Source organism: Phormidium sp. FACHB-1136, assembly GCF_014697375.1.
Lineage (GTDB): Bacteria > Cyanobacteriota > Cyanobacteriia > Phormidesmidales > Phormidesmidaceae > Nodosilinea.
Map to the genome: position 1 here is coordinate 1 of NZ_JACJRS010000027.1, position 56,658 is coordinate 56,658.

The window sequence follows — 56,658 nt, forward strand, 5'->3', positions numbered from 1 at the left end:
AACGTATTGCGACTGATCTGCAAGACACGAGCGACGTGGCTCTTGCGCTCACCTCGGTCAACTGCGGCAACGGCCTTTACTCTTAAATCCACACTGTAGGGGGCAGGCATCGGGGTTCAGGGGCGGAAACAACATCCCTATTCTGTCCTAATCAGTCTCCGGGCTGCAATAGACCTCAGGCATGGCGAATGACGCCGGGGTGGGCCATAGGGAGTATTTAGGATCCAGGGGCACCCACCACGGCAATCACCTGATCCTGATTGGTGGCGGCGTAGCTATTGGGGGGATAGCGATCCACATGGCGAAACAGAGCAATGGGCTTTTGCACCCGGCAAGTGTAAAACTCGACGATGACTTCAGCATCGGGCCGCAGCACCACCTTGGGGGAAAAGTCCTCCGGCATTTTGGTGCGCCATTGCCAAGGGAGCTTAGGGGGAACGGCAGCTATGAAGCGATGGTGAGTCCAGCGGGCATAGCGGCCAAAGCGGCCAAACTCACGGATCTCGCGGATAAAAATTGAGGCGGAGAGGAAGGAGGCTAGGGATCCATCCCCCTCGATGCCGCCCATCAGGTTAGGGAGGGCACCCATGGGGTTAGGGGACTGATCCTTCGATGCCGATTCAATGGCCTCCTCTAGGCGTTCCGTGGTGCTCAACAAACCGGGCAGGGCGACGGTGGTGCCCATACCGCCCTCTTTGTCTTGGCGCAGATAGGTGACCAATCGTATCCCAGGGGCTAACCACAGACCGGGCAGTTTCCCCAAAACCTCCGAAGGATCCAGGGTGCTCACAAACCAGCGGCCTTCGGTGTTGGGGGCAGGTAGGTTCTCCTCCAGGTCATCCCCCACCCGAAACAGATCGCCCAGGGCATCTAAGGATCCTGGAATACTTTCGTCATCCTCCGGCGCAGATTCCTTGGTCTGGCCCTCTGCCACAGGCAATACCAGCGTCTCACGAATCAACTGACTCACTTTTTGGACGGTTGGGAGGGGGTATCGTTGAAACGCCATGGATGCCGTATCCGGCGGTTAGCCGAGAAGTGAGGGGGTAGATCCCGAATCCGATATCGCTGATGAGAGCGACTTCAGAGCGCCCCTAACCCTTGGAATATCCCAGGACGTGAAGCGCCAATCGAGGCTGGAGGGGATGCCACTGAGAATACCCCTAGGCTAGGGTAGAGCTCGTGCTCCCAGGTAAATAACAATATTTCTACATTAATTTCCCTAGCCATCCGCACAATCTAGCGAAAATTAGCCATTCCTAAGGCCCATGGCTAAGACAAGCTGCCAAAGCTAAAGTGCGCCCCAGAGTTGTTGGCCCAGAGCGCACTCGCCATTATCTTAGATCCTACGTCTCAGATGCTAGCCAATCCTAGGTCAGCCAACCCTTAACCCGCTCTAAGCTGGCCCAGCCCGGTTTGCGGCTGAGGCCATCTTCGATGTTTTGCAGCACTTCAGTACGGAGTTCTTCCGCCACGGTCATCACCTGTCCGGCAATTTCAACGTGTTGGCGCACGCCCGGTTTGCCCGCATCGAGCATGGCTACGGCCAGATTGACGCGGCTTTGGGGATCCTGGGGGCTGAGCTTGACGGATTTCTGGGCGGCTTTGAGGGCGGAATTGGGCTTGTCGGTGAGCAGATAGAGCCAGGACAAACAGGCCCAGGCCGCCGCGCTTTTGGGGGCACGGTCGCAAATGTCTTTGAAAACAGGAATTAAATCGGCGGGTGCTTCCCCCGCTTTGTAGCGCTCAATGGCCGCATCGAACAGGGATTCAACGGTTTGGGTCATGGGTTCGGTGGAGATTAGGCCCCAAAGGATTTGCCGCAGCCGCAGGTTTGGCTGGCGTTGGGGTTGGTGAACTGGAAGCCACCGCCAATCAGGGCGTCGCTGTAGTCGAGCATCATCCCATAGAGATAGAGCAGACTCTTTTTGTCGCAGACGACCTGGAAGCCGTCGTAGTCGTAGACTTCGTCGTGTTCGTTGATGTTGCTGGAGTCTTCAAAGTCCATGGTGTAGGACATGCCGGAGCAACCGCCCTGGCGCACCCCAACCCGCAAACAAAGAGCTTTTTCCCCCTGCTGCTGTTGGAGCGCCTTGACGTGCTTCAGCGCCGTTTCGGAGAGCAGAATGCCTCGAGTTTGTTCGGTGACCTGTGCCATGACAACCTTAAAAATCGACTAGGAACTTTGGACGCAGACTTGGCAGAAGGTGGCCGCTATAGGCTTAGCGATTCACCATTCTAACGGTTAATGATGACCCTAGGGCGGGCAAATAATGTTTTGAAATCTAACACTTTTAAGGGGCAACCTTCGCGATTTCCCCCGGAACTTTCTATAGTTTACTCTGAGGCTTTCGTGGATCGTGGGGCTATGGGCCTACCAATGGGGGGGGTATCATTAAACTCCTCTATGCCGATGGTTGCCTTTCGCCTATATCCCGCTGCCTATGTTCGCCGAATTGCGCCCCATTGCGGGGGAATCTCGCTAGGCTGTTATCCTAAATTCTCCACCCTGAGCACCTTAGTCCATGACTCGATTGCCCCAAACGACCATCGACCGCCTGAAGCAATTACCCCGAGTGGCCAGTGTGTGGGAGGGCGATCGGCGGCCCGTGAATGGCTTAGTAGAGGAGGACTCGAACCCCTGGAGCCGAACCGACCAGGGCGATCATAGCGACTGCATTCTTTGGGTGGATAGTGGTCAGGGTACGGTGCGCGGCATTACCATGGTCTCCTCCAGCAGTGGCTATGCGCCCATTGTGCGAACGCTGATCCAGGCCATCGAATCGCCCCAGAGTTCCCTGCCCCCGGCTCGCCCCAAGAAAATTGTGGTGCGGGATCGCGAGATCCAGTTTTACCTGCGGGGGGCTATCCAAGGGCTCGATATTGAAGTGGACTATGCCCCAGAACTACCGCTGATTGACGAGCTATTCAACGCCCTTCAGCAGGCTAGTCGCATGGAGGAGGCGGAACTGCCCGACCGCTACGGCAACGCCATGATCGACCAGGCCATGGAGATTTGGGAACTTGGCCCCTGGCACAGCCTCAACGAGCAGCAGGTAATCGCCATTGAACTAAACGCCTGGGACATTGAAACCCTTTATGTGTCGGTGTTGGGCATGGGTGGGGTGGAGTATGGCCTGCTGATGTATCGCACCCTGGATTCCCTCAAGCAGTTTCGGGATCGGGTGCTGATGGGGCAACAGTCGCCCAAGCAGATGCAGGAGGCGTTCCTAGAGCAAGACTGCCTATTTGTGAACTTTGAACTGCTAGAGGATTCCCCCTCGGGTGGCCCCTTTGCGGCCCTGGGCTGGGCCAATGCCGCCCCCGATGCCGTGGATCCCATTTTTGGCAGCATTCACCCCTTGGAAGGTCTACGCAGTCAACTCGCGGATGAGGAAGGGGCCATTTTTCTGGTGGCTATGGAGGCGCTCCAACGGTTTTTGACCAAACATCGGTCGCGCCTAGAAAAGCCCCCCTACCCGGCCCTGCAAGGCAGCTATCGGATTCCAAACCCGGAAAAAAGCCATGCTCCGGCCCTAAAGGTGACCGTCAAAACCCTGCCGGAGGTGACGGAAGAACTGCTAGAGCAAACCGAGAATGCCATCGGCGATGACGACGAGGTGCTCACCTTCCCAACCCTGCGCGACGACTATGTGCCGGAGGGGTCGATCATTTTACTCACCCAAATCCAGCGTTCCTGGCTCGATTTGGTGAAACGTGATCCCGTGGTGGCCTATGTGGATAACCCCGACCGCCCCCTGCCCAACCAGGCCACTCTGCCAGCGGTGATTATCCAAACCTCCCGCCCCAAGGCCAAAACCCTGATCCAAAATCTCAGGCAGGCCCAGGGCGTCAAGGCCATCTGCTTTAATCCGGGCCGTGATCCCTTCAATGGCACTAGCTTTGAACTGGGGCTGCTGCAAACGGGGGATGGGGAACTGCATCTCTTTGCCGAATACGACGATGGCCCTGGCCCTGATCAACAGCATTTGGCCCGGTGGGAACAGTGGCAAAAAGCCAGCCAAGGCTGCTGCGCCGTCGTCATCACCAGCGGCATTACCGGGCAGGCCAAGGGCAACCCCAGCATTAAGGACATCGTGGGCGTGTTTGAGGCCCGCCACCGCGCCCCCGCCGACCTCAACCTGCCGCCCTTGCTGTTGCAATATGCCGCTGAATGGGAGTGAGAAATCGGCGTTGAGCAAGCATCCCAAGGCCGGGGGGCTTGGTATAATCCCCTGCAACACACCATCCATAAGGGAAAACGGCAATGGCGGAGTGGCAGATGATTGAGGGCGGCGTCACGGCTCCTAAGGGCTTCCAGGCATCGGGCATTACGGCGGGGCTGAAGCCCTCCGGTGCGCCGGATTTGGCCCTGATTTATTCCGAATGTGACGCCATTGCGGCGGGGGTATTCACCACCAGCCACGTTCGCGCCGCCTGTGTAGACTATTGCCGCCAGCGCCTAGAGGCCCGATCCAGCAGTCGCGCCGTTTTAGTCAACGCCGGACAGGCCAACGCCTGTACGGGCAACCAGGGCTGGGTGGATACCGTAGACAGTGCCGAAGCCCTAGCCGCCGCCCTGAATATTTCCGCCGATGCCGTACTGATTGCCTCCACCGGGGTGATTGGCCAGCGGATCAAAATGGATCAGCTTAAGGCGGGCATTCCCCCCCTGGTGCAAGCCCTTTCCCCCACAGGTTCCGATGCCGCTGCGTCCGCCATCATCACCACCGACCTGGTGCCCAAAACCATTGCCATGGAAACCCTCCTCCACGACCGCCCGGTGCGCATCGGCGGCATTGCCAAGGGGTCGGGCATGATCCATCCCAACATGGCCACCATGCTGTCCTTCGTCACCTGCGATGCCACAGTTTCCCCCACCCTGTGGCAGGATATGCTGCGCCGCGCCGCCGACCGTAGCTTTAACCAAATCACCGTCGATGGCGACACCAGCACCAACGATTCCCTGATTGCCCTGGCCAATGGCGAATCGCGCACCCCCGCCATCACCGACGAAGGCCCAGAGGCCGAGCAGCTTGAGGCCATGCTCACCGCCGTGTGCCAATACCTGGCTAAATCCATTGCCCGCGATGGCGAAGGGGCCACCTGTTTAATCGAAGTCACCGTCTCCGGGGCCGTCAACCAAGCCGCCGCGAACCAAGTGGCCCGCACCATTGCCGGATCCTCCCTAGTGAAATCCGCCATCTTTGGTCACGATCCCAACTGGGGCCGCATCGCCGCCGCCGCCGGACGGGCCGGGGTCACCTTTGACCAAGCCGATCTGCGGGTGCAACTGGGCGACTTCCTACTCATGGAACATGGCCAACCCCTCGTCTTCGACCGATCTGCTGCCAGTGCCTACCTCACCCAGGCCAGCCAAGGCGAGTACCTGAAAACCGACACCGTGGCCATCCAGGTGTCCATCGGCGATGGCCCTGGGTTTGGCCAAGCCTGGGGCTGCGACCTCAGCTACGACTACGTGAAAATCAACGCCGAATACACCACCTAAGCACAGGGCTTGGACGGTGAATGGGCCATCGGCAGGGCTTGACTCCAAGATCAAACGCTCAAGCGTCATGCCATCTGGCTGCGATAGCAGTCCTCCATGATTTGTGAGCGATTGCAGGGGCGTAACCCTTGATAAGGCTGATCCTTAGTTCTTACGAATGGCCTAGGACTGCTCTATGTGGTGACTCTATCGCTGACCACTAGGCGGTTACTTTGCCGAGGGCTTCCATGGCTTGGTGGGTGCTGAGGAAAACCCGTTCCGAACCGCCCAAATGGTCAACGAAGCCCGCCTTTAGGAGTTGATCCATCACTGGCCCCTTCACGTCGCTTAAATACACCGTCACTCCGGCTTCCCGCAGTCCTTCGATCAGGTTTTCGAGGGTTTCGAGGGCGCTACCGTCAATGTGGTTGATGGCACTGCAAATGAGCAGGAGGGAATCGGCACTGGGGTGATCGGCCACCGCGTACAGCAGGTAATCTTCTAGGTATTTGGTATTAGCAAAGTAGAGACTTTCGTCGATACGGATAGCGAGGACGTTGGTATAGGTCTGGACCTCGTGGCGTTTGATGTTGCGGAAATGTTCTGTATTGCCTACACGGCCCACTTCGGCAATGTGGGGCCGACTGGTGCGCCCCAGGTAAAACACCACAGAGGTGATGAAGCCGACGACAATCCCGGCTTCGATTCCCACGATCAGCACCGCCATGAAGGTGATGATCAACACCCAGGCATCAGCCCGATCCGCCCGCCAGAGATGTTTCAGACTGTCGAAATCCAGCAAGTTCAGGACTGCCACTAGGATGACTGCGGCTAGGGCCGCTTGGGGCAGATAGTAGAACAAGGGCGTGAAAAAGAGGACGACCAGGGCAATCAGCAACGCGGTGATGATTGAAGCCAGCCCTGTATTGGCCCCCGCCGTGAAGTTCACGAAGGATCGGCTGAAGCCCCCGGTAACGGGATAGCCCCCGGTAAAGGCGGCTCCTAGGTTAGCGGCCCCCAGGCCAATGAGTTCCTGGTTGGCATCAATGCGCTGCCGTCGCTTACTGGCCAGGGATTTAGCCACGGCAATGCTCTCCATAAAACCCACAAAGCTGATGGTCAGAGCCATGGGCATCAGCCGCTGCCACAGCGAGATATCTAAGGGAGGCCGAGTCAGGGGCGGCAATCCGCTAGGAATTTCCCCCACGATAGCTACTCCAGATCGGCTATCCAACCCTAGTAGCGCCACCAGTAAAATCGTGGCTAAAACCACCAACAGTGGGCCACCCCGGCTGATCGGCGTGGCCCACAGGGGTGGAACCCCCCAGTCCTGGAGCAGTTTGGGCAGACGTTTCCCAAAAAACAGGAGCACTGCCATACTGCCTAGGCCCAGGCCCAGGGTGACGCCGTTGGTTTCTGGGATGGCCTGCACCAAGTGGGACAGGGTTGCAAAAAAACTTTCGGAGGAGGGAATCTTAACCCCTAGCAGGTGCTTAAACTGGCTGGCTCCAATTACCAGGGCAGCAGCGTTGGTAAAGCCTACAATCACCGCGTGGCTGAGGAAGTTGACCAGAAAGCCCAGCCGAACGACCCCCATCACCACCTGGATAATGCCAATCATGAGGGCCAAAGCCAAGGCCGCTGCGAGGTAGTCTGCACTGCCCGCCTCTGCCACCTGCCCCACACTGGTCGCCACCAGCAACGACACCATGGCCACTGGCCCCACCGCCAAGGCCCGACTGGTGCCCAGAGCGGCATAGAGCATCAGCGGCAAAATGCTGGCATATAGCCCCACCTGGGGCGGCAACCCAGCCAGCATGGCGTAGGCCATCCCCTGGGGGATTAGCATAATCGCCACAATCGCCCCAGCCATCGCATCGCCTACCAGGTCGGTGGACTGATAGTTCAATCCCCAATCCACAATGGGCAGGTAGCGACGCAGGGGTCTCAGCCAGGGGGAAGACGGAACGGCAGAGGCCGCTGGAGTGGGAGACTTGGCCATAGGTCAATAGAATCAGGACGGGTTTATTTCTAGAATAGGCCATCTTAAGATTTATTGACCATCTGACTATCTAGGAATATAAAGTGGGGCATGGGATGGCGGGGAAAGTTGCTAGCCCAGTCATGCAGGCCGATTCTAAACCCCGCAGGGGCAAGTGAATCTTGGCCATCGTCTGCGGGGTAGCCCGTGGCCCCAGGGTGATTAGCCGCAGTCCTGCGGCCAAGTCCTTAGGCGGGGCGGGCGGTAACCAACGGGAGACTCGAGTTGGCGTCCGATGAGGTCGATGCGGCGGCGGCGCGATCTGGGAGAGAGGACGGGGGAAGTTCGCACTGTCCGGCCTCTAGCATCAGAGCCTCCAGCATCAGGCCATACTCCAGCCCTTCGGTGACGGCCTGGTAGGAGGCTTCGATGATGTTTGTAGAAACACCCAGGGTTGTCCAGCGCTGGTGGCCGTTGCTCGATTCTACGAGCACTCGGGTTTTGGCCTCGGTGCCTGCACCGCTGTCGATAATCCGAACCTTATAGTCCGATAGGTGAAACTGGGCAATGGCGGGGTAGAAGTTCAGCAACGCCTTGCGCAGAGCCGCATCCAGGGCGGCGACGGGGCCATTGCCTTCGGCGGCGGTGAGGATGTCCTGGCCATTGACAGCGACCTTAATCGTGGCCATGGCTTGGCTGCTGTGGTCGGCCCCGTTGCCCTGAAGCTGGCAGTTGATGTAGAAGCCCCTGAGGTCGAAAAAGTGGGGCCGATCCCCCAGGGCTTCCCGCATCAGCAGTTCAAAGCTGGCCTCGGCGGCCTCAAATTGGTAGCCCTCGTGTTCGAGGGTTTTCAGGCGGGTGAGCAGTTGGCGAGAGGCGGGATCTTGGCGATCTAGGTTGAGCCCAAAGCTGCGGGCCTTAACGAGGACGTTGCTGAGACCCGACTGATCCGACACCACAATGCGGCGGCGGTTGCCCACCTGGGTCGGGTCGATGTGTTCGTAGGTTTTGGGATCTTTTTCCACGGCACTCACATGGATGCCACCCTTGTGGGCAAAGGCGGATCGCCCCACGTAGGGCGCATGGTCGTCGGGGGCGAGATTCACCACTTCGCTGACAAAGCGGCTGGTTTCCGCCAGGGTTTCTAACCGGGCTGGGGCAATGCAGGGGTAGCCCAGCTTGATCTGAAGGTTGGGGATCAGGGTACACAAATCCGCGTTGCCGCAGCGTTCGCCATAGCCGTTGATGGTGCCCTGTACCATGGTGGCTCCGGCCTCCACCGCTGCCATGGCGTTGGCCACCGCCACCCCGCCATCGTTGTGGGTGTGGATGCCCACCTGGGGCCGAGGCGCTGGGAAAGCTTGGAGCCAAGCCTTCACCGCTGCCGTGATTTCGCCCACCTCCCTAGGCAGGGTGCCGCCGTTGGTGTCGCACAGCACCAGCCATTCTGCTCCGGCGTTAACCGCAGATTCTAGGGTTTGGAGGGCGTAGTCGGGGTTGGCCTTGTAGCCGTCGAACCAGTGCTCGGCGTCGTAGATGACCCGTCGCCCCTGGCTGCGAAAGTGGCGGATGGTGTCGTCAATCATGGCCAGGTTTTCGGCCAGGGTGGTGTTTAGCCCCACGGTGACATGCAAATCCCAGGACTTCCCAAATAGCGTGATCCACGTCGTCCCCGCTGCCAAAACGGGCTGAAGCAGGGCATCCTCTGCTGCCACTTTCCCCGGTCGGCGGGTGGAACAAAAGGCCGTCACCTGGGCCTGGGTGAGGGGATTATCCTGAATCTGGGCGAAAAATTGTCCATCCTTGGGGTTTGCCCCCGGCCAGCCACCCTCAATAAACGACACCCCCAGGGCATCCAATTTGCGGGCAATGCGTAGCTTGTCCTCCGTAGACAGGGCCAAGCCTTCCCGCTGGGCACCGTCCCGCAGGGTTGTGTCGTAAATGGCAATGACGGCCTGTTCCTGTAACCCCTGACCAATTCCACCGTGATGTTGAACCTCGTTCCCTTGAAACCCGTTGTCGTGTTGCACCATTGCGTTCTTCCCCGCCACCGTAGGATGAGCACTGCCCACCATTGCCATTCTCAGCTTAGCCAGCCTAGGCCAGTCCCTTTCGGTTTTGGCACGGGGGTGTCATAAAACGTAGATCTTCCCTAAAACCCATTTCCATAACACCGATTTTCCTAAAACCGGAGATCGAGATCTTCGGGGGCGCGGTTGCGTAGATCGTCCGGCAGCATCGGGGACTGGGACTGGTCAGGGGATGAGGGCAGGCTAACATTGGGGCGATTGGGCGGTATCTCCGCTGGGGGGCGGGCGGCAGGGGGGGCGGTTTGACGCTGAGAACTGGGGGGCGCAGTTTGGCCCTGGGAGGTGGTGCTGGTGGCTGGGTTGGGGCGGCTGGTGCGTTGGCCTTCGGGGGTGATGACAATGGGCGGGTTGGGGTTGGGGTTAAAGGTTTCAAAGGTGACGGCCCGCAGGATGGGGGGATTTTGGCCGTCGCTCACCCGCAGAGTGATAGTGGTGGTGCCGGAGGGGGGCAGGGGTAGACGCAAACTCCCTGCTTTGCCGACACTGCCGGGGGAAGGTAATAGTTCAACCTGGGTGGTGGCCCCGCCCTCTACCTGCCAGTCCAACTGAAAGCCGGGGATGGGCTGACCGGGCTCTACGGGCACCAAATATTTGGGCTGTGCCTCCCGACCATTGATCCGAAAGGCCGTAATGCCAACGGGGCGGGGCTGGATTTCCACCACTTCGCTGACCTTCGTTGCGGGTTCTTCGGTGTCCTCTAGTCCGATAGGGATGGGGGTGAGTTCAAACTGGTACTGGCCCACCTGGGTCATACCCGTGGGCACCCCTTGGCAAACCAGGTGTTGGCCGATCTGGCAGAAGGGTTTCAGTTCTTCGGGCAGGGTAATTTGGGTGGGATTTTCTGGGTCTCGCAGGGAAAACCGCCGTCCGCCCAGGGTGGTGCCTCCGGGCTGGCGCACCACGAGCAGAAGGTCTTGCAGCACCGCTGGATGGGTGACAATCCAACTCAATTCCACGCCTCTACCCGTCACCGGGGGGGGCAGGGTGGGGGCATTGGGGCTGGCAGCGGTGCCTGCTTCGGAGTAGATCACCTGTTGTGGGACTAATTCTAGGGCGGTGGGCAGGGGCCGCTCGGTGATGCTGACGAGGCTGCTGGTGGCCTGCACGGGGGGCAGATTGAGAACCCCTCTGGGCCGTAGGGTGATTTCAAAGCGGTATTGTCCGGGCTCGCGCACCTGGGTGGGCACATTTTGGCAGGTAAGTTGGCGATGGGTTTGGCTACAATAGGCCAGCAATTCCACAGGCAGAGAAGCCCCGGAGAGGTCGTAAACCAGGGGATCCCCCACCAAAGCCCCTGCCTCGGTGAGGGTACGCACGGTAATGGCTTCTAACTGGTTTGGGTGGCTAATCTGCCAGTTCAGCAGCGGCGTTTGCTGTTCGGTGACCGCATACTGACTGGCGGTAGTCGAAATATCAAGAACGTAGGGCCGCAGGGGCGGACGGATGAGCCAAGCCCACAACCCATAGCCAAGACCACCTAGGACTAAGATTCCTATCCCCTGGCGCAATCGCCGTTGCCACCTCGGTCGGGGAAATTCTGGCGGGGCGGGCGGGCGGGGCGGAGCCAGGGCTAGGGCAGCGGCGGTGGCCGGATGGTCTACCGTTGAATGGGCACTGAGTGATTCCATCCCATCCGGCGATGGGGTCGCTGGGGCCGATCCCTCAGCGCTGTTATCCGATGTTTGCCACGATTCAAAGGGAGACTGGGTCATCGTAATCCTGCATCCTCACATTCCGCCAACGGTTAGCGGGGGCACCGCCGTCCATGGTCAACGGAACAATCATAAAGGTTGACCTCCCAGGATGACATTTCGCCACACCCAGAATGAGGAATCGCCGATTGATGTAGGCGATAATAGAGGATATTGAGAGACTCACGGCCATGACGACTAGCTCAGACCGCCTAGACCGCATTGAAGCCCTGGTAGAACGCAACAGTGAGGCCATTCAACAACTGACCGAAGAAACCAAGGAACTCAAAATTCGCTTTGCCGCCTATCAACAGGCGTCTCAGTGGGTGGTTAATCTGGCTTTTGGGCTCTTGGCCACGGCAACCATTACCACTATCGTTACAGCGGTGGTGAAGTAGTCGGGGGGGCGAACGTCCCTCAGCGTCGCGTTCGTTGGAGCTTAGGCGTCACCCATGGCCTACTGGTTCGATGGTCAACCCGTCAAAGGTACGGAGCTGACCCTAGCCGTTCATGAACCCGCCTTGCTCTATGGGGCCACGGTGTTTACCACGTTGCGGGTCTACCGCAACAATCTAGACCACCCCCTCACCCGTTGGGAGGATCACCTGCATCGGTTGCGCCACGGTTTGGCGGCGTTCCAATGGCCAGAGCCAGACTGGGATCGGGTACGCCGGGGGGGCGACTGGCTGCAACAATCCTTCCCCATTGTACGAATTACCTGTCTGCCCGATGGCCGAGAACTGCTGACAGGTCGCTCCTTACCCTCAGACTTAGCGGTAATGCAGGCCCAAGGCATTACCGCTTGGCTGGCAGCGGGGGATCTCTATCGGCGTGCCCTGCCTGGGTATAAAACCGGGAACTACCTGGGTGGCTGGCTGGCGCTACAGCAGGCCCAACGCCAAGGGGCACGGGAAGCCATTTTGATTGACTCGGCTGGGCATTGGCTGGAAACCAGTACGGGCAACCTCTGGGGCTGGGCCAACGGGCAATGGTGGACGCCGCCCCTAGAGAATGGCCTACTGCCGGGGATGGCACGACTGCACCTGTGTGAGCACCTACAGAATCAGGGCATCTCTGTGTGTCAAGATCCCTGGGTACCGGAGGTTGTGCAACGGTTTGAGGCTCTGGCCTATTCCAACTCCGCTGTGCAGGTGGTTCCCATTCACACGGTTCTAGCCAATCACAGTAGACTATTCTTTAACCCTCAAATTGGGAGTCTGCGGGGGTTGCGGGCGGCCTTTGAAGCACCCTAGCCCGGAATTTGGGCCGGAAGATGGCCCATTCCGACAGATGACGTTAACATTAGTTAATAATCTTCTAATTAAACGGTTTACTCAAACCCTGGTTTACTCAAACCCTGTTCTGAGATCAAACGGTTCCCAAACACGTTCAACACAGTTCAACACACATATTAGTGGAGGCATTACCCCGGTGAATAAACGGTGGAGAAATGCAGGTCTATACGCACTGCTGGTAATTGTGGTCATTGCCCTGGCCACGGCCATCTTTGACGGCTCTGGCGTCGAAACCCAGACCTGGCGCTACAGCAAGTTCCTAGACGCTGTACAAGGCAATCAGATCGAGCGCGTCAGCATTAGTTCTGACCGCACCCGTGCCCGGTTTACGGATCCAGCGGGCAACGGCCAAATCATTGTGAACCTGCCCAACGATCCCGAACTGATCAGCACCCTGGAAACCAACAACGTGGACATTCTGGTGCTGCCCCAAAGCGACGACAGCGTCTGGGTTCGCGCCTTTAGTACCCTGTTGATTCCGGTGCTGCTGCTGGTGGTGCTGTTCTTTGTGCTGCGCCGCGCCCAAAATGGCCCCGGTAGCCAAGCCATGAACTTTGGGAAATCCAAGGCCCGTGTGCAGATGGAGCCCCAAACCCAAGTCACCTTTGGCGATGTGGCCGGGATTGAGCAGGCCAAGCTGGAACTCACCGAAGTGGTGGACTTCCTCAAGAACGCCGACCGCTTCACCGCCGTGGGGGCCAAAATTCCCAAGGGTGTGCTGCTAGTTGGCCCTCCGGGGACGGGTAAAACCCTGCTGGCCAAGGCCGTGGCGGGCGAAGCAGGCGTGCCCTTCTTCTCCATCTCCGGTTCCGAGTTTGTGGAGATGTTTGTGGGGGTGGGTGCCTCCCGCGTCCGCGACCTGTTTGAACAGGCCAAGGCCAACGCCCCCTGTATCGTCTTCATCGACGAGATTGATGCCGTTGGTCGTCAGCGCGGTGCGGGTCTCGGCGGCGGCAACGACGAGCGGGAACAAACCCTCAACCAACTGCTAACCGAAATGGACGGCTTTGAGGGCAACACGGGGATTATCATCATCGCGGCTACCAACCGCCCCGACGTGTTGGATGCCGCCCTGCTGCGCCCCGGTCGTTTTGACCGCCAGGTGGTGGTGGATCGGCCCGACTATGCCGGACGCCTGGAAATCCTCAACGTCCACGCCCGTGGCAAGACCTTCTCTAAGGATGTGGATCTGCAGAAGATCGCCCGTCGTACCCCTGGCTTTACCGGGGCCGACCTGTCTAACCTGCTGAACGAAGCCGCCATCCTCGCCGCCCGTCGCAACCTCACCGAAATCTCCATGGATGAGGTGAACGACGCCATCGACCGGGTGCTGGCTGGCCCCGAGAAGAAAGATCGCGTCATGAGCGAACGCCGCAAGGAACTGGTGGCCTACCACGAAGCCGGACACGCCCTCGTCGGTGCCCTGATGCCGGACTACGACCCTGTGCAGAAGATCAGCATCATTCCCCGTGGTCGGGCGGGTGGTCTCACCTGGTTTACCCCCAGCGAAGATCGGCTGGAGTCGGGTCTCTACTCTCGGTCTTATCTGCAAAACCAGATGGCCGTGGCCCTCGGTGGCCGTATTGCCGAGGAGATTATCTTTGGCGAAGAGGAAGTCACCACCGGGGCGTCTAACGACCTGCAACAGGTGGCCCGCGTGGCTCGCCAAATGGTGACTCGCTTCGGTATGAGCGACAAACTCGGCCCCGTGGCCCTCGGTCGCCAACAGGGCAACATGTTCCTAGGCCGCGACATTGCCGCCGAGCGGGATTTCTCTGAGGAAACCGCCGCCACCATCGACTCCGAAGTGCGTTCCCTGGTGGATGAAGCCTACCGTCGCGCCAAAGACGTTCTGGTCAGCAACCGCCACATCCTCGACCAACTGGCCCGGATGCTGGTGGATAAGGAAACCGTCGATGCCGACGAGCTCCAGCAACTTCTGGCTACCAGCGATGTGCGCATGGCCTCCATTGCCTAGGCCATCCAATCGGGTTAGATAGCTCAAATCCCCGGTTTTTAAGAAACCGGGGATTTTTTGTAGGTCTTTTTGGCAGACCTCTATTCCTATCCGCCGATGCCTAGCCGACAGCCGCAACCTTTTCCTCAACCACCTGGGTTAGGCCCACCCAGGAACCCCGTTCGTCGTAGCTACGAATCAATCGCTGCCTTAGGGTTGGCGTGATTAACCAACCCAGTTCTAGGAAAAAGGGGTAACCGGGCACGATGGCGGTCGGGAAGGTGACGGAAGCTCCACTAGGCAGGAGCAGTACCGTCACAGGCTGGCGACCCTGGCTAAATTGAATCATTCCTCCCACCCGTTGACCTTGGCTTTCCAGGGTGGGGCCAGGGGCAAGACTGAGGGTTTGTGTGAGGGTGTCAGGAGCGGGGGCCATGAGCACTAGGCGACTCGATACGACCGTTTCTGGCTGGTAATCAGGATAGACCGTGGTCGCCTGTCCTATCCAGGTGCCCAACAGTTGATCCACCGAGAGCGGGGAACGCAGACTGGGACGTGCATCTTTTAAGTGTTCTCGAATCAGCGTTAACGATCCTAGGCTGGCCTGTCGAGGAAACACTAGGGCGAGCCGTAGCCGTTCATGCCCGTGGATGAGTCCCAACTCTGCCCCAAACTCACTCACTGGGCTCCACTGGATCGACCCTTGGGAAAACGCCCCATCCTCGCAGAACAAGACTCCCCGCCCCAGAGACCGATATTCCAATACGGTTTCCTGCGTCGGTTTCCCGGAGGGCCATTTGCGGATTTCCTGGCGCATGTTGTTACCGCCATCCTGGGCAACTAGGGTCACCTCCGTGGGGGTATCATCTTGGATTTCTCCCGCCGAGGACATCTGGGTAAACGATCCCACCCATGCCCCTTGGTTTTTCAGTAATCGTTCCCACTGCGAGGCCAATGGCATGACTCCTAATCTGCAATACTCCGGACAGTTTTTGGGAGAGGTTAGAGGAAATCTACCCACCGTATAGAGTGCAAGGGTACGTAAAACACGGTACACCGATGGATAGCCTCACAAGCATCTTAGCGGGTCTGCTGGCGACAGCAGGCCCTTTAGCAAACCCCAGCAACAGTTTCTGATGACGTTGATAACCACGATTTTCGTGGCCTGCAGGAAGGTCAACGACACAAACCTGAGTCAATGCAGTGACACCAGTGAGCGTACCCACCGACGGCACTTTGAGGCTGGGCTGGGTCTAGAAGGCATCAATCAAGCCTTGATTGATCAGGTCATCGCCGACGACAGCCCCCGGATTGCCGTGGTCGATTGCACCTTTACCGAGAAAAGTGACCGTCACACCTACGGGCTGGACGGATTCTACAACGGCAAAACGCAGCGGGCCGAACGGGGGTTGGAAGGGTCGATGGTGGCGGTCGTTGATCTGGTGCAGAACACAGGCTATGCCCTCTCGGCGCAGCAAACCGAAGCGGGACTGGCAGCCTCAGTCCCAGCTACCAAGGAGGAGACACTCCCCCCCAAGAGCCGGGTTGACTTTTATCTGGGGCACTTGGCCTACTGCATCGCCTTCTTTCCCCCTGGGATTCGCGATGGGGTCGCCGATGGCTTCTACAGCAAACTCAAATGGGTGAGTGGGATGGTACAACTCGGCTGACCTTCGATTGGGCGCTTGCGCAGCGATGCTAGTCTCAAGGTTCTCTATGATGGCCCCCAGAAGCAGCGGGGCAACCGTCGTCGCTATGACGGCAAGGTCAATCTGGCCGACCCCAGTCGCTTCACCTTTGTTGAGACCTTAGCCGATGGTGTGTCTCTCTACGCCGCTGTCGTCTGGTCGGTCAGTCTCAAGCGCTGCATCCGCCTCGCCTATCTGCGGAAAGACGCCGCCCTACGCTCTACTCACGCTAATCCGGATGCCCCCCTCAAGTTCTCCATAGCCTCGCTCAAACGGCAGGCTCTAAATGAGCATCTTCTCGACTTATTTACGGCCACGTTCGACTTGGAGCCAACTTTGACTAAATCCCATCCCAACGACCAGACCCTCTTAAATTACGGGGTTATAGCCACCTAGGCTGGAGCCGTCAGACCCCGAAATCTGTTCGGAGTGTTGTTTAGGTTACGCTAAAGGCGTGGTTGGCAAGGTCGCTATCCTATGAGTGTTGTCATCTCAGATGAAATTCTGGAAACCTCTCAACTGACCCCAGACGAGTTTTGCCAGGAAATCGCCCTACCTCTGTTTCAAACGGGTCGTTTAACCCTGGGCTATGCCAGCCGTTTGGCAGATATGCCACTGAATGCTTTTCGCCAACTCTTAAATCAGCGCAAAATCGCCTTATATTCCTACAATTTTGAAGACTTTGAGCTGGATTTGAAAAACTTCCAGGAATTAGGGCGGTTGTGATTGTCATTAGCGACACATCAGCAATCACAAATTGGGCGACAATCGGCTCTAATCTTGAGAATCACGCCAGTGCAAGAGAAGTCATGAGCCATGCTACAGTATTGAATTTCAAAGAATTGGTCGTTGAACAAACTATTTTACTGCGACAGCGATTTAAGATTAAAACCCCTGATGCCATCATCGCTGCAACAGCGTTGGCTTAGCTATCTAAGATCCTAGGATTCTCTAACTTGCGAACAATTTTTCCTATGGCCCAAAGCAGAACCCTGGAATCTGTGCAGTGGCCCGAATTGCCAGTGCTACCTTGGAAGTATGTCAGGATAAAGGTTCTGCCCCTGATCTATGCTTTCACCGCACCGATGACTCTGACAGAAACCATGCTGGCCCCCCTAGCGGGCAATCCCCTGGCTGGATTGGCCCAGGCCGACGACCTATGGTTGCGCTATCGCACGGGCAACCTCCCCCTGTCTGACGGGGTGCAAACCTCCGCAGCCCCCCTAGGAGATGTGGATTGGGACGTGGTGGTTTGTGGCGGCACCCTGGGGGTGTTGCTGGCGGCGGGGCTGGCCCAGCGAGGCTGGCGAGTGGCGCTGATTGAGCGGGGTATTTTGCGAGGGCGCGAACAGGAATGGAACATTTCCCGGCGGGAACTGACCGACCTGGTGGATTTGGGGTTGCTCACGGAGGCCGAGCTGGAAGCCGTGATTGCCTCGGAATATAATCCGGCCCGGATTCAGTTTTTGGGTGGCGATCCGCTGTGGGTAAAGGACGTGCTGAATGTGGGGGTCGATCCTGTGGTGCTGCTGGAGACCCTCAAGCAGACCTTCCTGGCGGCGGGGGGGCAGTTGTTTGAGAACACTGCCTTCCAGGGGGCCATCATCCATGGCGATGGGGTGCAGGTGCAGGCAGGCCCAGGGTTCACAACGCGGCTGATGGTGGATGCCATGGGGCATTTTTCCCCGGTGGCACGGCAGGCCAGGGGCAACACCCGCCCCGATGCGGTGTGTTTGGTGGTGGGCACCTGCGCCGAGGGCTTCCCCCAAAACGACAGCGGTGACCTGATCGCGTCGGTTACCCCGATTCAGAACCAGTGCCAATACTTTTGGGAAGCCTTCCCCGCCAGGGATGGCCGCACCACCTACCTGTTCACCTACGTGGATGCCGACCCCCGACGGCTGAGTCTGACGGAACTGTTTGAGGCCTACTGGAACCTGCTGCCAGAGTACCAGTCGGTTAGCTTGGACAACCTGACCGTGAAGCGGGCGCTGTTTGGCTTCTTTCCCTGCTACCGAAATAGCCCCCTGCGCTATCCCTGGGGCCACACCCTGGCGGTGGGCGACAGCAGCGGCAGTCAGTCGCCCCTGAGTTTTGGTGGGTTTGGGGCGATGGTGCGCCACCTCAAACGGATCACAAACGGCATCGACGAAGCCCTCACCAGCAATTGCCTCGATGCCAGGGCACTGGGACGCCTTCAGCCCTACCAGCCCAACCTGTCCGTCACCTGGCTGTTCCAAAAATCCATGAGCGTGGGGATGGATCAAACCCTGCCGAAGCAGCGCATTAATGCCCTGCTGTCCACGATTTTTGCCGACATGGCGGGCCTAGGCGAGGCCACCCTCAAGCCCTTCTTGCAGGATGTGGTACAGTTTCCGGCCCTGGCCAAAACCCTGCTGGTGACGGGGCTAAAGCATCCCGCCCTAGTGGCCCAAATTATTCCCCAGGTGGGGCTGCCCACCCTGGCCGACTGGCTGCGGCACTACGGCAGTTTGGCGGGGTATAGCGCCTTGGCCACCTTGCTTCAGAACGTCAAACCCGCTGCGGATGCACTCCCCCCCATTCAGCGATACTATATGCATCGATGGCTGGATGCCCTTTCCTACGGCAGCGGCAAGGACTACAACGCCTAACCTCCCCCAAATTAATGACCCATCCGACCCAGCTTCACGAACGGCTCGTCAAGGAACTTCGGCAAGCCCCCGACCAGGTAAATTTGGCCAGGGCGGCCCTCTATGTTGCCCAGGAGGAATACCCGGATCTCGATATTCCGGCCCACCTGGAGATGATCGGCCGCATGGCGGAGACTCTGGGACAGCGGCTCCCCAAGACCTCCTATCCGCTCAAGTTGATTCGCGCCATCAATCAATACCTGTTTGAGGATCTCAACTTTCGCGGCAACACCGCCGATTACTACGACCCTCGCAACAGCTTTCTGAACGACGTACTGCATCGCCGGGTGGGCATTCCCATCACCCTGTCGCTGGTGTACTTAGAATTGGCCCAGCGAATTGGCTTTCCCATGGTAGGAGTGGGGATGCCAGGGCATTTCTTAATTCGGCCCACGGGGGAGGATATGGCGATTTTTGTCGATCCCTTCCACCAGGGCGAGATTTTGTTTGAGCAAGACTGCCGCGACCGCTTCCAACATCTGTTCGGCGATGGGGCACCGTTCAGTACCGACCACCTCACCCCCATTACCCCCACCGCCTTTGTGGTACGGATATTGGCCAACCTGAAAATGATTTACCTGCAACAGCGCAACGTTGCCAAGGCACTAGATGCCATCAACCGGATTTTGTTGATCTCCCCCGAAGCCACGGGGGAATGGCGGGATCGTGGCCTGATCCACTACCAACAAGGCCAAAACGATAAAGCCCTGCTCGATCTACAGCGCTACCTCTACGAAAGCCCCAACGCCACCGACGCCTACGAAATTCGCCGGGTGATTCAACAAATTGAGCGCGTGCAGGATGATTAATGCCCTACTCCCAGCCCACCATACCAACCGCCGTCTTGCCAGTGACGGCAACGGCACCGTATCCTGCCGCCGCACCAACACCTGCGGTGTGAATTTTGGGTTTAAAAAGTGTGCATTGGCGGCGAAATAGATATATTAGAGGCGGATTTCCCTTGTCCGGGGTGCTTCCTTCGTTTCGTCGTTGCTGTTCCGTTGTTACTTGAGGTGTGGCTCAACCATGGCCAGCGCAGTCACCATTCCCCCCTTTCCCGAAAGCGATCATCACCTGGTGCAGTCGCTTCAGCACCTCAGTGATCAAGAGCTGGTGATGTTATTTCAGCGAAACCCCGGTGCGGGGCGCTACTTTACGGCTATCTTTTGCCGCTATAGCCCCATGGTCTACAGCCTGATCCGCCATTCGGCTCGGTCTCCGGTGCAGGCCGACTACCTGTTTGCCCTCACTTGGCGGCACATTCTCCACGAACTGAATGGCCTTGCTTGCCCCACGGCCACCGAGGACAGCCAAAAGCCCTTCACCCTGCAAAACTGGCTGATCAATGTCACGGCCCTCTGCATTAACCAGGCAATGATTCCAGAGGTGGAGTCGATCCACTATTCCCTCGCCCAGGCATCGCCCCCCTTCTGGTGTTACCTAGAACAAGCCCTAGACCGCCTGCCACCCCTAGAACGGCTGGTGCTGGTGATGGCCCTCACCTTCCGCTGGAGTGAAGCCCGCATTGTGGCCTACCTGCGGGCCGAAGGGGAGCCGCTGTCTGCCGCCGATGTGCGTCAAATTCTCGACCAAGCCTACCGCCGCCTAGAGGAATCCCTACCCGAAGACATTCGGATCATCTACCTCAACCACCAGCCCCCCCACGAAGCCGCCGTGGCCGAGGGCGATCCCCTCGGGGATGACCTGCTAGAGGGTGTGTTCGACTGGCCCGACCGGGTGGCCGAGGTGCTAGGTCAATCGCCTCAGACCGCAACCCTAAGCGAGTGAGGCTCCTATGATGCAACGACCAATCAGGCCAACCATCAGGCCAACCATGGGACAAGCCATGGGAGGAACTATCGGGCGTTTGGGCTTCCTGCTCACCACCCTGGCCCTGCTGGGGGGAGAACCAGGGCTAGCCTCTAACCTCAATCAACAGTTAGACATTCAACCCCGCAATGCCACCCAGGGCCAAGCCCGCGACGTGGCCGACCAATGGGCGCAACTCGGCCACCAGCAAGCCGCCGCCGGAGAGTTGGCCCAAGCCACCCAGTCCTGGCGCGAAGCCGCCGCCATCTACGCTGCCCTAGGAGATATTCCGGCCCAGAGCCAGGTTTATAGTGCTATGGGCAGCGCCTTTTTGGCCCTGGGGCAATATCCAGAGGCCGAGCGAGCCTTTCAACTCCGAGTCGGCACCGCCCGCGACAGCAACGATCCTCTCGGGATGGTGTTTGGCCTCAATAACCTGGGCTCCATCCACCTCAGCCTAGGCCGTTTGGACGAAGCCCAAACCCACTTTGCCGAAGCCCTAGCCGTGGCCGAACCCACCCGCGACCCCCAGGCCATCGGCCTCTCCCTCAGCAATTTGGGACTGGTGGCCCTACGCCGTGAGCAGTGGGAACAGGCCGTGGCCCTGCTGGAACCTGCCGCCAACTACCGCCTGCTGGGCGGCGATACCCTTGGCGAAGCCAACACCTCGAACCACCTGGGGGAAGCCTACTTTGCCCTGGGCCGGGAAAACAACGCCATTGGAGCCTTTCGGGTGGGTCTGCGTCTAGGGGCCGAAGCCGAAGCCCGAGACACCCAACTACGGGCCATTGATGGCCTGTTGACCCTGTATTTTGGCCGAGAGGACTTCAATACGGCTAAACCCTTTTTAGATCGCCGCGTGGCCCTCACCGTAAACACCTCCGATCCCGATCTGCAAACCGTCCTTACCTTTCGTTGGCTGGGCGACTACTATCGCAACACCGGAGCCACCGAAAACGCGAGAACCGCCTACAGCCAGGGGCTGGCCCTATCCCGATCCCTAGTACTCAAAAGCCTAGAAGGCGAATTCACAAACCGCCTCCGCCGCCTCTAATACTAAATCCTGATGGCTTACCCCCGGTGCAAACGGGCGAGGAGACCTCGCCCCTACGGTTTGACGGGTTGGGAATCGAGGTTTTCTAATTCGGATTTGGTATAACTTCCCTTGTCCCCAGGATCCTCTCTTCTGCTTAGCCACCCCTGGCTACAATAATCCCTGGGCAATTTGAATCACCGATAGCGCGGTGCCCTGGTAGTAGTGGCCCAAAATTTGCGAGTAGCTATAGCCCTGGAGCGCCAGCCCCCTTGCCCCCCACTGGCTCATGCCGATACCGTGGCCAAAGCCGCGCCCATCAATGCGGATGGTGTCGCCCTGAATGGCAATGGAAAACAGCGTACTGCGGAGCCCCAAGGCTTGTCGCAGTTGGGTTCCGGTGAGGGTGCGAGTGCCCTGGGTGCCCTGGAGCCGAATGGAGGATACCCGACCACGGGGGGTAACCCGCTCGGTGGCTACCGCTTGCAGCCGTCCAATGCCCGTGACCCGCTGCTGAAACTGGCTGGCGGTGAAGGTTTCCGACCAGCGAAACACCGGGGCATCCTGGTCAAAGTCGGGTACGCTGCGCAGATAGGGGCGGGGCTGCTGCCAAATATCCTCCACATTTTCGGTGTGCCCCCCAGAGGAGGAGTGGAACACCGCCTCAATCACCCGTCCGCTGTGAGTCAGCACTTGGCCACGGGTGGCGTCCACGGCGGCAATGGTTGAGGAGGCTTCGCTGGCCAACCCCTTGTAGACCTGGTAGGCTGTGGTGGTGCCCACATCGTAGGACTCGGAAAGACTGCGATCTCGGCGATGGAGGGCGTAGGATCGAGCCGCCACCGCCTGGGCCTTGAGGGCTTCCTGGGGCCAACTGGCGGGCATTTCGGCCCCCAACACGCTGTAGAGATATTCTTCTAAATCGACCCAATTTACAGCGGTGACCTTGCCGCCGCTGGGCACCACCAACACGCGCCCTCGGTACCAGGCATCGTGAATAAAAATGTAGCCGTCGCTGGTGGGCTCCACCCAAAAGGCTTGGTCGCGCCAGTTCGCCAGCTTCAAAGCACCGCCCTCGGTGGTGACCATCACCGCTTGGCCCTGGGGAATTTGGCCTACGCTTTGCCCCGCCATGGTTTTGACCACTGCCGGGGTAGAACTGCCCACCGCCACCTGATCACGCGCCTCGGCGACGGCCACCCGCATTTCCACCGCCGCCTGCACAGGTAGGGCCACTAGCCAGCTTAGGGATAGCCCCAGACTAATCTTAAACAAGGTCAAAAAGCGGTTCAACGGAAGCCGAGAAACCGAGATCTGCTGGGGCTGCGTCATGGCATGGAGGGGATAAACAACGGCCTGGGGCTAGCTAAGACATCATGACCTAGCGACGGAAGACGCCTTTAAACTTACCATCGCTGGCTAGATCCGGCGCAACCCATCCCGACCTGCCTCTCTATGACGCCGTCCTTAGCGCCTAGGTTGCCCCTTGGCCCCCAGACGGTCAATTTAGTGGCACAGGGTGAATCAAACGCCCCTAGGGCAGAAGCGCCCGAGCCGCTGGGTAATACTCCACCCAGGCCAAAACATCGGGTCGGCGCTGCCAATCTCGGCGGCTGACGGCCACGGTCAATACGGGCATGGAGAGCCCCTGACTTTCTCCGACAATCGTCACGATGACGTCGGTCATCAGCACATCGCTGTCGAAGCTACGCTGAACGCCCGCCCGCGCAATAATTTCTGATCGCCGCAGAAAGGTCTCAAAGCTCTCGCCGGATTCTCGCACCAGGAAAAGATTGAGGCGAGAGGTATAGGCTTCGGCGGCGGGGGGGATAACGACTGCGGGCAGACCAACCCCAGCAAAGGCCAAGGCGAGGGTGAGCCCCACCCGTGCCAACCCCCGTCGCCATTGATCCCTGCTTGAAGCGCGACCGTGGGCCATGACAACCTCCTCCAAACCTTAGCTGCCCCCATTGTAGCGAGACTCCCCCAAAACGCCGCAGGAAACTGGAACGCCCAGGGCGTGAAAAATCGTGGGGGGTTTAATGCGCCTCTCTGGGATCTTGGCGCTACCATGGCAGGTAAATTTGGACGAACCTGGGGCTGTGCCGTGGTTTTTGCCATGGTCTAACCATCCGACCGGGTATCCCCTAGGCAATTTCTTGAAGGAGATGCGCTACAGAAATGGCTAGCCACTGGCCGATCATTGTCGGCATTAACCAATACCAACAGCTCCAGCCCTTGATGTACGCTCAGTTCGATGCCATTGAGCTGAGGGATTTTCTGGTGCAGGAGGCGGGACTGGCCCCTGAATCCTGCGCCCTGCTGACCGACGTATCTCCCGTGGTGTATCAGGGGGCGGCCTTTCCCAGTCGGGAGGTGTTGTGGCAGCGGCTGAGGCAAACGGTGGCAAAGGCCGGGGTGGCAGATACCCTGATCTTTTTCTTCAGCGGCTATGGGGTGAGTTGGGAAGGACAGGACTATCTGCTGCCCATTGATGCCGATCCCAGTCGCATTGTGCAAACGGGGATTTTAATCGCCGATCTCTTCAAACTCTTGACCGAGGGGGCCACGTCTCAGGTCTTGGTGATTTTGGACATGAACCGTCCTCAATCCGCCATCGCCCCGGCCCGGTTGGGGCAACAGACCCTAGAACTCGCGAAGGATTTGGAGATTCCGCTGCTGTTGTCCTGTCAGCCCCAGGAATTTTCCCAAGAGACCCTGGCCGTGCGCCACGGACTGTTTACGGAGGCGATGATTGAGGGACTGCGGTTCCATGGGTGCCTCACCCTCACCCAACTTGCGGATTACCTCGCTAACCGCGTGCCCGAACTGTGCCGCCACCACTGGCGACCGGAACAGCATCCCGTGGTCGTGATCCCAACGGCCCAGCGGTTTTTGATGTTGGTGCCCCCCACGGCAGCAGGCCAAATTGCGGGTGGCCCTAGCTTAGCCCCCCCCCTGGCAGAGGAGGCACCGTCGTCGATGTCCTCTGGTGCTGCGGTGGTGGCCCCGCCCTCGGCCATGACGCCGACCCTGGTTCCAGCCGATCTTGTCCCTGGGGATGAGGATCAGACGGGGGGCGAGGTTCTAGCATCGTCGCCGACGGTGGATGCCCCCGATGCCGCGACGGCACCGGAGTCGAAACCCCAGGCTCCAGGCTGGCCCCAATGGGCGCTGATAGCGGCGGGAGTGTTGCTGCTGGGGGTGATCCTCCGCAACCAGGCCGTGTTTTGGGGCAATCGTGCCCCTGCCCCTGACGTACCAAGCACCACTGAACCTAGTCCAGAACCTCCGCTCGACGGTGGCACCACCGTCGAGGTTCCCCCAGCGACCGATCCCGCCACACCGGAGGCCCCTAATCCCCTCTTCCCTGGCACGACGATTGATGGGCCAACGGCCCTCGGTCTGGCCCGCCAAGCCTTGGAAGGACGGCAGTTTGGTGAGGCGCTCACCTGGTTAAACCAAATTCCAGAAGGGGAGCGGCCTGAGGATTTTGATGCCATGGTGGCCCAGGCAGAAGCCGGACAAGCGAGCGCGGTGGTGACGGGGGAGGTGATTCGGGATGATGCCCGTCGGTTGATGGAGCCCGTCCCCGCTTCGCTGTTTAACGACGCCATCGAACGCGCCCGCCAAGTACCCATGGGCGACCCGCAGTATGAGCAGGCCCAAGCCGACATGGCCCGCTGGAGCCAGGTGATTTTAGACCTCGCCGGAGGACGTGCTGCCTCTGGAAACTTTGATGGGGCCATGGCCGCTGCCAGCCTTGTCCCCGCCGACCAAGCCGATACCTACGCCCAGGCCCAAGCCTCCATTCAACGGTGGCAGCAGCGCAAAACTAACCGCCAACTGCTACAGCAGGCCCAGGCCATACTCCAGCCCGACCAAGCGACCTCCTTCAAGGAGGCTATCGCCCTGGCTCAGCAAATCCCCGCTGATTACCCAGAACATGCCACCGCCCAGGAACGCATTAACCAGTGGAGTCAGGATATCTTGGTGATTGCCCGTGCCCGTGCTGCCGCTGGCGATCTCGCCGGAGCCATTGCCGCCGCCGAACGGGTGCCCCCCAATACCAGCGCCTACGACCAAGCCCAGCAGGAAATTCAAACCTGGCAAGGGCAGTAGGGGCTTGGGGCGATCCCCAGCCATAATCCTGATCCTGCCCACGCCAGCGGTTCAAGTGTCAAAAACTCCCACGTTTCCCATGCCCACCCCCATTACCCCCGGCCCCGGCCAAGAATCCGTTTGGGACTATCCCCGTCCCCCTCGCCTAGAAGCCTCTAGCCGCCATATTCGAGTGGTGTTCAATGGTGAGGTGATCGCCGATTCCCGCCGCGCCCAACGGGTGCTAGAAACCAGCCATCCCCCGGTCTACTACCTGCCACCGGAGGACGTACAGATGGCCTACTTCCAGCCCAGCCCCAAGGCCACCTTCTGCGAGTGGAAAGGGATGGCGGCCTACTACACCATCCTCGTCGGAGATCGCCGCCTAGACCCTGGAGCCTGGTACTACCCTGAACCCACGGAGCCCTTCCGTGACATCGCCCACTACATTGCGGTGTATCCCGGCAAAATGGACGCCTGCTATGTAGACGATGAGCTAGTGCAGGCCCAACCGGGGGATTTCTACGGCGGCTGGATCACCCAGGACATCGTCGGCCCCTTCAAGGGTGGTTTGGGCACCTGGGGTTGGTAGTGGTTCCGAACCTCAGGAGAACCCCTGGACGTCGGAAGCCCGTTTGCCAAACGTTCACGGGTATAAAGTCAATTGGTGTAAAGCCCATTGGCGCGACGTCCGTTTGGTATGAAGAACGTTGAAACCCTGGGCAACACAACCTCAGAAGGATCACTGAGGTTGTATGATTCAATCGATGGGGTAACGACTGAACTGAGCCCTCGGGAACATGGCTAGCCCATCAGGTTAGTAGGCTGATGTTGAACTGGAGTACCCTAACCAATAGGGTGTTCCACTAATCTGCCTAGCTTTGTATCCAGAGGGCACCTGTTGAACTGGAGTACCCTAACCAATAGGGTGTTCTCCCCTAGGTCAGCACACCGATATTCACCTATAGGCGATTCTTTATGAGAGTTTTAGTCACCGGGGGTGCGGGCTTTATCGGCTCCCATCTTATTGATCGATTGATGGCAGAAGGCCACGAGGTCATCTGCCTCGATAACTTCTATACGGGCCACAAGCGCAATATTTTGAAATGGATCGACCATCCCTATTTTGAGTGTATTCGCCACGATGTCACCGAGCCGATTCGCCTAGAGGTAGACCAGATCTACCACCTAGCCTGTCCGGCCTCTCCGGTACACTACCAGTACAACCCGGTCAAAACTATCAAAACCAATGTGATCGGCACCCTGAATATGCTGGGCTTGGCTAAACGGGTGAAGGCTCGGTTTTTGCTGGCCTCCACCTCGGAGGTCTACGGCGACCCGGAAGTCCATCCCCAGCCCGAAGAGTACCGGGGCAATGTCAACACCATCGGCATTCGCAGTTGCTACGACGAAGGGAAACGGGTGGCGGAAACCCTCTCCTTTGACTACCATCGCCAAAACAATGTCGATATTCGGGTAGCGAGAATTTTTAACACCTACGGCCCCCGAATGCTGGAGAACGATGGCCGGGTGGTGAGCAACTTTGTGGTACAGGCACTCCAGGGCATTCCCCTCACGGTCTACGGCACCGGGAGCCAAACCCGCAGTTTTTGCTACGTGTCTGACCTGGTCGATGGCCTAATTCGCCTGATGAACGGCGACTACATCGGCCCCGTGAATCTCGGAAACCCCGATGAATACACCATCCTGGAACTGGCCCAGGCGGTGCAGACCATGGTCAATCCCGATGCTGAACTGATCTACAAGCCCCTGCCCCAGGACGATCCTCAGCGCCGCAAGCCCGACATTACCAAGGCCAAAACCTTCCTCAACTGGAGCCCCACCGTGCCCCTGCAAGAGGGGCTGACCCGCACCGTGGCCGACTTCCGCCAGCGCATGGAGGCCAACGTCCTTGAGGGAATCCCCGAGTCTGTGATCTCGGCCTAGGGGCACCATCTCACCGTGGCCGATTGGGAAACGGAATTTTCCCTTCCGTTTCCCAATACATCAATTCTGGCTGGATTCATAACGGGTGGCGGCTTCAGCTTCCCCATGGTTGATGTATAAGCTCAAACGGAAAGCATTCTGCCGCCGAATCAGATAAATTTTGGGTTACGTGTCTCCGTCGTTTATTGGTAGAGGATTATTGAAAATGCGTGTATGTGTGATTGGAACGGGCTATGTGGGCTTGGTGACTGGGGTTTGTCTGGCCCATGTTGGCCATGAGGTGATCTGCATCGACGTGAACGAAGAAAAAGTGAAGCTGATGCAGTCGGGGCAGTCTCCCATTTTTGAACCGGGCCTGTCGGAACTGATGAAATCCTCGATGGAGGCGGGGCATCTCCAGTTTTCTACCGACCTCCAACAGGGGGTAGAGCATGGGGAAGTGCTGTTCATTGCCGTGGGGACTCCGGCCCTGCCCAACGGCGAAAGCGATACCCGCTATGTGGAAGCCGTGGCCAAGGGCATTGGTACCCATCTGAATGGCGGCTATAAGGTGATCGTCAACAAATCCACAGTGCCCATTGGGTCTGGCGATTGGGTGCGGATGATTGTGCTGGATGGTGTGACGGAGCGCCAGCAGGTGCCCGTGGCCGCCGGATCGGGTCAGGCCGTTCATCCCGAAGTTGTGGCGGACTTTGATGTGGTCAGTAACCCAGAGTTTCTGCGGGAAGGGTCAGCCATCTACGACACCTTCAACCCCGACCGGATTGTGCTGGGCAGCAACAGCCCCCGTGCCGTCGAGGTGATGCAGCTGCTCTATGCCCCCATCGTGTCGGGGCAATATCGCGAGGTGCCCGGTGGCGATCCGGTGCCCGTGGTCGTCACGGATCTCAGTTCGGCGGAAATGGTCAAATACGCCTCCAACTCCTTTTTGGCCACCAAGATCAGCTTCATCAACGAAATCGCCAATATCTGTGATCGGGTGGGGGCCGATGTGACCCAAGTGGCGGCGGGCATTGGGCTGGATTCTCGCATCGGCAAAAAGTTTCTCCAGGCGGGGATTGGCTGGGGCGGTTCCTGCTTCCCCAAGGACGTATCAGCCCTGATCCACACGGCTGACGACTACGGCTACGACGCCCAACTGCTGAAGGCCGCCGTGGAAGTGAACAACCGTCAGCGGCAAATCACCCTGGAAAAACTCCAGCAGGTGCTGAAAATCCTCAAGGGCAAAACCGTAGGACTGCTGGGGCTCACCTTCAAACCCGACACCGACGATATGCGGGATGCCCCGTCCCTCATTTTGATCGAGCAGCTCAATCGCCTAGGGGCCAAGGTCAAAGCCTACGATCCTATCGTGTCCCAGAGCGGCATTCGCCACGGCCTAACTGGGGTGATTGTGGAAAATGACGCCCCCCATCTCGCTGACGGCTGCGATGCCTTGGTGCTCGTCACCGATTGGGCCCAGTTCAAAGATTTGGACTACGCCACCCTCGCCCAGCGGATGCACAGCCCCATCTTGATCGATGGCCGCAACTTCCTAGATCGGGATGCCCTCATCCAGGCCGGATTCCAGTACGTCGGCATCGGTCGCTAGGTCTAGGTCGCGTAAACCGGAGATCGCATGGGTCTGCCTCTGGTATCAGCAGGTAAGGAGATTTTGCCCCTACGGCGGGTCGAGTTGGGGCAATTCGGATTTGCTCTGCCTGCCCCTTCTGGGGGCAGGTCAGCGATATTGAGATCAACCCCGCATTAACTAAACAACGCAAAGGGAAAGGGGCCGTAGGTGCCCACCAGGTCTTCGAGTTCTGGCTCGGAACTGTGGAAGGTAATCAACACGCCGCGAGACTGGCCGCTGTAGTCGTCTAAGTACCAGGCTCCTTTGAGGGTATTGAACTTGAGATAAACCGCTCCCTCCCGCGCAGGCAAATCCAGGGTTACCGTCACCCCCAAGGCGGCGAGAAATGCCTCCATCGCGGTTTTGGCTTCAGCGAGAGACCCGGCGCAAATACCCAGGGTTTGATAATCCGATAGATCGTTAAAGGTGGCCAAGTCCTGACGCACCTGTTCGTCCTCTGCCTCGCCCAGATCGGGGGGCGTGGTGAGGCAGCTAAATTGATTCAGCCGTTTCCGAATGGCGGCAATGTCGGCGGTGGTAGGGTCAGGGGAAACCATGGCACTCTCGGTAAGGGACACTGGGATCATTCGCCCAGGGGAAAAATCGGTGATCGGACAGGGGCAAAGGCCAGGTTAGCCAATTGGCGTAGACCCAACCTGGGGGGTGACCTCAACCCTGGATTTGGGCTTACTACCCTTGGGCCTGATATCCATAGCCCAGGGTTCCGATCATCAGAGGTGTAGCTTCCTATGACCTACCACGTCCGAGTGTTGGATATGCCGTCCAGTGATCGCCCCCGCGAACGGCTGCTATCCTACGGGGCCAAGAGTCTATCCACGGCGGAACTCCTCGCTATTTTACTGGGAACGGGGCAAGGCCCAGGAAAACTGTCGGCGGTGGGCCTAGGACAGCTCATTTTGCAGGAAATGGGCCAAAGCCAGCGAGATCCCCTCTCGGCCATGCGCGACATGACCGCCCACGACCTCACCCAAATTTCTGGGGTTGGCCCCGCCAAGGCCACCACTATCATAGCGGCCATCGAACTGGGGAAACGGGTGCTTCAGGCCATCCCCCCCGAAAAAACCGTGGTAGACGACCCCGCCATTGCCGCTGCCGCCCTCAGCCATGACCTGATGTGGCAAGCCCAGGAACGCTTTGCCGTAGTCCTGCTAGACATTCGCCATCGGCTATTGGGCACCAAGGTAATTACCATCGGCACCGCCACCGAAACCCTGGCCCACCCCAGGGAAATCTTCAAGGAGGTGATTCGCCACGGGGCCGTGCGCTGCATTGTGGCCCACAACCACCCCAGCGGCAACCTCGACCCCAGCCCCGAAGACCTTTCCCTCACCCGCCAACTCCTCCAAGGCGCACAAATTTTGGCCACCCCCGTGCTAGACCACCTGATCATCGGCAACGGCGACTATCGCAGCCTGCGCCAAACCACCCAACTCTGGCAGGAGACGCCCCAGGGAGTTTAGGGCTCATCGGCGGGTTTGCCTTTTCCTGGGTTGACCGATGGGTAGAGATTCGGTTTGTAACCATCTCGTTCGAGAACGTCTTTGCGGGGGTGTATTATGACAGCCGAGCCCCCTAAGGCGATTACACCACCGACCGGATTCCCTCTTATCAGCGGCATAACCAGGTCTTAGACTGGGCTCAAGCCACCCGAAAATTTTCTATGATGTCCCCCGACCAACCCTTCCTCCTGTCCCAAGCTGACCTCCGGGCGGCAGATGTCTCCTGGGCCTACAACCGCGAGGCCGGGACGCCGATATCCGAGGCGGAATTGCAGCAGTGGAAGCAACGGGTGGCCCAGTATCAGCGCCAGGTGCAGCAGACCCCATCCGTAGAACAGGGCTGTCTCTTTGGCGGGGAGTCATCCGATAGCGCCACCATCGCCGCAACCCTCGATCCCTTCACCCTGCCACCTCAGAATGCCGAATTTTGGCGCGGCCAGTTTCAGGAGGCGGGCGTTCCCGCGCTTTATTTTGTGGTGGATCACGACGTGCCGCTACTGCTCTACGTGGGGGAAACCGTGAAGTCTAACCAGCGCTGGCAGGGCGTCCACGACTGCAAACGCTACATCCTCAGCTATGTAGCCGCCCACCGCACCCATAACCTACCCGTGGCCGTCAACATTGGCTTTTGGCCCCACGCCGCCACCGACCGCAAAGCCCGTCAACGCCTAGAAAGTGACCTTATCTGCCACTGGCGATCCCCTTTCAACAAAGAAAACTGGCAGATGTGGAGCACCCCCTTTGTGGGTGGCAAGCTAGAGGGCTAGGGGGCTTTAGATCTACTGGCACCAATCGTAATCTCTACTTCATCTTCTGTTTGATGAAGGCCAGCACCTTGGCCAGTTGTCCCTTCAGTTGAGTCACTTCAGTTTGCAGTTGCTTCACCTGGGTTTGTAGAGCGGCAAATTCTCCTGGACTAACCCCTGCACCCGTGGGCGCAGCGGCGGGAGTTGTTGCTGGGGTGGCCGGGGCGGCAGGAGCGGGAGTGGGAGCCGCAGGGACAGCAGGCGCATTGCGGCGAGGCTTGCGGGCCTTTACCATGGCCGCTTTGATCGCTTCAATCAGTTCTTTTTGTTCAAAGGGCTTCTGAATAAACTCGAAGTACTCGAAGGGCTCCGACATCTTCTCGGTCACCTCTTCCTTGCGGCCCGACATCAGCACCAAGGGGATTTTCTGGAGCTCTGGGCTCGCTTGAATCTCCTGGAAGACTTCCCAGCCACTCATGCGGGGCAGTAGAAAATCGAGCATGATCAAATTGGGATGCTGAGCGCGGATGGCATCCATGCCTTCTACCCCATCCTTGGCCTCGATGACTTCAAAATTACCCTGGGGAAGCATGTCGCGTACGCGCATACGAATCACCCGACTATCATCGATGACCAAAATCTTGTGACTTGCCACAGTGGACTCCTCTTACGGTGTCGAAGCAGGTTGGAGACAACAATGCCATCCATGATAGTTCAGGTTGCTTGAAAGCTCTCGTCTTTTCAGCAAGAAATGGCCAATATTGCTCTCTTCTAGGGTTCCCCCCGGTCTTCCAGGGCTAACCGGGCTAACGATAGGCGGCGATAGTTTGCACCGCTAGGCGAAAGGGGCCAGGGGTGAAGTGGGGATTGAGGGCTTTGTCATACTCAAATTTGCTCAACATGATCTGAACGGATCGGATGTTGCTGGGATCCAGGGGCTTGGCATCGGGCTGAGACCGGGCGCGAAATACGGGCACGAGGTCGCTAAAGGGCACCTGTACGGTGATCCATTCCTGGGGCACGGTATCGAAGGACAGCCCGTAGGCCAGGGCATCCCAGCCATCCCGATCTCTGAGAAACACCTTGTAGCGCTGACCATCTCCCCGCAGGCGCAGGGTTAGCCCCTGGTAGGTACCCAGGTTGAGGGGGGGATCAAAATTACGGGTGCGCACCGAGGCAAAGCCCCCAGAATTATCAGTGGAGACATTCCCGGTAAAGCAGGCCGCGTCTTCCCCTGGCTGAAAACCGCTGTTGCTGACACCCCCCATCACCACATCATCCAACGCCCCCCACAGGGCCATGGCCTCCAGACTGGTCGAGGACCGGGGATGGCTGAAATCAAACAACACCCCATTGCTGATTTGGGGTGGACGGGGAGACCGGGAACCAGAAAACATCGCTTTTAGGTTGCTGACGACAGGGATGGACTCGAAAAAATCTAGGGTTTGCACCAAGCGGCCAAAGTCCCAGGGGGAGCGGTTGGGGGTGGGCGGTGGGGAGGAGGTCATGGGAGTCAGGGGTGAGGAGTCGGGATGTAGGGACGAGGTCTCCTCGCCCTGGGAGTCATAACGTTTTGATCCTAGCGTGGGAGAGGGGCATAGAGGGCTGGGGTCTTGCTTTCACGGCAAACCGTAGGGGCAGGGTTTCCCTGTTCCCTCAAAACTGGGAATCATCCAGAATGGCAGCTTATACTCAATCCGGCTTATTTGCCCCCGGTATCAGCGGGCGAGGAGACCCCTAGGGTTCACTAGGCTGGGAATCGGGATTATCCAACTTGGATCTGGTATTACAGCCTTGCTAGCGGCCCTAGGGTGGCTTGGGTGGCGGTGAGGTAGTCCTGGGGGGCCAACCACAGCATCAGCCCTCGTTTTCCGGCGGAAACGGCCACTTGGTCGAAGGTCAGCATCGATTCATCTACGTAGACGGGGTAGGTTTTCTTGGTACCCAGTGCCGTCACGCCGCCTCGAATGTAGCCCGTCAACGGCTGCACGTCCTTTAGAGGTACGGTGTCCACCTTGCGCTCTCCGGCGAGGCTGGCTAGGGCTTTGAGGTCAAGCTGGGCATGTCCCGGCACCACGGCAAGGCAAACCCCCTGGCGATCTCCCCGTGCCACCAGAGTTTTGAACACCTGTTCCGGTGGCAGACCCAGTTTGGCGGCGGTGCTGTCGGCTGCAAGGTCATCGGGATCCACGTCGTACTTCAAAACCTGGTAGGGCAGCTTGAGGCGGTCGAGGATGCGGGCGGCGTTGGTTTTGGCGCTGGCTTTGATCATGGGGTGAGGTGGGCTGATGGGTTGATTGCGCTGCTGGAGTTTATCCCCGGTATCAGCGGACGAGGAGGCCTCGTCCCTACGGATTGTCGGACTGGAAATCGGGTTTTTCAATTCGGACTGGGTAAAGCCCTATCGATTTGGCGATCCCGTAGGTTTTACGATGCGACGGAAGGACACCCCCGCCCCACTGGATGGGATACTTTTGTCTATCCCATTGGTCTATCCAAATCTTCACCGATAGAATAGAAAAGAATCATTCCTTAACACGAGTTTGTGCCACTGCCGCTGATCCCTGGCCGGACATACCCCGGCAGATAGGGATCGATTCCCTAAGTCCATTCCGTTCTCTCCTTACCGCGTTGCCCCTATGACCCTGACCAAAGACACCGAACTTCGCCAAAATTCCGCCATGCGTAAGGTAATTCCGTCGGATTGGCAGCGCAAGCTCCGCTACATCTACCTGCGCTTTATTCGGCTTCAGGGCAGTCCTGAACAGTTGGCGAGGGGCATGGCTAGCGGCGTTTTTTCTGGCTGCTTCCCGCTATTTGGGTTTCAGATCCTCATCGGTGTGGCGGTGGCTACGGTGCTGCGCGGTAATCGCATCATGGCGGCAGCCTCCACCTGGATTAGCAACCCCTTCACCTACCTGCCCATTTTTGCCTTCAACTACCAGGTGGGTGCTTGGATCTTGGGCAGTAGTTCCACCAAGGGGTTCACTGACCTGGATAGCCTGCGGGGCTGGGCCGACATGGGCACCGAGGTCTCGACACGGCTGATGCTGGGCAGTACGGTGGTCGGCGTGGTCGCAGGGCTACTGAGCTACTACCTGGGTCTGCCTCTGATTCGTCGGATGCGCCAACGGCGTTCTTCCCCCAGCCGCATTCGGCAGTAGGTTAAGTCAGTCAGCCCCTGCTAGCCCCTCACCCCAGCCTCTCCCAGGCAAGAGAGGGGAGCCGGAAAAGGCTTGCTTCAAAGTCCATCTCCCCACGGGAAAGGGATTTAGGGTGAGGGCAGCACCGCAACCAAGAGAAGCTTTTTCAAAACTAAATTCTGCCTAATCCACCCTAAACCTAGGGCAGAGATCATGGCTCCATGGGCGATCCCCAGCTACGGACTGGCCTGGGCAAGATCCGCTAAAATAGGCGTCTGCCAACCTGGGACGATCCGGTTCAGCGGCAGACCTGCCGAGTCGTGGCCATAGCTGGGGTTCAAGACCGATGGTTCAACTCAATAACGGCATCACGCTATTTTTCAGCTTGCTGGTGGAGGCAATGCCCTTTCTGCTGTTAGGGGTCATCTTTTCCAGTGTGCTGCTGCTGTTTGTGGACGAGCAAAAGCTGCTGACCCTGATTCCTCGCAACGCCCTGCTTGCGGCCTTGGCGGGGGGGCTGATTGGCTTTTTGTTCCCGGTGTGTGAGTGCGGCAACATCCCCGTCGCCCGTCGCCTGCTGATGAAGGGCGCACCGACGGCCTTAGCCATTGGCTTTTTGTTGGCAGCTCCCACGGTGAACCCCATCGTGTTTTGGGCGACTTGGATTGCCTTCCGCGACCAGCCAGAAATCGTCTTTTTGCGGGTGGGCTTCACGCTAATTGTGGCCATGACCATCGCCCTGATTTTCAGCACCCAGGCGGATATGCGGCCCTTTTTGCAAGATAACTTGGCCCGCATGATGGCCGACCCGGAACCGAATCCTAAAGCCAACACCAACGGTCAAGCCACCCCCGACGACGACATTTCCCCCCTACTAAAATCCGGCACCTTTTTGATGCAGGCTCCCGGTCAAGTGCTGCAACTGGATGCCCCCCCCGCCCAGGTGTTGGCCCAGATAACGGGTGCCCCCCCGCCGCTGCGCCTGCGCCTGCGCATGATGGTAGACAACATGGTGCTAGAAATGCGCGAACTGGGGGCCGTGCTGATTTTGGGCAGCGCCATTGCCGCCTTTGTGCAGGTCGCCATCCCTAGGGACGTGATCCTCAGCCTAGGGCAGGGGCCAGTCACCTCCATCGTGGCGATGATGGCCTTAGCCTGGGTGGTCTCCATCTGCTCCACGGTGGATTCCTTCTTTGCCCTATCCTTTGCCTCGGTGTTTACCAGCGGGTCGCTGCTGGCCTTCCTGGTGTTTGGCCCCATGATCGACCTCAAAAACATCAGCCTGCTGCTGACGGTCTTCAAAGGACGAGCGATTATCTACCTGTTTGTCCTTGCCGCACAAATCGTCTTTTTGCTATCCCTGGTGATGAATTTGTATGTAGGGTAAGGCTGTGTAAAAAACTCAATTCATAGGCTCTTATACAAGGTGGTTGAACCAAATCAGTGCTTTCATCTCCTAAGCTTAGATTTCTTGACTAGAGGATTGGAATGGTAAAAATCGTGAGCGTGATTAACTTGAAGGGTGGAGTAGCTAAAACAACTACCACCGTTCAACTCGCTGAATGCCTAGCATCAGAATTCGGAAAGAAAGTTTTAGTGATAGATCTTGATCCTCAAACTAACGCAACAATTTCTCTGATTGGAGAAGATAAATGGGAGGAAATAGACAGAAAAGGTCAGACGTTATTCCATCTCTTTAATGACAAACTGAAAAATACATCAATTTTTAATATTGACAAAGCTTTACAGAAGGGTGTGTCAAACCTAAGCCTCAAGTCCTTAAGTCTCTTGGCTTCTAGCATACGCTTCATTGATATTCAAGATAGAATCGCGGATATCTCAAAAGAGACAGAGCATATGATCAGCCCTATGGAGGTTCTTAAAAGCTCAATATATAGCGCAATTACTTCCTTTGATTATGTGTTAATTGACTGCCCTCCGAATCTTGGATTTATCACTAAAAATGGCATTGAAATTAGTGATTATTATCTCATACCAAGTATTCCTGACTATCTTTCTACATATGGTATTCCTCAGATCGTCAAGAATATTCATGATTTCGCAGGTAAGCGTTCCCTGAAGATCAGGTGTTTGGGTCTTCTAGTTACGAAATACGCATCAAATTCTGAATCTCATAGACGAGGAATGGAAACATTGCCTGAAAGATTCAGGAAAATCTTTCGTGAGCTTCAGATTCCGCCATCGACACTTTTTCAGACTCGCATTCCACAGGCTAACGCAACGGCAGAAGCTATGGATTTTGAAGGGTTTCCCTCAACTTTTAGAGAAAAGTACGGGAGAACGAAATCTGGAAACCGATATTTGTATGAGTACGTCATCGATCTGACAAAGGAGTTTGTTAAGCGTGCCGAATCATAGTGAGTCTCAAATGAAAGAGGTTGAAGATAAGCTCAGAGAGCTAATGGGAATAATAGGAGCTATTCTTAGCAAGGCTGAGTCTGACTCAGATTTCTCCAGTAAGCTCAATGATATTCCCCTGAATATTTTGGAGAATAATTCTACTAAGGGAGGAGTATCAGTACGAAGACCTAGATCAAGACAGAGTCAGTTTAATTCTGTAGATTATCTTGGAAAGAATGGAGAAGACAAGTTGCGAGAAGAGCTAGATAGCAAGACGAATACTGAGCTATGTCAGATTCTCAAGGCAGAGAGCAGCCATAGAAAACCCAAAGAAATAAAAAGTCTTGATCGTGATCGACTGATTAGTGAGATCATTTCTAATGCTTTACGTATTCTCAATAAAGGATCTGCATTTCTTCAAGTCAAGGAGTCAGACGACACATCATCTGATAGTGGATCTGATGTAGAAGAATAAGTCAGCTTTTCTTGTCTTGGATAATTTTTCACAACTAAAAACCTGCCTAATATTTTTTGCTCAGATCGCTTTAAAGCATTCTTCCGCAGTTTATCTTCTGCCTCCTCATTTCTATGACTTCCTCCCTTCGCTCCCGCCGCCGCCGTTCCCCAGCGTCCCAGCGTGTCCCTTTGCCCTGGCAGGCCATTATTGATGGCCTCATGCTGCTGCTGTGGGCGGCGATGCTGCTACGGTTTACCGTCACGGGCAAGCTGTATTTGCTGCTGCACCCGGATTATATGTGGCTGTCTCACCTGGCCATGGGGCTGACCTTTGGCATGGGGATGGCGCGGATGTGGCAGGTGTGGCAGATGATGCAGTCGTCGCAGCGGCAGGGTGGCCCCCGCAGCCAGGAGCACATTGCCCGGCTGCCGCGCCAAATTAGCACCGGACTGTTACTGGCGGTGGCGGTGTTTGGGCTGATCTACACCCCCCGCCCCTTCACCAGCGAAACGGCCTTTCAGCGGGGCATTACTGATGTGCTGGGTCAAACCCGGTCTCGGCCCCAGCGGTTTGTGCTGAGCGGGGCCTCGGAGGATCGCACCATTGTGGACTGGATCCGCACCCTGAACGTTTACCCCGAACCGGAAGCCTACGCCGGACAAGCGGTGAAGGTGAGCGGCTTTGTTACCCACATTCCTGGCTGGCCAGAGAATATTTTCATGATTACTCGCTTTGTGCTCACCTGCTGCGCCGCCGATGCCTACCCCGTGGGTCTGCCCGTAGAATTACCCCCCGGCACCGAGCGCCCCAAACCCGATACCTGGCTGGAGGTGACGGGATCGATGACCACCCAAACCCTCGATAACAAACGCCAACTGGTGATCGGAGAGGCCACCCTCACCGAGATTCCCGAACCTCGCACCCCCTACGAATACTAGCCATGGCCCGCCGTCGTTCCCGTCGTTCTGCCCTCGGAAAAGCCCCCCGTGCTGCCACCCTGCGTCGCCGCTATCCGCTGGATCGGTTGGCCACGACGGCGATGATGGTCTTGGCTCTGGTGCTGGGGATTTTGATCTTTTCCGGCGACCACGCCACCGCCAGGGTACGCGACTTTAGCTGGCGCAATCGACAGGTGGGCATTGAGGATCGGGCCTTTTTGATTACCTTTAGCCGACCGATGGATCCGGTGAGCGTGGAGACAAATTTGACCCTCGATCCGCCCCTAGAGGGCAAAGTGAGCTGGGCCGGACGCCGGATGGCCTACACCCTTACAGAGCCCTTGCCCTACGGCGAATCCTTTACCCTGCGATTGGAAGATGCCAAGGATCGGTTTGCAGATCCAGAGAACCCAGGCCGATTTCAACCCTTTGAGGGCGTGTTCCAGACCCGCAAACGCGCCTTTGTCTACATCGGCACCGAGGGCGACGAGGCTAACCGCCTAGTGCTGGCCAATTTGGAACAGCAGGAGCGGGTCATCCTCACGCCCAAGAACCTGTCGGTGCTGGCCTTCAAGCCCTACACCCTGGGGGACAGAATCCTATTTTCCGCCACCGATGCCGCCGCCACCGATGCCGCCGCCACCGATGGCCTGCTAGACCAGCAACTCTACACCGTTACCACGGGCGTTGTGCCCCGCCCGCCCCAGGATTTATTGGCCGAGCCGCCGCCCTTCTGGAAGCGCCTGCGGCCCAAACCCACGGAGGCTACCCCTGGGGAACTGGCCCTGGTACTCGACAATCGCGACTACCAAAACCTCAAATTCGACCTCTCCGCCGATGGCAAAACCATTGTGGTGCAACGGGTGAACCGCAACGACCCAGCAGATTTTGGCCCCTGGGTGGTGCGGGAGGGCAAGGCTCCCTATCCCCTTGACACCGATCCGGGCGGCGATTTTTTGATTGCTCCCGACAGCCAGTCCCTCGTGTTGCTTCAGGGCGAAGGCACCGCTATCCTCGACCTCAGCCCCGAAGCCAGCCGTGGCCCTCAGCAACCCCTGGACTTTTTGCCCAACTATGGCCAGGTGCTGGATATCTCCAACGATGGCTTGGCGGCGGCGATGGTGAACTTCAACCAAAACGACCCGGAAAAGCGCTTCACCGAGTCCCTCTTTTTGGTCACCAGTCAAGGCACCGAGGAGGAACTGCTGCGGGTAACCGGATCCATTCGCGATGCCCAGTTTGACCCCAGCCGCCGTTTTCTCTACGTGCTGGCCAGCGAACAGGTGGACAGCCGCCGCCAGGATACCCTCGACATCGAAGAATATGCTGAGCAACCCCTGCTGCTGCTGATTGACCTGGAGGCCAAGGCCATGACCAAGCTGGCCACCCTGCCCCAACAGCCCACCCTATCTATGAGCCTTGCCCCCGATGGCCGCGCCCTGCTGCTGGATTTGGTCAACCTGGATGCCGAAGCCGACCTAGCGGAGGATGCCGACCCTGAAGCCAACCTTACGCCAGGACTGTGGTACCTGCCCCTAGTACCCGCCACCGATCAGGGGCCTCCCCTCCTCGATACCCCAGACCAGTTTCCCTTTCAAGGTATCCAGGCCACCTGGTTACCCTAGGGAATACGCGAGGGTGGCTAGTAGGGCTTGGCTAAGTCGGCAAAGACCTCCTGCACCGCCAGATGCACCAGTCGGCCCTTCGCGACATTGAGCCCTGCCTTTAGGCCCGCATCGGTGATCAACGCTCCCATGCCTTGGTTGGCTAACTTGAGGACGTAGGGAGCGGTGGCATTGTTGAGGGCTTGGGTGGCCGTCCAGGGTACGGCACCGGGCATGTTGGGCACCCCAAAGTGAACCACCCCCGACTCCAGATAGGTGGGCTGGCTGTGGGAGGTGGGCCGCAGGGTTTCGATACAGCCCCCTTGGTCTACGGCCACGTCAATAATCACCGAACCGGGCTTCATCTGGGCTACCAGTTCCTTCGAGACCAGCACCGGAGCCTTGCGTCCCGGCACCAGCACCGCCCCAATCAGTAAATCCGCCTGGGGTACCGACGTTTCAATCTGGCGAGGACTGCTGTAGAGCAATTCCACCCGCGAGCCGAACAGGGTTTCTAGGTAGGCCAGACGATCCACATTGATGTCAATAATCTGCACCCTTGCGCCTAGGCCCAGGGCCATCTTCGCCGCCTCGGTACCCACTACGCCACCGCCCAAAATCACGACGCACCCAGCCGCTACGCCCGGAATGCCCCCCAGCAACACCCCCCGTCCGCCCTGTTGTCGTTCGAGATAACGTGCCCCAAACTGCACCGAAAGCCGCCCTGCAATCACGCTCATCGGCGTTAGCAAGGGCAGACGACCATCCCCCGTGGTCACCGTTTCGTAGGCAATGGCAGCTTGGATACCGCTGCTAATCAGGGCTTCCGTCAGGGTACGTTCTGCGGCTAGGTGCAGATAGGTAAACAAAATTAAATCGGGTCGAAAGTAGTCATACTCCGATGGTTGGGGTTCTTTGACCTTGACGACCAACTCCTGCGCCCAGGCTTCGGCGGCATCTTCCACCAGGGTGGCCCCGGCCTCTTGGTAGATTTCGTCCGTAAAGCCAGACCCGGCCCCAGCCCCCGTCTGCACCACCACCCCATGCCCCTGCTGACACAGGGTGTAAACCGTCGCTGGGGTGAGCCCCACCCGAAACTCTTGATCCTTAATTTCCTTGGGAAGTCCAATGCGCATGGGCGTGCCTTTTTTGGGTCGATGGATGGATGACTAGACAGAAATGCCTAACCCACATCAGCCAGAATAGGCCAGAATTCTACCCTCTGGGGCAAAATCCTCACCCACCGAGACCGAGTTTTTCCGATCTGCGCCCCTTGGGGGTCCCGAATTTTGGCCTCGCTCAATCAACGGCCCCAGGGTCTAGGCAAGGGCTGGGGGCGTATCGTCCGCCGCCACGGCCTCATCATCGTTAGACAGGAGGATTTCGGCTCCTTCCAAAAAGATTCCATCATCGGTCATGGCTATGCCATCAATGCTGAGGCGGTCTCCGGTTTGGGCGATGCGGGCGGCTCCCAGGGCTTCGGTTCCGGCTCCGGCGGTGTAGAGGAGGTTGCCTCCGGCCTCAAGTTGGGCGGCGATATCGGCCTTGAGGGTTTCGCGCAGGATTTGGGCTCCGGCGGCGGCAAAGGCAGCTTCCAGTTTTTCCACCCAGGTATGTTCAATCACGGCAATAATCGCCGAGGTATTGGGCTGAAGGGCAGACCCCAGATCCTTCATTTCGGCCTTGAGGGGAGCACTGCGTAACTTGCCCACCAGCGCCCCAAGGGCACCGCCTCCCGCCGCAATGGCCACCGCCGGAGGAGCCAACACCAAACCAATCAGACCACCGACGATGCCGCCCGTCATCAACCCTTTGCGGCTGCGGCGTTTCGCATCGGTAATTTTGAGCTTGCCCTCGGCATTTTTGACCACCACAGCGGCATCTAGGATGCCAATCAGCCCTTCCCGTTTCCCTTCCTTGATCTGATCCATCACCAAACTGGCCCCATCAGGGCTGTTGAAAGCCGCCACAATCACTTGAATCGGGCTATCGCTCATGGTCGTTCTCTCCACTGGTGAAACAAGTAGGGGGGTGAATGGTAGGGGACGTGCCCTGGTTGGGGTGCCCCATCATCACTGTAGGGGGCAATCCTAAGAAATCCGTAGGAGCCTGTTCGTAGGATCTGGATGGAAGCATCCCGCTGAATCCATGGGATCCGGTATGCCCAATAGTGCCCAGCCCAGGACTAGCGCCCCGAAGCTCAACGACCCATCGCCGATGTGGCCGTGAATCGTTCACACTGGAATGGTTCACACTGTTAGTACTGATCACATCGTCTCGATCACGTTGTCCCGATCAGGGTTTATCCCGTTCAGGCGTAGTGACTTTGCGGCGTGATCCGGCGTCTTCTTCCCTGGCTTTGGTGTTATGACCCTCTTTACCCTGCGCTCCGTTCACAAAGACTTTGGCATCAAGGAAATCCTGCGCGATGCCAGCTTTAGCCTGGATGAGGGCGACAAGGTAGGGCTAATTGGCACCAACGGATCCGGCAAATCGACCCTGCTAAAAATGATTGCGGGTCTAGAACCCTTTGATAGCGGCGATTTTTGGGTCAACCCTGGGGCCAAGGTGGTCTATCTCCCCCAACAGCCCGACTTTGACGCCAGCCACACGGTTTTAGAGCAAGTGTTTGCCGATGCCGGGGAATCCATGGCGCTGATCCGCGAGTATGAAGACCTCTCGCACCACCTAGCCCAGGGCACGGGAGACACGGATCGACTAATGGCCCAGATCTCAGTGGTGACCGAGAAAATTACCGCCGCCGATGGCTGGGATTTGGAAACCAGCGCTAAGGCCATCCTCAGCAAGCTCGGCATTGAGGACTTTGACGCCAAGGTGGGCGATCTCTCCGGTGGCTATCGTAAGCGGGTGGCCATTGCAGCGGCCCTCCTGTCCGACCCCGACGCCCTGCTGATGGACGAACCCACCAACCATTTGGATGCCGAATCTGTGGAGTGGCTACAAAGTTATCTCAGCGGATTTCGGGGGGCGCTGTTGTTGATTACCCACGACCGCTACTTTTTGGATCAAGTCACCAACCGTATCCTCGAAATTGACCGGGGTGACCTCTACAGCTATGCCGGAAACTATGCCTACTACCTAGAGAAAAAAGCCCTGTCTGAAGCCTCAGAGGTCAGTTCCCAAAAGAAACATGCCGGGGTATTGCGGCGAGAATTGGAATGGCTAAAACGTGGCCCCAAGGCTCGCAGCACTAAGCAAAAGGCCCGTATTGACCGCATTGGCGATATGCAAAATCGCGAGTTCAAACAAGCCCTTGGCAAAGTCGATATTTCTACCGCTGGTCGCCGCATTGGCAAAAAGGTGATCGAACTGGAAAACGTGGCCAAGGGCTATGAAGGAGGTACCCTATTTAAGGATTTTACCTATGCCTTTGCACCCGATGATCGTATTGGCATTATTGGCCCTAATGGCGTGGGCAAATCAACCCTGATGAATGTGATCACCGGACGCCTAGACCCCGACAGTGGCACCGTGGAGATGGGCACTACGATCCATGTGGGCTACTTCGATCAGCATTCCGAAGATCTCTTCAAAAACCCTGAACAACGGGTGATTGAATACCTCAAGGAAACCGCCGAACTGGTGACCACCGCCGACGGCAGTACCATCACAGCCTCCCAAATGCTGGAGCGCTTTTTGTTCACCCCAAATCAACAATACGCCCCCCTAGATAAGTTATCCGGCGGCGAACGACGGCGGCTCTTCCTGCTGCAAGTGCTGATGTCGGCCCCCAATTTACTCATTCTAGACGAACCCACCAATGACCTAGATGTGCAAACCCTCGGCGTATTAGAGGAATACCTCGAAGAGTTCAACGGCTGTGTGATTGTGGTTTCCCACGACCGCTATTTTCTCGACCGCACCGTGAACACTATTTTTTCCTTCGAGGGCCACGGTATTCTGAGACAATACCCCGGCAACTATTCCCTCTATTTAGATTACAAAAAAGCGGAACAAGAACGGGAAGCAGAACAGCAACGCAACGCCACTAAATCCGTTAGCCTACCTACCAAGGCCGTCACTGCTACGCAGGAAAAAGCGACCCATGAGCCGAAAGGGAAAAAATTATCCTACAAAGAAAAACGCGAGTACGAGCAACTAGAAACCCAAATTCCAGAACTCGAAGCCGAGAAAGAAGCCATTGAAAAGCGCCTCTACGGCGATGCTCCCAGCGACTACGAAGCAGTCACCCGCCTCTCGGAACAGCTCGCGGCCCTCTCCGCTAAAATTGATGCCGCCACGGAACGCTGGATGGATTTAGCCGAACGTCTAGAGTAGCCATCGGGCGGCTATTTTTCCCTGGTCTTGAGGTATTCAAAAACGGATTTATCGCCAATGTCGGGGACGAGGGGTTGGGCCAACTTGCGCAGGGCAAATATCCCAAACAGGATTGCCCAGAGGATCAACAAGCCCTGTTCGACGACCACGGGCAGCAGGCCAAACAGGTGACCGAGCAGCAGCAACGGTACCAGGGGCATCAGCAGTTTGGTTTCTAGGCGATTGAAGCAAAAGGCTTCTTTGATGTACAACCCGGTTAGGGCAGCGAAGGTGAAACCAATACCCCAGAGGGTTTGGGGTTGGGTAACCACGGTTTCTGCCAGGGGGCCGTCGATGCCGTGGGCCAGGGCCAGGGAGGCCAGCCCACCCACCAGCCAAAACCCCTGGAGGAGTCGGTGTAGGGGCACCAGGTAGATATGAACTGTGGCTAAACTTACCCCTAGCCCCAGCCAAAACAGGGTGTAGCACAGGCTAATGGCCTGGACGAGGCTAGGTTTTTCAGGGAAACCCAGACCTAGCATCACCCCCAGGGCCAGCGCGAGGGCCGCCGCCACCAGTCCGCCGCGATAGAGTTGGACGCCTAGCCGATCCTGATCGGTAATGGTGTAGTCGCCGAACTGCCCCTGGTAGACCACGGGGGCGTCAGAAACAGCGGCATTGACGGCATTAGACATGGAGAAACCTCACAGGCGGGATCACGGTCTGGCGGGTGTGGTTGGGTGCGGAATGGCGTATTTAAACCTATCTTAAAAACGGACATTCCCTAGCGGCTGAGGGAGAGTTGGGTGGGGAGTGTAACCGTGAAGCACGTTCTTTGGTCATCGCTGAGGACGGCAATTTCGCCACCGAGGTAACGGCAGAGCTTTTGCACCAGGGCTAACCCTAGGCCCGTACCGCCCTGTTTCCAAGGATCGGCACTGGGCACGCGGTAGAACTTGTCAAAAATACGGCTGCGTTCCTCCGCTGGAATGGTGACGCCCGTATTGGTAAGGACAAACTGTACCTGGCTGAGTTGGGCTCCGGCCAAGGGTTCTACCCTAAGGGTGATGTGTTCGCCGGGGGGGGTATATTTGCAGGCATTGTTCAGTAGTTCAGCCAAAATCCGCTCTAGGCTGGCCATGTCCGTATGCACCACGGGTAGACTGGGTGCCGTGCTGACTTGGAGGGTCTGATCGCGGCTTTTGGCACGGGTGATGAAGCTGTCGATCCAGCCCGATAGCCAGGTTTTCAGCACAATGGGCTCGGTTTGGACGGGATGATTGCCCACGTCGAGGCGCTGTAGGTCGAGTAGGTCATTGATCAGGCTAATCTCCCGCTCGCACTCCTCTTTCAGAATGTGGTAGTAGCGGGCGATGGGGTTTTGGGCCGCCTTGGGTTTGTCCAGTTCTGCGGATAAATTGCATTCCTGATTGAGGCTGGCCCCTAGCAGTTTCAGGGCCACCCGCATACTAGTTACGGGGGTGCGTAGCTCGTGGGACACGGTGCTGAGAAAGTCATCCTTGAGGGTGTTGAGCCGTTCTAATTCGGCCACCTGGGACTGGGCCGCTTCGTACAGTCGGGCCTGACGAATGGCAATGGCGCACTGGTTAGCCACCTGTTGCACTAGCCGAATTTCAATGTCGCTAAAGCCGTAGTCGCGCCCATTAATCAACCACAGATCCCCCAACACGCCCCGGTCATCCAGGACGGGACAGGCGAGCATCGCCACATAGCCCCGGTCGGGGTTGGGTTCCATGGAGCAAAACTGAAAATATTGACCATTGAGCAACTGGTCGTAGACCTCCGGGAAGGCTTCCATCTGGGCCACACGGCCCTGGTAGGCGGGGATAGAGCTGTTGTAGCTGTTGTATTCGTAATAAATCGTCGAAGTTCGCTGCTCTAGGTCATAGAGGGCGGTATTGGATCCCTTGGCCCCCAGGGCTTCGGTCAGTTCCTCCACCGCCGACAGCATAATCTGGTTCACATCCAAACTGTCGCGCACCCGGTCGGTGATCCGCTTGAGAGTGGCTTCAAAATCCAGGGCGGTTTGCAGTTGCTCGGTGCGTTGGGCTACCTGCTGTTCTAGGTCGGTGTTGAGCTGCTGCACCTGGCGATACAAACGAGCCTGCTTGATGGCACTGCCCACCTGGGTGGCCACCTCTCGCAGGGTTGACATTTCCCAACTTGGCCAGGAACGAGAGGCGCTGCGATGGAGAGCGCACACCAGCCCGCATAGCCTCTCCCCCTGAAAGATGGGCAACACTAACCCCGCCTGCACTTGGGCCTGGGTGAGCTGTTCTCGGTAGATCTTAGGGAGGGGAGCCGTGCGAATGTCGGTAATGACCTGGATATCCCCCCCGCAGGACACCAGATGATCCTTGAGTTCATTCAGTTCATTCAGTTCATTCAGTTCATTCAGCGCATTCAGATCCTTTCCATTTTTAGAGCTAGGGCTGGCAACATCTAAAAAACGCCCTAGGGCAGCGGACCCAGCGGCAGACCCAGCAACTACACCCGGATAGTCAGGATCGAAGCTATAGAACAGAACCCAATCCACCTTGAGGAAATGGCGCACTTCGCTGACGGTAGTTTGCAGGAGTTCTTCGGGATTGATGACCTGTAGGCGATGCTGGGCAATCGCCCCCAATAATCGCTCCCGTTCCGACTGCCGTTGCAGGGTTTGTTCTACCTGCTGCTGAGCGGTAATATCTTGCAACGTCACCATCAACAGCGACACATCCTCCAGCACCACCACCGGGGCGATATCCACAATTAAGGTGCGGTGGCTCTCCGTCGAGGTGGGCAACTGCACCTGGATGGACTGCCGTTGCCCCAGGGCCATAGCCTGCTGTTCCGCTCGCCGAAACACCTCCGCTACCGCTGGGGGAAAAATATCTGCCTCCGACTTACCCAACAAATCGGCAGCGGCATAGCCCAGCAGATCGCCATAGACCTGGTTTAGAAAGCACCAGCGATGTTGCTGATCCTTGACCCCTAGGGGAGCTGCCACCGCGTTAAACAGAAGATCGACTCCATCCTGAAACAACCGCCCCTGGCGATTTTGACAAGATTCTGAATCACGATTTGAGCGCAAGGGTGCCGCCGGAGGCGTGGGGTTGGGCATGGTCATAGCATTCGGATCGCGGCGTTCTTGTGAGCCGCTATGGGTTGAAGGGGGTGGCTTGTCCTGCTATTTTAGGTGATTTCTCTGAGATCCCCTACTTAGAAGCGAATCCCCCACCAGACTCCTTTCTTTCCAGCCTGAAACTCTGGATCATGGATCTGACGGCTACCCCCATTGGCCCCATCCTTCCATCTAGCTGGTTGTCAGGGAATACCGACCCAACCCTAATCCGCCCAATTAGCACTTGTTGAGGTTGAGGCCCACTCCCTTCGCCATGGCGTCGATACCCTTGGTTTCGAGGGTTTTGATGGCCTTAGTGGAAAGACGCAGCTTCACCCAGCGATTCCCTTGGGGCCACCACACCCGCTTCTCTTGCAGGTTGGCCTCTTGCGTACGCTTTGTACGACGGTGGGAGTGGGAGATGGCGAAGGCGTTGTTTGCCTTTTTCCCGGTTAGCTGACACTTACGACCCATGGGTATTCTCCGGCAACTATCAAACGGCACAATAACACAGTCTACTATCATAGCAGGCTGGGCCGAGAAACTAGGCGTTGGGCGAAGGATACAGGACACCCCAAGACACCGTACCCATCCGGCTAATCCCCCGGCAGGCTTTGGCCCATCCTAAGACTGGGGGGATTCTGGTGGAGAAGATTTACAAATTTCAAAGGAAATGGAATCGGCCTTCGCCTTGGGTTTCGCCTTGGGTTTCGCACGGGGCTGGGTTCGGGCAGGCTTGGGCTGGGTGACCTGGGCTTGGGTGGCCTGGGCTTGGGTGGCCTGGGCTTGGGTCGCCACAGAAGCGGGGGCTGATGTCGGCAGGGGCGGGGGAATTGAGGCTGGATGGTTTGACAGCAACTTCCCTGGGGGCGTTGGGGGGGATGGGCTAGATCCTAGCCCTAGGGCAGCGGCGTTGGAGAGCACGGCCAGCCCAAGGCCAGCCAGCACGGTGAGGGGATGCCAAGCACTCGTAGGGGCAAAACTCGGTAGCCAATTGGGCCAGCTACTTAAGCCCTGAAGTCCCTCGGCGGCGGCGAAGATGAGCACGAAACAGAGGAGCCAAAGTTTCATGGCAGGATTGGCATTCAATGGGGGACGATCTGGGGCGCGAACCATGGGCCATGTCTGCATGGCGATCTACCCAAACGGGTGTTCTACTACGAGCCGCTTTGATTATGCCACCACTCGCCTAATATGGTGGACTGGATTGAGGCTCCAGGATGATCCATCGACTCAGGTTCTCCATCGCCCCAGGATTCTCGGTTGGAGGATGGCGATGGGGCCAACTCATGGAACTATTGAAGGAGGCTGTGTGAAGGATGCCGTGGGTTAGCGTGGAGTCATGACCGTATCACGAACTGTTTGCCTCGGTTTTCTGGTGTTTATCACCATCGGTACGGTCCTGTTGCTGCTCCCCTGGGCCAACGCCAGCGGCCAATGGGGCAATCCCCTGGTAGCACTATTCACCGCGACCTCTGCTGTGTGCGTTACGGGGCTAATTGTGGTGGATACGGGCACCTACTTTTCACCCCTGGGGCAGGGCATTATTTTGGCGCTGATCCAAATCGGTGGATTGGGCTATATGACCGCCAACAGCTTTCTGATGCTGCTGCTAGGGCGACGGCTGAAGCTGAAGGATCGGGTGGCCATCCAGCAATCGATGGATCACAACGAACTGGCAGGGGGCAGTTCCCTGATTGTGTCCATCATTGCGATGACCATGATCATTGAGCTAACGGGCATGTTTGTGCTCTATCCCACCTTCCAGCGAGATTTTGGGGTTGGATTGGGCCTCTGGCTGTCGATTTTTCATAGCATCAGCGCCTTTAACAATGCGGGCTTCAGCCTCTTTGCCGACAGTGTCGTGGGCTATGCCCTAAATCCCTGGGTCAACTTCGCCATCACAGGTCTGGTCATTTTGGGCGGCATTGGCTACCAGGTGATTATGGAACTGTTTCTGTGGGCGCGGCAGCAAGTCCAGGGCGACAGGCGGCGCACGAACTTTTCCCTGAACTTCAAAGTTGCGATCAGTACCACCCTGGCGCTGCTAGTGGTGGGCACCGTGGCCTTCTTTATCATCGAGTTCAACAACGCTGCTACTCTGGGCAACTATGCCCCCCATCACAAGCTGCTGATGGCCTGGTTTCAGTCGGTGATTGCCCGCACCGCTGGCTTTAATAGTATTGACATTGGGGCCATGGGGGAGGCTTCTCTGTTCATCATGATTGCCCTGATGTTTGTGGGGGCCAGTCCGGGCAGCACGGGGGGCGGCATTAAAACCACCACCCTACGCATTTTGCTAGCCTGCACCCGCATGGTGCTTCAGGGCAAGGAAGACGTGCTCAGCTATCGGCGGCAAATTCCCCCCAGCCGTGTGCTCAAGGCCATTGCCGTGGTGATGGGGTCGGGGTTGTTGGTGCTGTCGGCCACCACCCTCGTGTCGATTAGCAACCCCACCATTAGCTTTATTGACGTGCTGTTTGAATCGGTTTCGGCCTTTGCCACCGTGGGCCTTAGCACGGGTATCACGGCGGACCTATCCGATGTGGGAAAATACGTCATCATTATCACGATGTACCTCGGTCGGTTGGGCATCCTGTTGTTTATGGCGGCCCTGCTGGGCGATCCCAAACCCACTGCCATTCAGTACCCCGAAGAGGATCTGCTGATTGGTTAACCCCTTGCCCTCACCCACTCGGTAACCTAGCCTAGCCCCAGGCATCGCCGCTGCGTTGCATACCCTATCACCTGTTTTGGTTCTGTCCCTATCGATGACGGTTTCCCCCTCCCTGCGTCCCACCCTCAAAACCGAACTGCTCGACCGAATTCGCCACCTCGATCTAGCGGAGGCGCTGCTGCCCTCTAGCCACCCCGATATTGATCACCTGATCCACTCCCTAGAGGCGGTCAACCCCATTACCCAACCCCTCCAGCCCGACCATTGGCCCATTCTGCTGGGCACCTGGGATTTGATCTACGCCTCCGAGGGCACCGTGGTCACTCGCCGCATCCCAGCCCCCTGGCCCGTGGGCATTCGGCGGGTCTGGCAACGGCTCACCCAATCGGCCCAGGCCAGCGCCCCCATCGCCGCTGAGAATGGCGCGGTGGTCAGCCTGCCGCTACTAGGCGAACTGACCGCCATTGCTCAGGGAGGCTGGCAACCCTACGAAGAGGCGGAGAGCGCCAGGGTAAGCTTTGGGGCCTTTAGTCTGCAACCCACAAGGCTACTGGGAATTACGGGGCTACATTTACCCCAAATCACCCTGCCCATTTTTGAGGCGTTGCGTCGCGAGGCACTGTGGATTACCTCCTACCTTGACGACGATCTGCGCATTGGCCGAGGCGTGACGGGCAATCTATTTGTATTTCAGCGCACCCCCGCCCAAGCCCCGGCCTGGGCCAGCAAGGGGGCCTAAGGCAGGACCCATACCCAGTCCAACTTGGAAAACCCTGTTTTCTAACCCAACAAACCGTAGGGACAAGGTTTGCTCGCTCGATCATTCCGGGGAGAAACAAGCCGGGTTGAGCCTAAATTCGCCATGGCAGCGCATACCCCCAAGCCCTAAGCCGTGCGGGTACTACGCTTGCCCTGGGTAGCGGGGATGGTATTTTTGCTGCGCAGGGTGACGTTGACACCATCGTTCGACTGTTCCACCACCAGCAGCGGGGTAGGCTTAGCCTTTTGATCCCAGTGCATATAGGCAAGGCGACCCTGGATGGTGGGTTGCCAGTGGCAATCGTCCGACTGAGGACTCATGAAGTTTTCGATGCAGGCAATCAACTGCTCGATGGTGGTGGAGGTGGCCTGGGTGGGCAGCTTGGCCAGTTTAATTTGAATACGGAATAGCACCCGTTTGCGGGCAGCGGGGTTATCGCTGAGGTTGTACTCTACATCGAAAATCTCGTCCACAATGCGGGTTTTAGCGGCTACTCCCACCAAACCCACTTCGGCCTGTTGGGGCCGTAGCGCCACGGTGATTTTCTGCTTCACCTTCACCTTCAACTGGTTCACAATGGCCGAGTGGAAACCATCTTCCTCCATCCGCATCCGCAGATAGTCGAGGTTGCACTCGCGGGAGTGTACCAAGTCGGGGTTGCGCTCCATGCGGGTGATGGTCTCCAGGGCCATCTTCACCTTTTTCTGTAACTCCTGATTTTTGTAGGTCTGGAATTTTAGTTGTTTGACCAACTGCTTGGTTTTAAGGTGAGACACCACACCCAGGGCCACTAGCAAAACCCCCAAACCACCCGTGGCTAACATCCACGGGTTTTCGAGGATCGGCGGAGTTTCGCTAGGGGCAGGAGCCTGAGCAACCGATGTGTAGAGAGAAACTGAGGAGGTAGTCATCGCCAATTCGCCGCGAAGGGTTTTCTCGGAATTACTTCTAGGGTGCCCTGCTTTCCCCAAAAGCCATCTATGTCCTCAACATTTAGTCGCAATTTAGCCGTAGCTAGGGGGAGGCTTCACAGAAGCGTCACATCCCGCCTTGGGGGGACTAGCGATCAAGGAGAGGGAAGGAGAGGGCGGCCTATGACCCTGCTCAAAGGCAAAGCGCACCAGTTGAGAACGGTTGTCCAATTTGAGTTTGGTCAACATATTGCTGAGATGGGTTTGCACCGTGCGGGGGCTGATGAATAGGTGATCGCCAATTTGCTTATTGGTAAAGCCCTGCACGACCTCCCAAAACACCTTGGTCTCGGCGGGGGTGAGGGGCAGCGAGCGGGGGACAGCCTGATCGGCGGAACCGGGAGGATCGGAACTAGAGGACTCGGAACTGGGAGGTAGCGCCTGCTGAGAGAACACTCCCCGCAACCGTTCGGATCGGGCAATGGCCCCCTGCACCTTGGCGATCAATTCCTTGGCATGAAAGGGTTTGGCCAGATAATCATCGGCCCCAATCCGATGCCCCTGCACCCGATCATTCACCTCCCCCAAACTGGAAAGAAAAATAAACGGCACCATTTGTCCGGCGGTGGTAGACCGCAACCGCTGGCAAAATTCCAGCCCATCCATTCCCGGCATCATGATGTCTGAGACGACCACATCCACCGTTTGAGTGGCGAACAAATCCAACGCCGCGAGGGCTGAGGTCGCCTGAAGCACCTGATAATCCTGGGCTTGGAGGCGTCGAGATAGAGCCACCTGTAAAATCGGGTCGTCATCGACAAGGAGAACAGTTTTCATGGTGAGACACCCTTGAATAAGGCTAGATGAGTTGGGTTGGGGCGCACAGCGGTGCACCCATACGGGGTGGGGGGCTGAGGTGGGGGCTCACGACGGTGCGTCCGCGCATGGAAGCAGGCATCATTGACCGTCAGGATCTAGATTGCCCAACCCGCGCCATAACTCATCACCCATCACCCATCAATCCCGCCACAGTCTGAAAAATGTCTTAAGCCCGGTCAAATCGTTGTCAAACCATCGGTTTTGAGGCAAAAAGCAGATTAGACTGTGGTTTGTCTTGTCGTATTCTGGGCAAATTGCGATGTACGAACGGCTTACACCCCCCTCCGTGGGCGAGCGCATTACCTTCAAAGACGGCGAACCCGTGGTGCCAGATAACCCCATCATTCCCTACATTCGCGGCGACGGCACGGGGGTAGACATTTGGCCAGCCGCCCAGCGAGTCTTTGATGCGGCGGTGGCGGCGGCCTACGGCGGTCAACGCAAAATCGAGTGGTTCAAGGTCTACGCGGGCGACGAAGCCTGCGAACAGTACGGCACCTACCAATACCTGCCCGAAGACACCCTCAAGGCCATTCAGGAATACGGCGTCGCCATCAAAGGGCCGTTGACGACTCCCGTGGGCGGCGGCATTCGCTCACTAAACGTAGCCCTGCGGCAGATCAACGACCTCTACGCCTGCGTGCGCCCCTGCAAATACTACGCCGGTACCCCCTCTCCCCACCGCAGCCCCGAAAAGCTGGATGTGATCATCTATCGAGAGAACACCGAAGATATCTACCTCGGCATCGAGTGGAAACAGGGCGACCCCACCTGTGATCGGCTGATCAAAATCCTCAACGAAGACCTCATCCCCAGCACCCCGGAGCACGGCAAAAAGCAAATTCCCCTCGATTCCGGCATTGGCATCAAACCCATCAGCAAAACCGGAAGCCAGCGTCTCGTCCGCCGCGCCATGAAACACGCCCTGCGTCTGCCCAAGGACAAACAGCAAGTGACGCTGGTGCACAAGGGCAACATCATGAAGTACACCGAAGGGGCCTTCCGCGACTGGGGCTATGAACTGGCCACCACGGAGTTTCGGGCTGAATGCGTCACCGAGCGGGAATCCTGGGTGCTGGGCAACAAGGAAGCCAACCCCGACCTCTCCACCGAAGACAACGCCCGCCAAATTGAACCGGGCTACGATGCCCTCACCCCCGAAAAGAAAGCGGCCATCTGCGCCGAAGTGGAGGGCATCCTCGCCGCCATTTGGGATACCCACGGCAACGGCCAATGGAAGGACAAGGTGATGGTCAACGACCGCATCGCCGACAGCATCTTCCAACAAATCCAAACCCGCCCGGATGAATACTCCATCCTCGCCACCATGAACCTGAATGGCGATTATTTGTCGGATGCGGCGGCGGCCATTGTTGGCGGCTTGGGCATGGGGCCAGGGGCCAACATCGGCGACACCTGCGCCATCTTTGAAGCCACCCACGGCACGGCCCCCAAACACGCCGGACTCGACCGCATCAACCCCGGTTCCGTCATCCTCTCTGGGGTGATGATGCTGGAATACATGGGCTGGCAAGGAGCCGCCGACCTGATCAAAAAAGGGATGGGGGCGGCGATTGCATCCCGCGAAGTCACCTACGACCTCGCCCGCATGATGGAACCCCCGGTGAAACCGCCCCTGAAGTGCTCCGAGTTTGCCGAAGCCATCGTCAACCACTTTGATGATTAGGTAAATCAAGCTAAGACACAACGCTTCTTATTGCCTGTGATGCATTTGGGTAAACTTTTGTGCATCACAGGATTTATTTTTTATAAAAACTTAGTCAAAGATCATGGCATCCTCCTGAAAGATTGGGCATCCTAAAAGAGTGAACTGTCAACTTTAGCCATGTCTTTTCTATTACTTCTGCTAACGCTAGGGGCAACAACCGTAGCTGCTATTCTCTATCAAAAACTTCAATCGCTTCAAAATGAAAGGCGCATTGAACAACAAAAAGCTAAAGAATCTATTGATCAGCTCCAAGCTTTCAAAGAAAAATATGGTGACATTATATCGAAAGCCCAAGCTGTACAGAAGCTAGACAATCAGATTGTAATCACTAGAGATCGACTAAAGGAAATACAACAGCAGGCCAATCTCAAAGAACAAGAGATTAATCATAGAATTGATGTTTTAAGCAAGAAGCTAGAAGAGCTCGAAGAGAAAGACTTTATTGAAGAATTTGGTTTTTACGAATCGAAATATAATTTCGGTAGTGCATCGGAATACAAAGGAAGACTAGATGAAATACGCAGCCAGCAGAAGAAATGCTTAAAAAACAAGAAGGCTGCCATTTGCAACACAGAATGGACGGTTTCTGGAAGTAAGAAGCAGGGCCAAAAGATGGTCGAGGGTTTCTTGAGATTAGTTTTACGTGCTTTTAACGGTGAGTGTGATGCAGCTATAGGAAAAGTGAAGTTTAATAACGTTCAGACTATGGAGAATCGCATCTCTAAAGCCTATGAAACGTTGAACAAGCTTTCTGAGACCACCCACTGCGAAATCACAGAGTACTATTTACAGTTAAAACTAGACGAGCTTTATCTAGTTCATGAGTATCAGGAGAAAAGACAGCAAGAGCAAGAGGAACAACGCATAATTCGAGAGCAAATGCGTGAAGAGGAGAAAGCTGCAAAAGAAATCGAAAAAGCAAGAATAGAAGCAGAGAAAGAAGAAAAACGATATCAAGAAGCCTTAGAACAAGCTCGTAGAGAGGCTGAAAATGCCAGGGGTTCTGCTCAAGAAAAGTTGTTGGCAAAAATCCAAGAGCTTCAGAAAAGAGTTGACGAGGCTGAAGCTAATCGTCAGAGGGCTATTTCTCAAGCTCAACTTACAAAGAGTGGTTATGTTTATATCATCTCAAATATCGGTTCTTTCGGAGAAGATATCTATAAGATTGGCATGACAAGAAGGTTAAACCCAGAAGACAGAATTTCTGAACTCAGCAATGCATCTGTCCCATTTCCTTTTGATATACACGCCATGATTTCATGCAGTAATGCCCCAGAGCTTGAGTCAAGGCTCCATAAAATCTTTGATGACAGGCGGATCAATAGCGTTAACTCTCGAAAAGAATTTTTCAAAGTATCGCTGGAGGAAATTGTTGCTGCCGTTCAAGAAATTGATAAAGAATCTTCGGTTTGTACGTCAGAGGTTCGGATCACTAAAGTTGCTGAAGCAGCAGAATATCGTAAATCTTTGGCAAAACTCAGAGCGAATGAGTAATCGATTGAAAGTCTGAGATATTGCGGGTCAGAAGCGTTGCCTGACGTGAAATTGCAATCGCTGCAATTTTGAGATCCATGGTGCCGAGGCGAGGATAGGCTTTACGCAGCCGTTCATAAATTTGGGCGGCACTGGCGTCGAAGGGCACAAGGGTAATCAAGGTGTAGTCCAAGGCAAGTTGGTGCAGCCAGTAATAGGCAGAAACTTGCTCTTCAACGGTTTTTGCGCCAGCCACAACCCGAAGCCGTCCTCTAAGCTGTTCTTCGTAGGTGATGATGGTGACGGCTACTTCAGCCTCTTCAATGGCAGCAAGTTTTTGTAAAATGCGTTGCCCTGCTTGGTTCTTGCGCTGAATGAAGCTGAGGTGGTCGGTATCGAGGATATACATGATGGCAGCAAGCGACCTAATCGGCGGTCTTGCGCCAGTCTTGGCCAAAGTTCATCGCGGCATCGAAGGTCGGATCGTCTTCAAAGCTACCCGCAACCTTTGTCCACCAGGGGGTGGGTTTCGGCAGAAGGGCAGATAATACCTGTTTAAGCTGCGTTAGTTCTGTTTCTAAGGCCGCAACTCGTGCTTCGAGGGGCTGAGAGCGCTCTTCGAGTTGTTGGGAGATCATGGCAGCAGGCAATGTAGAGACTTGCGCCTATTATAGCGACCACGGGCTTTTGCTTT

52 protein-coding genes and 2 pseudogenes are annotated in these 56,658 nt (G+C 57.2%); 30 read left to right on the forward strand and 24 right to left on the reverse strand.

Annotated elements, in window-relative coordinates:
* The 4 genes and pseudogenes from H6G62_RS27810 to H6G62_RS10245 form a co-directional block, all read right to left on the reverse strand.
* A pseudogene (locus tag H6G62_RS27810) lies at positions 1-110 on the reverse strand (IS630 family transposase); the annotation flags it as partial.
* A 107-nt stretch (positions 111-217) separates the two neighbouring features.
* On the reverse strand, positions 218-1,009 hold the full coding sequence (locus H6G62_RS10235; protein WP_190494722.1) for a hypothetical protein: 792 nt from the start codon (positions 1,007-1,009) through the stop codon (positions 218-220).
* 361 nt (positions 1,010-1,370) lie between these two features.
* On the reverse strand, positions 1,371-1,787 hold the full coding sequence (locus H6G62_RS10240; RefSeq protein WP_190494724.1) for a hypothetical protein: 417 nt from the start codon (positions 1,785-1,787) through the stop codon (positions 1,371-1,373).
* 14 nt (positions 1,788-1,801) lie between these two features.
* Positions 1,802-2,158: an iron-sulfur cluster assembly accessory protein gene (locus H6G62_RS10245; RefSeq protein WP_190494726.1), complete on the reverse strand. Its 357-nt coding sequence runs from the start codon at positions 2,156-2,158 to the stop codon at positions 1,802-1,804.
* Positions 2,159-2,525: 367 nt separating this feature from the next.
* Here H6G62_RS10245 and H6G62_RS10250 point away from each other — a divergent pair, with 367 nt between their 5' ends.
* Both H6G62_RS10250 and argJ read left to right on the forward strand, forming a co-directional pair.
* Complete coding sequence (locus H6G62_RS10250; RefSeq protein WP_190494728.1) at positions 2,526-4,184, forward strand: hypothetical protein; 1,659 nt, start codon at positions 2,526-2,528, stop codon at positions 4,182-4,184.
* An 83-nt stretch (positions 4,185-4,267) separates the two neighbouring features.
* On the forward strand, positions 4,268-5,509 hold the full coding sequence (argJ, locus tag H6G62_RS10255; RefSeq protein ID WP_190494730.1) for a bifunctional ornithine acetyltransferase/N-acetylglutamate synthase: 1,242 nt from the start codon (positions 4,268-4,270) through the stop codon (positions 5,507-5,509).
* A 199-nt stretch (positions 5,510-5,708) separates the two neighbouring features.
* Here argJ and H6G62_RS10260 read toward each other — a convergent pair whose 3' ends face one another.
* From H6G62_RS10260 to H6G62_RS10270, 3 genes are all read right to left on the reverse strand, one after another.
* The gene (locus tag H6G62_RS10260) at positions 5,709-7,490 is read right to left on the reverse strand and encodes a solute carrier family 26 protein (protein WP_190494732.1); all 1,782 of its coding nucleotides are present in this window, start codon (positions 7,488-7,490) and stop codon (positions 5,709-5,711) included.
* Between the two features lie 227 nt (positions 7,491-7,717).
* The gene (gene cimA, locus H6G62_RS10265; protein ID WP_190494734.1) at positions 7,718-9,502 is read right to left on the reverse strand and encodes a citramalate synthase; all 1,785 of its coding nucleotides are present in this window, start codon (positions 9,500-9,502) and stop codon (positions 7,718-7,720) included.
* 149 nt (positions 9,503-9,651) lie between these two features.
* A complete protein-coding gene (locus H6G62_RS10270; protein WP_190494736.1) occupies positions 9,652-11,271 on the reverse strand; it encodes a hypothetical protein in 1,620 nt (539 codons plus the stop codon).
* Between the two features lie 170 nt (positions 11,272-11,441).
* Here H6G62_RS10270 and H6G62_RS10275 point away from each other — a divergent pair, with 170 nt between their 5' ends.
* The 3 genes from H6G62_RS10275 to ftsH3 all read left to right on the forward strand — a co-directional run bounded on the left by H6G62_RS10275 (position 11,442) and on the right by ftsH3 (position 14,523).
* Positions 11,442-11,648, forward strand: a complete 207-nt coding sequence (locus H6G62_RS10275; protein ID WP_190494739.1) for a hypothetical protein — start codon at positions 11,442-11,444, stop codon at positions 11,646-11,648.
* Positions 11,649-11,702: 54 nt separating this feature from the next.
* On the forward strand, positions 11,703-12,503 hold the full coding sequence (locus tag H6G62_RS10280) for an aminotransferase class IV (protein ID WP_190494741.1): 801 nt from the start codon (positions 11,703-11,705) through the stop codon (positions 12,501-12,503).
* A 178-nt stretch (positions 12,504-12,681) separates the two neighbouring features.
* A complete protein-coding gene (ftsH3, locus tag H6G62_RS10285; RefSeq protein ID WP_347239331.1) occupies positions 12,682-14,523 on the forward strand; it encodes an ATP-dependent zinc metalloprotease FtsH3 in 1,842 nt (613 codons plus the stop codon).
* Positions 14,524-14,623: 100 nt separating this feature from the next.
* On the opposite strand, the gene H6G62_RS10290 is transcribed toward ftsH3, so the two are convergent.
* Positions 14,624-15,463, reverse strand: coding sequence for a DUF3598 family protein (locus tag H6G62_RS10290; protein WP_190494743.1), 840 nt, complete (start codon positions 15,461-15,463; stop codon positions 14,624-14,626).
* 355 nt (positions 15,464-15,818) lie between these two features.
* Between H6G62_RS10290 and H6G62_RS10295 the strand changes: the two are divergent.
* The 8 genes and pseudogenes from H6G62_RS10295 (at position 15,819) to H6G62_RS10330 (ending at position 21,725) form a co-directional block, all read left to right on the forward strand.
* Positions 15,819-16,586, forward strand: a pseudogene (locus H6G62_RS10295) (hypothetical protein).
* An 81-nt stretch (positions 16,587-16,667) separates the two neighbouring features.
* Positions 16,668-16,916, forward strand: a complete 249-nt coding sequence (locus tag H6G62_RS10300) for a UPF0175 family protein (protein WP_190494745.1) — start codon at positions 16,668-16,670, stop codon at positions 16,914-16,916.
* Positions 16,913-17,119, forward strand: a complete 207-nt coding sequence (locus H6G62_RS10305; protein WP_190494747.1) for a hypothetical protein — start codon at positions 16,913-16,915, stop codon at positions 17,117-17,119. Before H6G62_RS10300 ends, H6G62_RS10305 begins: the two co-directional genes overlap by 4 nt.
* Before the next feature lie 156 nt (positions 17,120-17,275).
* A complete protein-coding gene (locus tag H6G62_RS10310; RefSeq protein WP_190494818.1) occupies positions 17,276-18,823 on the forward strand; it encodes an FAD-binding oxidoreductase in 1,548 nt (515 codons plus the stop codon).
* A gap of 14 nt (positions 18,824-18,837) precedes the next feature.
* Positions 18,838-19,671: a tetratricopeptide repeat protein gene (locus H6G62_RS10315; RefSeq protein WP_190494749.1), complete on the forward strand. Its 834-nt coding sequence runs from the start codon at positions 18,838-18,840 to the stop codon at positions 19,669-19,671.
* On the forward strand, positions 19,664-19,801 hold the full coding sequence (locus tag H6G62_RS10320; protein WP_190494751.1) for a hypothetical protein: 138 nt from the start codon (positions 19,664-19,666) through the stop codon (positions 19,799-19,801). Before H6G62_RS10315 ends, H6G62_RS10320 begins: the two co-directional genes overlap by 8 nt.
* Before the next feature lie 87 nt (positions 19,802-19,888).
* On the forward strand, positions 19,889-20,650 hold the full coding sequence (locus tag H6G62_RS10325) for a sigma-70 family RNA polymerase sigma factor (protein ID WP_242051921.1): 762 nt from the start codon (positions 19,889-19,891) through the stop codon (positions 20,648-20,650).
* 58 nt (positions 20,651-20,708) lie between these two features.
* Positions 20,709-21,725: a tetratricopeptide repeat protein gene (locus H6G62_RS10330; protein WP_190494753.1), complete on the forward strand. Its 1,017-nt coding sequence runs from the start codon at positions 20,709-20,711 to the stop codon at positions 21,723-21,725.
* A gap of 150 nt (positions 21,726-21,875) precedes the next feature.
* Here the strand turns inward: H6G62_RS10330 and H6G62_RS10335 are convergent, their stop codons facing one another.
* Positions 21,876-23,036 carry a SpoIID/LytB domain-containing protein gene (locus H6G62_RS10335; RefSeq protein WP_190494755.1) on the reverse strand — a complete coding sequence of 387 codons (1,161 nt, stop codon included), beginning with the start codon at positions 23,034-23,036 and terminating at the stop codon, positions 21,876-21,878.
* Between the two features lie 202 nt (positions 23,037-23,238).
* The gene (locus tag H6G62_RS10340; protein WP_190494757.1) at positions 23,239-23,643 is read right to left on the reverse strand and encodes a hypothetical protein; all 405 of its coding nucleotides are present in this window, start codon (positions 23,641-23,643) and stop codon (positions 23,239-23,241) included.
* A 242-nt stretch (positions 23,644-23,885) separates the two neighbouring features.
* On the opposite strand from H6G62_RS10340, the gene H6G62_RS10345 reads away from it, so the two are divergent.
* From H6G62_RS10345 to H6G62_RS10360, 4 genes are all read left to right on the forward strand, one after another.
* Positions 23,886-25,826 (forward strand): caspase family protein, encoded by a 1,941-nt coding sequence (locus H6G62_RS10345; protein ID WP_190494759.1) that lies wholly within the window; start codon positions 23,886-23,888, stop codon positions 25,824-25,826.
* 79 nt (positions 25,827-25,905) lie between these two features.
* Positions 25,906-26,397, forward strand: coding sequence for a DUF427 domain-containing protein (locus H6G62_RS10350; RefSeq protein WP_190494761.1), 492 nt, complete (start codon positions 25,906-25,908; stop codon positions 26,395-26,397).
* 386 nt (positions 26,398-26,783) lie between these two features.
* Positions 26,784-27,752, forward strand: a complete 969-nt coding sequence (locus H6G62_RS10355) for a UDP-glucuronic acid decarboxylase family protein (RefSeq protein ID WP_190494763.1) — start codon at positions 26,784-26,786, stop codon at positions 27,750-27,752.
* Between the two features lie 205 nt (positions 27,753-27,957).
* Complete coding sequence (locus H6G62_RS10360; RefSeq protein WP_190494764.1) at positions 27,958-29,343, forward strand: UDP-glucose/GDP-mannose dehydrogenase family protein; 1,386 nt, start codon at positions 27,958-27,960, stop codon at positions 29,341-29,343.
* A 155-nt stretch (positions 29,344-29,498) separates the two neighbouring features.
* Here the strand turns inward: H6G62_RS10360 and H6G62_RS10365 are convergent, their stop codons facing one another.
* Complete coding sequence (locus H6G62_RS10365) at positions 29,499-29,921, reverse strand: DUF1824 family protein (RefSeq protein ID WP_190494766.1); 423 nt, start codon at positions 29,919-29,921, stop codon at positions 29,499-29,501.
* Between the two features lie 192 nt (positions 29,922-30,113).
* On the opposite strand from H6G62_RS10365, the gene radC reads away from it, so the two are divergent.
* Both radC and H6G62_RS10375 read left to right on the forward strand, forming a co-directional pair.
* Positions 30,114-30,845: a DNA repair protein RadC gene (radC, locus tag H6G62_RS10370; protein ID WP_190494768.1), complete on the forward strand. Its 732-nt coding sequence runs from the start codon at positions 30,114-30,116 to the stop codon at positions 30,843-30,845.
* Between the two features lie 200 nt (positions 30,846-31,045).
* Positions 31,046-31,651 carry a GIY-YIG nuclease family protein gene (locus H6G62_RS10375; protein WP_190494770.1) on the forward strand — a complete coding sequence of 202 codons (606 nt, stop codon included), beginning with the start codon at positions 31,046-31,048 and terminating at the stop codon, positions 31,649-31,651.
* A gap of 34 nt (positions 31,652-31,685) precedes the next feature.
* Here the strand turns inward: H6G62_RS10375 and H6G62_RS10380 are convergent, their stop codons facing one another.
* The 3 genes from H6G62_RS10380 to ybaK form a co-directional block, all read right to left on the reverse strand.
* A complete protein-coding gene (locus H6G62_RS10380) occupies positions 31,686-32,285 on the reverse strand; it encodes a response regulator (protein WP_190494772.1) in 600 nt (199 codons plus the stop codon).
* 151 nt (positions 32,286-32,436) lie between these two features.
* On the reverse strand, positions 32,437-33,138 hold the full coding sequence (locus H6G62_RS10385) for a CIA30 family protein (protein ID WP_190494774.1): 702 nt from the start codon (positions 33,136-33,138) through the stop codon (positions 32,437-32,439).
* Positions 33,139-33,416: 278 nt separating this feature from the next.
* Positions 33,417-34,013 (reverse strand): Cys-tRNA(Pro) deacylase, encoded by a 597-nt coding sequence (gene ybaK, locus H6G62_RS10390; protein ID WP_199324890.1) that lies wholly within the window; start codon positions 34,011-34,013, stop codon positions 33,417-33,419.
* 256 nt (positions 34,014-34,269) lie between these two features.
* Here ybaK and H6G62_RS10395 point away from each other — a divergent pair, with 256 nt between their 5' ends.
* From H6G62_RS10395 to H6G62_RS10420, 6 genes are all read left to right on the forward strand, one after another.
* Complete coding sequence (locus H6G62_RS10395) at positions 34,270-34,794, forward strand: DUF2062 domain-containing protein (RefSeq protein ID WP_242051922.1); 525 nt, start codon at positions 34,270-34,272, stop codon at positions 34,792-34,794.
* 325 nt (positions 34,795-35,119) lie between these two features.
* A complete protein-coding gene (locus tag H6G62_RS10400) occupies positions 35,120-36,160 on the forward strand; it encodes a permease (RefSeq protein ID WP_190494775.1) in 1,041 nt (346 codons plus the stop codon).
* Between the two features lie 113 nt (positions 36,161-36,273).
* Positions 36,274-37,152: an AAA family ATPase gene (locus tag H6G62_RS10405; protein ID WP_190494777.1), complete on the forward strand. Its 879-nt coding sequence runs from the start codon at positions 36,274-36,276 to the stop codon at positions 37,150-37,152.
* Between the two features lie 10 nt (positions 37,153-37,162).
* Positions 37,163-37,609 carry a hypothetical protein gene (locus tag H6G62_RS10410; RefSeq protein ID WP_190494779.1) on the forward strand — a complete coding sequence of 149 codons (447 nt, stop codon included), beginning with the start codon at positions 37,163-37,165 and terminating at the stop codon, positions 37,607-37,609.
* A 113-nt stretch (positions 37,610-37,722) separates the two neighbouring features.
* Positions 37,723-38,529, forward strand: coding sequence for a TIGR03943 family protein (locus tag H6G62_RS10415; protein WP_199324891.1), 807 nt, complete (start codon positions 37,723-37,725; stop codon positions 38,527-38,529).
* A 2-nt stretch (positions 38,530-38,531) separates the two neighbouring features.
* Complete coding sequence (locus H6G62_RS10420; RefSeq protein WP_242051924.1) at positions 38,532-40,154, forward strand: Ig-like domain-containing protein; 1,623 nt, start codon at positions 38,532-38,534, stop codon at positions 40,152-40,154.
* A 17-nt stretch (positions 40,155-40,171) separates the two neighbouring features.
* Here H6G62_RS10420 and ald read toward each other — a convergent pair whose 3' ends face one another.
* Positions 40,172-41,269, reverse strand: coding sequence for an alanine dehydrogenase (gene ald, locus H6G62_RS10425; RefSeq protein ID WP_190494781.1), 1,098 nt, complete (start codon positions 41,267-41,269; stop codon positions 40,172-40,174).
* Between the two features lie 183 nt (positions 41,270-41,452).
* Positions 41,453-42,130 carry a DUF1269 domain-containing protein gene (locus H6G62_RS10430; protein WP_190494783.1) on the reverse strand — a complete coding sequence of 226 codons (678 nt, stop codon included), beginning with the start codon at positions 42,128-42,130 and terminating at the stop codon, positions 41,453-41,455.
* Positions 42,131-42,500: 370 nt separating this feature from the next.
* On the opposite strand from H6G62_RS10430, the gene H6G62_RS10435 reads away from it, so the two are divergent.
* Positions 42,501-44,432: an ABC-F family ATP-binding cassette domain-containing protein gene (locus tag H6G62_RS10435; protein WP_190494784.1), complete on the forward strand. Its 1,932-nt coding sequence runs from the start codon at positions 42,501-42,503 to the stop codon at positions 44,430-44,432.
* An 11-nt stretch (positions 44,433-44,443) separates the two neighbouring features.
* Here the strand turns inward: H6G62_RS10435 and H6G62_RS10440 are convergent, their stop codons facing one another.
* From H6G62_RS10440 to H6G62_RS10455, 4 genes are all read right to left on the reverse strand, one after another.
* A complete protein-coding gene (locus tag H6G62_RS10440; RefSeq protein WP_190494786.1) occupies positions 44,444-45,106 on the reverse strand; it encodes a DUF2301 domain-containing membrane protein in 663 nt (220 codons plus the stop codon).
* An 89-nt stretch (positions 45,107-45,195) separates the two neighbouring features.
* Positions 45,196-47,535, reverse strand: coding sequence for a GAF domain-containing protein (locus tag H6G62_RS10445; protein WP_190494788.1), 2,340 nt, complete (start codon positions 47,533-47,535; stop codon positions 45,196-45,198).
* A gap of 237 nt (positions 47,536-47,772) precedes the next feature.
* Positions 47,773-48,009 (reverse strand): 50S ribosomal protein L28, encoded by a 237-nt coding sequence (gene rpmB, locus H6G62_RS10450; RefSeq protein ID WP_190494790.1) that lies wholly within the window; start codon positions 48,007-48,009, stop codon positions 47,773-47,775.
* A 150-nt stretch (positions 48,010-48,159) separates the two neighbouring features.
* Entirely contained in the window at positions 48,160-48,606 is a 447-nt protein-coding gene (locus H6G62_RS10455; protein WP_190494792.1) for a hypothetical protein, read from the reverse strand.
* 271 nt (positions 48,607-48,877) lie between these two features.
* On the opposite strand from H6G62_RS10455, the gene H6G62_RS10460 reads away from it, so the two are divergent.
* Both H6G62_RS10460 and H6G62_RS10465 read left to right on the forward strand, forming a co-directional pair.
* Complete coding sequence (locus H6G62_RS10460) at positions 48,878-50,212, forward strand: TrkH family potassium uptake protein (protein WP_190494794.1); 1,335 nt, start codon at positions 48,878-48,880, stop codon at positions 50,210-50,212.
* A 94-nt stretch (positions 50,213-50,306) separates the two neighbouring features.
* Positions 50,307-50,951, forward strand: a complete 645-nt coding sequence (locus tag H6G62_RS10465) for a PAP/fibrillin family protein (RefSeq protein ID WP_190494796.1) — start codon at positions 50,307-50,309, stop codon at positions 50,949-50,951.
* A gap of 146 nt (positions 50,952-51,097) precedes the next feature.
* Here the strand turns inward: H6G62_RS10465 and H6G62_RS10470 are convergent, their stop codons facing one another.
* Together H6G62_RS10470 and H6G62_RS10475 are read right to left on the reverse strand one after the other, a co-directional pair.
* Positions 51,098-51,883, reverse strand: coding sequence for a hypothetical protein (locus tag H6G62_RS10470; RefSeq protein ID WP_199324892.1), 786 nt, complete (start codon positions 51,881-51,883; stop codon positions 51,098-51,100).
* Between the two features lie 93 nt (positions 51,884-51,976).
* Entirely contained in the window at positions 51,977-52,720 is a 744-nt protein-coding gene (locus H6G62_RS10475) for a response regulator transcription factor (RefSeq protein WP_190494798.1), read from the reverse strand.
* A gap of 301 nt (positions 52,721-53,021) precedes the next feature.
* Between H6G62_RS10475 and H6G62_RS10480 the strand changes: the two genes are divergently transcribed.
* Both H6G62_RS10480 and H6G62_RS10485 read left to right on the forward strand, forming a co-directional pair.
* Complete coding sequence (locus tag H6G62_RS10480) at positions 53,022-54,449, forward strand: NADP-dependent isocitrate dehydrogenase (RefSeq protein WP_190494800.1); 1,428 nt, start codon at positions 53,022-53,024, stop codon at positions 54,447-54,449.
* A 159-nt stretch (positions 54,450-54,608) separates the two neighbouring features.
* A complete protein-coding gene (locus tag H6G62_RS10485; RefSeq protein ID WP_190494802.1) occupies positions 54,609-55,985 on the forward strand; it encodes a DUF4041 domain-containing protein in 1,377 nt (458 codons plus the stop codon).
* Here H6G62_RS10485 and H6G62_RS10490 read toward each other — a convergent pair.
* Together H6G62_RS10490 and H6G62_RS10495 are read right to left on the reverse strand one after the other, a co-directional pair.
* Positions 55,969-56,373, reverse strand: coding sequence for a type II toxin-antitoxin system VapC family toxin (locus tag H6G62_RS10490; RefSeq protein WP_190494804.1), 405 nt, complete (start codon positions 56,371-56,373; stop codon positions 55,969-55,971). The genes H6G62_RS10485 and H6G62_RS10490 overlap by 17 nt on opposite strands.
* A gap of 16 nt (positions 56,374-56,389) precedes the next feature.
* Complete coding sequence (locus H6G62_RS10495) at positions 56,390-56,602, reverse strand: hypothetical protein (protein ID WP_190494805.1); 213 nt, start codon at positions 56,600-56,602, stop codon at positions 56,390-56,392.
* Positions 56,603-56,658: the final 56 nt, after the last annotated feature.

Coding starts and splice junctions, on each gene's coding strand:
- H6G62_RS10235 (WP_190494722.1), bottom strand. CDS start 1,009: ATGGCGTTTCAACGATACCCCCTCCCAACCGTCCAAAAAGTGAGTCAG.
- H6G62_RS10240 (WP_190494724.1), bottom strand. CDS start 1,787: ATGACCCAAACCGTTGAATCCCTGTTCGATGCGGCCATTGAGCGCTAC.
- H6G62_RS10245 (WP_190494726.1), bottom strand. CDS start 2,158: ATGGCACAGGTCACCGAACAAACTCGAGGCATTCTGCTCTCCGAAACG.
- H6G62_RS10250 (WP_190494728.1), top strand. CDS start 2,526: ATGACTCGATTGCCCCAAACGACCATCGACCGCCTGAAGCAATTACCC.
- argJ (WP_190494730.1), top strand. CDS start 4,268: ATGGCGGAGTGGCAGATGATTGAGGGCGGCGTCACGGCTCCTAAGGGC.
- H6G62_RS10260 (WP_190494732.1), bottom strand. CDS start 7,490: ATGGCCAAGTCTCCCACTCCAGCGGCCTCTGCCGTTCCGTCTTCCCCC.
- cimA (WP_190494734.1), bottom strand. CDS start 9,502: ATGGTGCAACACGACAACGGGTTTCAAGGGAACGAGGTTCAACATCAC.
- H6G62_RS10270 (WP_190494736.1), bottom strand. CDS start 11,271: ATGACCCAGTCTCCCTTTGAATCGTGGCAAACATCGGATAACAGCGCT.
- H6G62_RS10275 (WP_190494739.1), top strand. CDS start 11,442: ATGACGACTAGCTCAGACCGCCTAGACCGCATTGAAGCCCTGGTAGAA.
- H6G62_RS10280 (WP_190494741.1), top strand. CDS start 11,703: ATGGCCTACTGGTTCGATGGTCAACCCGTCAAAGGTACGGAGCTGACC.
- H6G62_RS10290 (WP_190494743.1), bottom strand. CDS start 15,463: ATGCCATTGGCCTCGCAGTGGGAACGATTACTGAAAAACCAAGGGGCA.
- H6G62_RS10300 (WP_190494745.1), top strand. CDS start 16,668: ATGAGTGTTGTCATCTCAGATGAAATTCTGGAAACCTCTCAACTGACC.
- H6G62_RS10310 (WP_190494818.1), top strand. CDS start 17,276: ATGACTCTGACAGAAACCATGCTGGCCCCCCTAGCGGGCAATCCCCTG.
- H6G62_RS10315 (WP_190494749.1), top strand. CDS start 18,838: ATGACCCATCCGACCCAGCTTCACGAACGGCTCGTCAAGGAACTTCGG.
- H6G62_RS10320 (WP_190494751.1), top strand. CDS start 19,664: ATGATTAATGCCCTACTCCCAGCCCACCATACCAACCGCCGTCTTGCC.
- H6G62_RS10325 (WP_242051921.1), top strand. CDS start 19,889: ATGGCCAGCGCAGTCACCATTCCCCCCTTTCCCGAAAGCGATCATCAC.
- H6G62_RS10330 (WP_190494753.1), top strand. CDS start 20,709: ATGGGAGGAACTATCGGGCGTTTGGGCTTCCTGCTCACCACCCTGGCC.
- H6G62_RS10335 (WP_190494755.1), bottom strand. CDS start 23,036: ATGACGCAGCCCCAGCAGATCTCGGTTTCTCGGCTTCCGTTGAACCGC.
- H6G62_RS10340 (WP_190494757.1), bottom strand. CDS start 23,643: ATGGCCCACGGTCGCGCTTCAAGCAGGGATCAATGGCGACGGGGGTTG.
- H6G62_RS10345 (WP_190494759.1), top strand. CDS start 23,886: ATGGCTAGCCACTGGCCGATCATTGTCGGCATTAACCAATACCAACAG.
- H6G62_RS10350 (WP_190494761.1), top strand. CDS start 25,906: ATGCCCACCCCCATTACCCCCGGCCCCGGCCAAGAATCCGTTTGGGAC.
- H6G62_RS10355 (WP_190494763.1), top strand. CDS start 26,784: ATGAGAGTTTTAGTCACCGGGGGTGCGGGCTTTATCGGCTCCCATCTT.
- H6G62_RS10360 (WP_190494764.1), top strand. CDS start 27,958: ATGCGTGTATGTGTGATTGGAACGGGCTATGTGGGCTTGGTGACTGGG.
- H6G62_RS10365 (WP_190494766.1), bottom strand. CDS start 29,921: ATGGTTTCCCCTGACCCTACCACCGCCGACATTGCCGCCATTCGGAAA.
- radC (WP_190494768.1), top strand. CDS start 30,114: ATGACCTACCACGTCCGAGTGTTGGATATGCCGTCCAGTGATCGCCCC.
- H6G62_RS10375 (WP_190494770.1), top strand. CDS start 31,046: ATGATGTCCCCCGACCAACCCTTCCTCCTGTCCCAAGCTGACCTCCGG.
- H6G62_RS10385 (WP_190494774.1), bottom strand. CDS start 33,138: ATGACCTCCTCCCCACCGCCCACCCCCAACCGCTCCCCCTGGGACTTT.
- H6G62_RS10395 (WP_242051922.1), top strand. CDS start 34,270: ATGACCCTGACCAAAGACACCGAACTTCGCCAAAATTCCGCCATGCGT.
- H6G62_RS10400 (WP_190494775.1), top strand. CDS start 35,120: ATGGTTCAACTCAATAACGGCATCACGCTATTTTTCAGCTTGCTGGTG.
- H6G62_RS10410 (WP_190494779.1), top strand. CDS start 37,163: ATGAAAGAGGTTGAAGATAAGCTCAGAGAGCTAATGGGAATAATAGGA.
- H6G62_RS10415 (WP_199324891.1), top strand. CDS start 37,723: ATGACTTCCTCCCTTCGCTCCCGCCGCCGCCGTTCCCCAGCGTCCCAG.
- H6G62_RS10420 (WP_242051924.1), top strand. CDS start 38,532: ATGGCCCGCCGTCGTTCCCGTCGTTCTGCCCTCGGAAAAGCCCCCCGT.
- ald (WP_190494781.1), bottom strand. CDS start 41,269: ATGCGCATTGGACTTCCCAAGGAAATTAAGGATCAAGAGTTTCGGGTG.
- H6G62_RS10430 (WP_190494783.1), bottom strand. CDS start 42,130: ATGAGCGATAGCCCGATTCAAGTGATTGTGGCGGCTTTCAACAGCCCT.
- H6G62_RS10435 (WP_190494784.1), top strand. CDS start 42,501: ATGACCCTCTTTACCCTGCGCTCCGTTCACAAAGACTTTGGCATCAAG.
- H6G62_RS10440 (WP_190494786.1), bottom strand. CDS start 45,106: ATGTCTAATGCCGTCAATGCCGCTGTTTCTGACGCCCCCGTGGTCTAC.
- H6G62_RS10445 (WP_190494788.1), bottom strand. CDS start 47,535: ATGCCCAACCCCACGCCTCCGGCGGCACCCTTGCGCTCAAATCGTGAT.
- rpmB (WP_190494790.1), bottom strand. CDS start 48,009: ATGGGTCGTAAGTGTCAGCTAACCGGGAAAAAGGCAAACAACGCCTTC.
- H6G62_RS10455 (WP_190494792.1), bottom strand. CDS start 48,606: ATGAAACTTTGGCTCCTCTGTTTCGTGCTCATCTTCGCCGCCGCCGAG.
- H6G62_RS10460 (WP_190494794.1), top strand. CDS start 48,878: ATGACCGTATCACGAACTGTTTGCCTCGGTTTTCTGGTGTTTATCACC.
- H6G62_RS10465 (WP_190494796.1), top strand. CDS start 50,307: ATGACGGTTTCCCCCTCCCTGCGTCCCACCCTCAAAACCGAACTGCTC.
- H6G62_RS10470 (WP_199324892.1), bottom strand. CDS start 51,883: ATGACTACCTCCTCAGTTTCTCTCTACACATCGGTTGCTCAGGCTCCT.
- H6G62_RS10475 (WP_190494798.1), bottom strand. CDS start 52,720: ATGAAAACTGTTCTCCTTGTCGATGACGACCCGATTTTACAGGTGGCT.
- H6G62_RS10480 (WP_190494800.1), top strand. CDS start 53,022: ATGTACGAACGGCTTACACCCCCCTCCGTGGGCGAGCGCATTACCTTC.
- H6G62_RS10485 (WP_190494802.1), top strand. CDS start 54,609: ATGTCTTTTCTATTACTTCTGCTAACGCTAGGGGCAACAACCGTAGCT.
- H6G62_RS10490 (WP_190494804.1), bottom strand. CDS start 56,373: ATGTATATCCTCGATACCGACCACCTCAGCTTCATTCAGCGCAAGAAC.
- H6G62_RS10495 (WP_190494805.1), bottom strand. CDS start 56,602: ATGATCTCCCAACAACTCGAAGAGCGCTCTCAGCCCCTCGAAGCACGA.